This is a genomic window from Pseudomonas sp. MF08875, from assembly GCF_059862525.1.
On sequence record NZ_JCBCUW010000013.1, the window covers coordinates 1 to 56,399 of the forward strand.

Consider the following 56,399-nt stretch of genomic DNA (forward strand, 5'->3'; position numbering starts at 1 on the left):
ACCGTCGAAGCCGTCAATCGGACAGTAGCGAGGATCAATCTACGCCCGCGCAAGCGCTTGGGCTGGAAGACGCCGTACGAAGTGCATACAGGGGTGAGCGTTGCACTTATGTGTTGAATTCAGGCGTCATTTATCGCGAGTAGCCCACATTTTTGAAAACTGTAGAACAATTCATAGACCCTTTTGTTCTAAATAAGCGGTGGCAGTCGGCGTTATCTAATAAACGCTATTAGTGTGACGATATTTAGTTCATGAAGGCTGCTAAGGTATTTTCGCCTTCAGCCATTTTCAGACAGAGGTCAGGATGTCCCAACCGGCACAAAAGCTTCGACTCAGTGCGCTGATTGCACTGGTAGTGGGTTCGATGATTGGCGGCGGGATCTTTTCATTGCCCCAGAACATGGCGGCCCGGGCGGACGCCGGGGCGGTGCTGATCGGCTGGGCGATCACTGCCGTGGGTATGCTCACCCTGGCCTTCGTATTCCAGACCCTGGCCAACCGCAAGCCTGAACTTGACTCCGGGGTTTACGCCTATGCCAAGGCCGGTTTTGGCGATTACATGGGCTTTTCCTCGGCCTGGGGCTACTGGATCAGTGCCTGGATGGGCAACGTCGGCTACTTCGTTTTGCTGTTCAGCACCCTGGGCTACTTCTTTCCGGTGTTCGGCCAGGGCAACACGCCGATCGCCATCGGCTGCGCCTCGGTGCTGCTGTGGGCCGTGCATTTTCTGGTGCTGCGGGGGATCAAGGAGGCGGCGTTCATCAACCAACTGACCACCGTGGCCAAGATCGTGCCCCTGGTGATGTTCATCGTGATCGCCGCCGTGGCGTTCAAGGCCGAGATTTTCACCCGTGACATCTGGGGCACCAGCAACCCCAATTTCGGCAGCGTGATGGACCAGGTGCGCAACATGATGCTGGTCACGGTGTTCGTGTTCATCGGCATCGAAGGTGCCAGCGTGTACTCGGCCCGCGCCGAAAAACGCTCGGACGTGGGCCGCGCCACGGTCATCGGTTTTGTCGGGGTGCTGGCGCTGCTGGTGCTGGTCAACGTGCTGTCGTTGGGGATCATGAGCCAGCCGGAACTGGCCAACCTGCAAAACCCGTCCCTGGCGGCGGTGCTGGAACACATCGTCGGGCCCTGGGGGGCGCTGCTTATAAGCATTGGCCTGGCGGTGTCGCTGCTGGGTGCGCTGTTGTCCTGGGCGCTGTTGTGCGCCGAGATTCTCTTCGCCACCGCCCGCGACAACACCATGCCGGCGTTCCTGAAAAAGGAAAACGCCAACCACGTACCGGCCAACGCGTTGTGGCTGACCAACGCGATGATCCAGATTTTCCTGGTGATTACCCTGGTCTCGGCGGGCACCTACACCAGCCTGATCTACTTGGCGTCGTCGATGATCCTGGTGCCCTACCTGTGGTCGGCGGCCTACGCGGTGCTGCTCAGCGGGCGCGGCGAAACCTACGAAGAAGCCTCGGGCCAGCGCCTCAAGGACCTGTTCGTCGGTGGCGTGGCCTTGAGCTACGCGGTGTGGCTGTTGTACGCCGGTGGGGTGAAGTACCTGCTGCTCTCAGCCCTGCTGTATGCCCCTGGCGTGATCCTGTTCGCCAAGGCCAAGCGCGAACAGGGCGAGCCGCTGTTTACCACGGTAGAGAAGGGGATTTTTGCCTGCGTGGTGGCCGGGGCGGGGTTGGCGGCGTATGGGCTTTATAGCGGCGTGTTGTCGTTGTGAGGCAGTGGTGCCGGGTGGGGGGGCATCGCGGGCAGGGCCCGCTCCCAGAGTTGAACGGTGGTGCGGGTGCAATGTTCATTTTTCCCCTGTGGGAGCGAGCCTGCTCGCGATAGCTGCCTATCTGACTCAACACGCCACCGATTCAGGTCGCGACCAGATCCACAGGTTGCCCAGGCCCATGCCCGCGATGGCCAGGTAGATCGGCCAGCCGTGGTCGAGCATCACCAGCATCAGTACCGCGCACAGCAGCATGCTCAGGGTGGCGCTGACCTTGGCCCGGCGCGCGACGATCCTACCGTTGCGCCAGTTGCTCAGGATCGGGCCGAACAGGCGATGGTTTTCCAGCCAGGCACTCAGGCGCGGCGAGCTTTTGGTTGCGGCCCAGGCTGCCAGCAGGATGAACTCGGTGGTCGGCAGGCCGGGCACGACAATGGCGAGCAGGCCGATGCCCAGGCTGACGTAGGCCAGCACCCCGAAGAGGAGGCGGGCGAGTTTTGAGGTGGGTGGGGTCATAAATAAGCGCAGGGTGCGTCCTGATTCCCCTGTGGGCGCCGGCGTGCCCGCGATGGCGGTGGCCCAGCCAACAGGGCGGCTGGCAGATGAGTCGCTATCGCGGGCGGGCCCGTTCCCACAGTGGGCATCAGGCCAGTTCAGGGGCGCTGGCGTAAGCCTGTTCCAGCAGCACGGTGAAGCGGTTGAAGGCGGCCAGCGCACCTTTGTCGGCCAGGGCTTCTTCTTCCGGGCTCAGCTCCAGCTCATCGAGGATGTGGGTGAAGCTCTTCCAGCCCTCGGCACGGCCACCGGCCGGCTCGCCGAGGTGGCGGGCGCCGAAGGTTTCGCTCATGCCCAGGGCCACGGCGCGCTTGATAAGGAACGCGGCGCCGAGCTTGGAACCTTCGGAAACGAAGATCCAGCCCAGGGCTTCGGCCTTGCTTGGGTTGTGCACGGCACCGGCCACGGGGGCGGGCACGTCGGTGTTGAGGTCGGCGAGGTCGGCCTTGGCCTCTTCGGCGCGGCAGCGGGCGGCCAGGTCCGGGACGATGGCGATCAGTTGCGGGTCGTTGTACAGCGCCACCAGTTCGGACTGGAACAGGTACTGAGCAACGACGAAACGGGCGAAATTGGCCGGGGTCTCGAACGGTGCGTGGGCCTTGACCAGGGCATCGAGCTTGGAATGGGGCTCGTGGGTGATCTGGTTCAGGCGCTGGGAACGCAGGGTGGGACGCGAGGCATTGTGCGGGGCAGTCATGGAGGATCCTTGAGAATGAGATGCACTATCTAACTAGACGTACCAGAAGACGGAACACAGTAAAAAATCCTCACTGTGGCCGGTAAAAAAACAGGCAGGAGGCGCAATGCCACATCCTGTGGCATTGCCTGTGAAAGCAGGCTCCCCCCTACAGGCCGTCAGGTAATCAGATATCCCACGCCAGGTTGATGGCGAAGTTGCGGCCCGGTTGGCTCAGGCGATCGAGGTTGGCCGGGGCCAGTACCTCGGCTTCGCCACTGGCGTCGAAGCCGCGCACGTCATCCCACAGCCAGTATTTCTTGTCGGTGAGGTTGTACAGGCCGGCGCTGACGGTGAGGTCGTCGGTGACCTTGTAGAACCCGCTCAGGTCGAGGATGCCGAAGCCCGGGGTCTTGAACTGCTGGTTGATGCCGTCCGGGGATTTGAACGACTCGTCGTCCACGCGGTTTTTTGCCCGTACCACCGTCCAGTTGAGCACGGCGCCGTAGTTGTCCTGGTCGTAGCCCAGGCCGAAGACACCGGTCAGCGGGTTGATGCTGTTGAGCGGTTGGCCGTTGTCGTTGTTGCGCCCGTACAGGTAGGTCACCGAACCCTGGGTGTAGAGGCCCTGCGGCGCGCCGAAAGTGTCCAGTTGCAGGCGGCCCTTGGCCTCGATGCCCTTGATGGTGGCGTGCTTGATGTTGTTGGCCTTGAAGGTCTGCTCGGTGTAGCCGGGCTTGATCGCGTCTTCGTTGATGAAGTCGCGGTACTTGTTATAGAACACCGCCACGTCGAAGGTGCCGGCGTCGAAGCGCCCGCGCAGGCCGGTTTCCAGGCCACGGCTTTTTTCCGGTTCCAGGTCCGGGTTGGGCTCGACCACATAGCCTTCGGCGGTGTTCTGGAAGCGCCCGTACAAGGCCTTGGCCGAGGGGGTGCGGAAGCCTTCGGCGTACTGGCCGTACCAGGTGTATTGGTCGCTCAGGGCGTAGGTCAGGCCGAACTTGGGCGACAGGCGTTCCCAGGTCTTGTTGTCGCCATTGACAGTGCCTTTGCCGTCGGCATTGACGGTGTCGATGAAGGCCTGGGTCAGGTGCGGCTTGAGCTGGGTGTAGTCATAGCGCAGGCCGGGCAGGAAGCTCCAGCGGTTCCAGGTGATTTCGTCCTGGGCGAACAGGGCATAGCTGTTGATGGTTGGGTCCGGGAAGTCGCTGGCCTTTTTCAGGCGATCGGCGGGGCTGTCGGCACCCGGCCCGGTGCAGCGCATGCCGGCCTTGAGGCAGGTGCCCGAGCCGCGCCGCGAACCGGTGACTTTTTCCTGCTTGAGGGTGGCGCCGTAGGTCAGCAGGTGGTCGGTTTCACCCAGGCTGAAGGCCTTGTCGGCCTGGGCGTCGATCACCCACTGCTTTTGCTCGTAGCGGGTTTCGCGCTCGCGCATCACGTCCCGCACGAAGGGCACGTAGTGTTCCAGGGTGGTCTGGCCGGTCTTGGCGACCTGATAGTTGAGGCTCCACTTGACGTGGTCGGCCACCAGGCTGTCGAGGGCGAAGCTGTTCTCCAGGCCGAAACGCTCGCGGCTGACGGTGTCGTTGCCCACACGTGAGCGGTACATGTTCTGCCCGTTGCCTTTGTCGAACGGCCCGCCGACCGCGCTCTTTTGGTTGGTGTCGCGGTCGTCCTTGTATTTTTCGTAGGTCAGGCCCAGGCGTGCGTCATCGGCGTAGTTCCAGCCCAGCTTGGCCAGCACGTTGGTGGTGCGGGCGTCTTCGGGGTTGGCGGCGGTGCGGTCCAGGCCGGTGCCGTTGTTCGTGCCGTAGGAGTCAGTCTCGTGGCCGTCGCGCTGGCTGAAGTGCAGCAGGGCGTCGAACTGCTCGGCGCGCCCGGCCACGGTGCCGGATTTGAGCCAGCTCTCGTCGGCCGAGCTGTAGCCGGTCTTGAGGCGGGCGCCGACATCTTTGCCGGGCTTGATGATGTCGTCCGGGTCGAGGGTGAAGTAGCTGACCACACCGCCAATGGCGCTGCTGCCGTGCAGCACCGAGGCCGGGCCGCGCAGGATCTCCACGCGCTTGACGATTTCCGGGTCGACGTAGTTGCGTTGGGTCTTGGCGTAGGGGCCGTTGAAGAAACCGTCCGGCACTTCGACCCCGTCCACCTGGGTCAGGACGCGGTCGCCGTCGATGCCACGGATGTTGTAGCCGCTGATGCCGCCGCGCTGGCCCGCACCGCCCACCGAGACGCCCGGCTCGTAGCGCACCAGTTCCTTGATGGTATTGACGTTCTGGCGGTCCAGGTCCTGGCGCTCATGCACAGTGACGGTGCTGGGCACGCTGTCGATGCTCTGTTCCTGGCGGGTGGCGCTGATGGTCATCTGTTGCAGGGTCAGGGTGCTGCCGGTGCGCCGCTCGAGGACGATGCTGTTGTTGCCCAGTTTGCGGTACGCCAGGTTGGTGCCAGCCAGCAGGCGTTCCAGGGCCTTTTCCGGGGGCAGGGAACCGCGCACGCCGGGGGAGGCGACGCCGGCGCCCAGTTCCGCCGGCAGGCCGACTTGCCACCCGGTGACCGCAGTGAAGGCGTTAAGGGCCGAGACCAGCGGTTGCTGGGCGATGGCGAAGCTGTAGTCGCCCAGGTTGCGCGCCGGCGGTTGCGCCGCAGTGGCGGCCAGCACGGGGGTGGCCTGGGCGCCGGCCAGCAGGAGGGCGGCGGTGAGCAGGGACAGGGTGCAGTTGTGTAGGCGTGAAGGTGAAGAGGACATCGAAAGCGCTCCGTGTCGCACGAATCTTATAGGTGGCAAATTCACACGCAAAATGCGAATCAATTGCATTGGCTATAACGAGACGTATCACCGCGCGCGATCGCGTAAAAATAATTGCCGATCAGTTGATGATGACCAGCGCCGGGAACTCGCGCAGGCGCGCAGAGGTGATGTGGGCCAGGGAACGCACCACGTCCAGGGGCTGGTCGAGGCGGTAGTTGCCGGTCACGGCGACGTCGGCCAGCCGCGGGTTGTTGTTGACGATAAAACCGGGGTAATAGCGGCGCAGTTCGGCCAACACCTGGCTCATCGGGCAGTTCTCGAACACCAACCGGCCCTGGACCCAGGCCAGGTCTTTGTCCTGGTCGAGCATGGCGGGGGCGTCGAAGCCCTTGGGGCCGATACGGATGCTTTGCCCGGCACTGAGGCGGATGCGCGCGTTGTTGTAGTCGTTGCGCAGGTCAACGTCGCCGCGCTGCACCCGCACCTGGGCTTCGCCGTCCAGGTAACGCACGGCGAACGCAGTGTCGCGCACGCTGGCGCGCACCGGGCCGGCACTGATTTCCAGGGGTTGGGCTCGGTTGGCGGCGATCTCGAAAAAGGCTTCGCCCTGGTAGAGGCGGGCGACGCGCTGACGCTCGTCGATGGTGCTGGAGAACGCCGAATTGGTGTTGAGCAGCACCTGGGAACCGTCCGCCAATTGCACGCGCTGGCGCTCGCCGACTACGGTCAGGTGATCGGCCTGCAGGCGCAGGGGCAGGTTGCTGAAACTGAACAGGCCGACCAGCAACACGGCGGCGGTGGCCAGGGGTTTCCAGTGCGGGCGCAGGCGCCGCAGGCCGGTGACTTTTTGTTTGGCGCTCAAGGTTTGCGCGCAGTGCGCCACCTGCGGGCCGTCCCAGATCGCCTGCGCGCGGGCGAAGGCCTGGGCGTTGGCGGGGACGGCGAGCCAGGCGTGGAACTGGCGGGTTTGTGCCGCGCTGGGGCTTTGCATCACGATCAGCCAGTCCAGGGCCTGGTCCATGGCGCTTGCGCTGGCAGTGTCCGGCGCCGGGGGCGATTGGTTGGTGTCCATCACGGGGGTCCTTGGCAGTGTCTGCGCACGGCTGGTTTTTGGCTGAAGCGAGGCAACGGCGCCTAGGGTAACAAAATGTATTGGCGGGCACAGAGGGCGGCCGTGCCCCTCAGCCAAGGGGTAAGGATCAGTGGTTCAAGCGATCCGCCACGCCGACGCAAATGGCCATGATGAGCTTGAGTTCCTTTTGCACCGTGCTCAGGGACACGCCCAGGTGTTCGGCGATCTGCTGGTAACTGTGGCCGTGCAGGCGGCTGAGGATGAAGATCTGTTGTTGGCGCAGGCTCAGTTGGTTGAGGCTCACGTTCAGGCGCTCGAGCAGTTGCTGGGCATGGGCGCCATCCTCGGCGCTGCTCAGGGGCGCGGCGACACTTTGCAGCACCGCTTGTGGCACGTCTTCGAGCAGGGTGCGCGACTGAATGCGCCGCGCCCGCAAGTGATCGAGCGCCAGGTTACGGGCAGTCTGGAACACAAAGGGCTCCAAGTGATCGATGGCCCGCTCGCCCAGGGCACGGGTGACCCGCAGGTAGGTTTCCTGGAGCAGGTCCTCGGCGGTGCTGTGGTTGTTGACCATGCGCTCCAGCGTGCGCAGCAGCGAAACCCGCTGGGTGAGGAACACCTGGTTGAAACGAGACTGACTCACAGCGCTACCCAGTGAAAATTTGCGAATGATAATGCTTATCAAAAGCGAAATTGGCAAGGGTGAACTGTGGTCTGTCGCCACGCCCCCTGTGGGATCAACTGTCTTACCCCTACCCTTCGTCACAACCACTGCGTGCTGCCATCGCGAGCAGGCTCGCTCCCACCTAGGAAAGATGAAAATCCCATCCACACCACCGCTCAATTGTGGGAGCGGGCGCTGCCCGCGATGGAGCCAGTACAGCCACGGCATTACCGCCAACCCGGCCCACTCCCACAGGGCAGGCGTGGTGCCCGGCGCCTCAGGTGCGCTGTTGCAGGTACGCCGGGTAATCCGGAACGCGGTAATCGTGGGCCTGGTCCATCAACGGGCTACTGAGCAGGTAGTCGGCGCTGGATTCGTTGCAGGCCACGGGGATGTTCCACACGGCGGCGACCCGCAGCAGGGCCTTGATGTCCGGGTCGTGGGGCTGGGGCTCGAAGGGGTCCCAGAAGAAGATGAGCATGTCTACCCGTTGCTCGGCGATGCGCGCGCCCAGTTGTTGGTCGCCGCCCAGGGGGCCGCTAATCATGCTTTCCACGGGCAGGTCCAGGTGCTTGCCCAGCAGCAGGCCGGTGGTGCCGGTGGCCACCAGTTCATGGCGCGCCAGGCGTTCGCGTTGGCGCTGCGCCCAGCCGAGCAAAAACACCTTGCAGTGGTCGTGGGCCACCAGGGCGATGCGCTTGCGCGCGGCCAGGGTGGCGTGGGTGAAACCGATGCCGATCATAGGGTGCAGCTCCCGGCCTATTCGGCGTGGCACAGCGCCAGGCAGTTATCGAGCATGCGGTTGGAGAAGCCCCATTCGTTGTCATACCAGGCCAGCACCTTGAGCAGTTTGCCGCTGACCTTGGTGTGGTTGGCGTCGAAGATCGACGACAGCGGGTTGTGGTTGAAGTCGCTGGAAACCAGCGGCAGGGTGTTGTAGCCCAGCACCTTGGAATGCAGGCTGGCGGCCTGGAACAGGGCGTTGACTTCCTCGCGGCTGGTTTCGCGCTTGAGCTGCACGGTGAGGTCCACCAGCGACACGTTGATGACCGGCACCCGCACGGCCATGCCGGTGAGTTTGCCCGCCAGCTCCGGCAGCACCAGGCCCACGGCTTCGGCGGCGCCGGTTTTGCTGGGGATCATGTTCTGGGTGGCGGAGCGGGCGCGGTACGGGTCGCTGTGGTAGACGTCGGTGAGGTTCTGGTCGTTGGTGTAGGCGTGGATGGTGGTCATCAGGCCGCTTTCGATGCCCAGTTCGCGGTGCAGCACCTGGGCCACCGGGGCCAGGCAGTTGGTGGTGCAGGAGGCGCTGGAGATGATCTGGTGCGATTGGCGCAGGATGTCGTGGTTGACCCCGTACACCACCGTGGCATCGGCGCCCTTGGCCGGGGCCGAGATAATCACTTTGCGCGCGCCGGCGCTAAGATGGGCGGCCGCCTTGGCGCGGTCGGTGAACAGCCCGGTGCACTCGAACACCACGTCGATTTTCTCGGCGGCCCAGGGCAGGTTGGCCGGGTCGCGGATGGCGCTGACGGCGATGCGGTCGCCGTTGACGGTGAGGCTTTCCTGGTCGTGGGCAACTTCGGCATCGAAGGTGCCGTGGACGGTGTCGTACTTGAGCAGGTGCGCGTTGATAGCGCTGTCTCCCAGATCGTTGATGGCGACGATCTGCAGGTCTTGGCGATAACCTTGGGTATACAGTGCGCGCAGGACGTTGCGGCCGATGCGGCCAAAACCGTTGATGGCGATGCGTAAAGTCATGGGAAGGGCACCTGCTCTGAAATTTGTTGTTGGAATTACAAGATTATTCGCAAAAAAATAGAAAACAAGCCTTTTTAGTGGCAATATTTTGTTTTATCTACAACGAGTGACCTGAATCAACTGGTCCCAATGGTCAACCAATGCCGCGCCCGGCCACGCCGCGCGGTGTTATTGCCCAGCATAGACACACAGGTCGCCACATCCGTTAGCCTGGAGTTCTACACATGCATCCCCGCGTTCTTGAGGTCACCGAACGGCTTATCGCCCGCAGTCGCGCCACTCGCCAGGCTTACCTGGCCCTGATCCGCGGTGCCGCCAGCGACGGGCCGGTGCGCGGCAAGCTGCAATGCGCGAACTTCGCCCACGGCGTGGCCGGTTGCGGCACCGAGGACAAAAACAGCCTGCGCCTGATGAACGCCGCCAACGTGGCCATCGTGTCGTCTTATAACGACATGCTCTCGGCCCACCAGCCCTACGAAACTTTTCCCCAGCAGATCAAGCAGGCCCTGCGCGAGATCGGTTCGGTGGGCCAGTTCGCCGGCGGCACGCCTGCCATGTGCGACGGCGTGACCCAGGGCGAGCCGGGCATGGAACTGAGCCTGCTCAGCCGCGAAGTGATCGCGTTGTCCACCGCTGTGGCGCTGTCCCACAACATGTTCGATGCGGCACTGATGCTGGGCATCTGCGACAAGATCGTGCCGGGCCTGATGATCGGTGCTCTGCGCTTTGGCCACTTGCCGACGATTTTCGTCCCCGGCGGGCCGATGGTTTCGGGCATTTCCAACAAGGAAAAAGCCGACGTACGCCAACGCTACGCCGAGGGCAAGGCCAGCCGCGAAGAGCTGCTGGAGTCGGAGATGAAGTCTTACCACAGCCCCGGCACCTGCACCTTCTACGGCACCGCCAACACCAACCAGTTGCTGATGGAAGTGATGGGCCTGCACCTGCCCGGCGCGTCCTTTATCAACCCCAACACGCCGCTGCGCGATGCCCTGACCCGCGAGGCGGCGCACCAAGTGACGCACCTGACCCGGCAGAACGGCCAGTTCCTGCCCATTGGCGAAATCGTCGATGAGCGCTCGTTGGTCAATTCCATCGTCGCCCTGCACGCCACCGGCGGCTCCACCAACCACACCCTGCACATGCCGGCCATCGCCATGGCGGCGGGCATCCAGTTGACCTGGCAGGACATGGCCGACCTCTCCGAAGTGGTGCCGACCCTGTCCCACGTCTACCCCAACGGCAAGGCCGACATTAACCACTTCCAGGCCGCGGGCGGCATGTCGTTCCTGATCCGCGAACTGCTCGGCGCCGGCCTGCTCCACGAAAACGTCAACACCGTGATGGGCCATGGCCTGAGCCGCTACACCCTGGAACCCTTCCTCGACAACGGCGAACTGGTGTGGCGCGAAGGCCCGTTGGCCAGCCTCGACGAACATATCCTGCGCCCCGTGGCCCGTGCGTTCTCCCCCGAGGGCGGCTTGCGGGTGATGGAAGGCAACCTCGGCCGTGGCGTGATGAAAGTCTCGGCCGTGGCCCTGGAACACCAAGTGGTCGAAGCCCCGGCCGTGGTGTTTCAGGACCAGCAGGACCTGGCCGACGCCTTCAAGGCCGGGTTGCTGGAGAAAGACTTCGTCGCGGTGATGCGCTTCCAGGGCCCGCGCTCCAACGGTATGCCGGAGCTGCACAAAATGACGCCGTTCCTGGGTGTGTTGCAGGACCGTGGCTTCAAGGTGGCGCTGGTGACCGACGGGCGCATGTCCGGTGCCTCGGGGAAAATCCCCGCGGCCATCCACGTCAGCCCCGAAGCCCAGGTGGGCGGGGCGCTGGCACGGGTGCGCGACGGCGACATCATCCGCGTCGATGGCCAACTCGGCACCCTGGAGCTGAAGGTCGATGCCGCCGAGTTTGCCGCCCGCGAACCGGCCACCGGCCTGTTGGGCAACAACGTGGGCAGCGGCCGCGAACTTTTTGCCTTTATGCGCCAGGCGTTCAGCTCGGCGGAACAGGGCGCCAGCACCTTCACCTCGGCCCTGGAGCGCCTTGAATGAAGTGCGCGTTGGTCGGTGATATTGGCGGCACCAACGCGCGTTTCGCCCTGTGGCAGGACGGCCAACTGGCCTCGGTGCAGGTGCTGGCCACGGCAGATTTCTTGAGCCCTGAAGCGGCCATCGGCGCCTACCTGCACAGCCTCGGCCTGGCCCCCGGCAGCCTCGGCGCCGTGTGCCTGGCAGTGGCCGGGCCGGTGGGCGGCGATGAGTTTCGCTTCACCAACAACCACTGGCGCCTGAGCCGCCGGGCGTTCTGCGACACCTTGCAGGTGGCGCAACTGCTGCTGGTCAATGACTTTTCGGCGATGGCCCTGGGCATTACCCGCTTGCAGCCCGAAGACTGCCGCGTGGTCTGCCCCGGTACGCCCGAAGCGCTGCGCCCGGCGGTGGTGATCGGCCCCGGCACCGGCCTGGGGGTGGGCACCTTGCTCGACCTGGGCGGCGGGCGCTGGGCGGCGCTGCCGGGAGAGGGCGGGCATGTCGACCTGCCATTGAGCAGCGTGCGCGAGACGCGCCTGTGGCAGCACATCCACGAACAAATCGGCCACGTCAGCGCCGAGACCGCGTTGAGTGGCAGCGGCTTGCCCCGGGTGTACCGGGCGATCTGCGCCGTGGACGGCCACGTCCCGCAGTTCGAGACCCCCGAAGCGGTCACCGCCGCGGCCCTGGCCGGCGACCCGGTGGCCCTGCAAACCCTCGAACAATTCTGCTGCTGGCTCGGCCGCGTGGCGGGCAACAACGTGCTCACCAGCGGCGCGCGCGGCGGGGTGTACATCGTCGGCGGCGTGATCCCGCGCTTTGCCGAGTTCTTCCTGCGCAGCGGCTTTGCCCGTTGCTTCGCCGACAAAGGCTGCATGAGCGACTATTTCACCGGCATCCCGGTATGGCTGGTGACCGCGCCCTACCCGGGGTTGATGGGCGCGGGTGTGGCGTTGCAACAAACGGTGTAGGCGTGGAGCGAGCCGGCTCGCGATGGCCGTTTGTCAGTCGATAGGGTCGGTGGCTGAACCACCGCTATCGCGGGCAAGCGGAGCGCGGCCCGGCCCGCTCCAACAGCGTTGGCAATAACAATAAGAAGGACCACTCAGTGACCCTCATCAACAAATCCATCCTGCTGGTCGATGACGACCAGGAAATCCGCGAACTGCTCGACACCTACCTGACCCGCGCCGGGTTCCAGGTGCGCACCACGGCGGACGGCGCCGGGTTTCGTCAGGCCTTGAACGAGGCCAGCTGCGACCTGGTGATCCTCGACGTGATGCTGCCCGACGAAGACGGTTTCAGCCTGTGCCGCTGGGTACGCCAGCACCCGCGCCAGGCCCAGGTGCCGATCATCATGCTCACCGCCAGTTCCGACGAAGCCGACCGGGTGATCGGCCTGGAGCTGGGCGCCGACGACTACCTGGGCAAACCCTTCAGCCCCCGCGAGTTGCAGGCGCGGATCAAGGCCCTGCTGCGCCGCGCCCAGTTCGGCCAGGAACGCCCCGGCGGCGAGGTGCTGCGCTTCGACGACTGGCGCCTGGACATGGTCAGCCATCGCCTGTTTCACGCCGACGGCGAAGAAGTGCTGCTCTCCGGCGCCGACTTCGCCCTGCTCAAGCTGTTTCTCGACCACCCGCAGCAGATCCTCGACCGCGACACCATCGGCAATGCCACCCGGGGCCGCGAGCTGATGCCCCTGGACCGCATCGTCGACATGGCCGTCAGCCGCTTGCGCCAGCGCCTGCGCGACACTGACAAGCCGCCCCGGCTGATCCGCACCGTGCGCGGCAGCGGCTACCAATTGGCGGCTAACGTGGTGCCCGGCAATGGCCTCTGAGGGGTTGGCCCGCTTGGCCAGGCGCCTGCCGGTGCCGCGTTCGCTGCTGGGGCGCATGCTCCTGCTGACCCTGCTGGCGGTGCTGTTCGCCCAGGGGTTGTCGAGTGTGATCTGGGTGTCGCAACTGCGCGCCACCCAGCTCGAAGGCCTGGTCACCAGCGCCCGCAGCCTGGCCCATTCGATGACCGCCAGCGTCAGCTATTTCCGCTCGTTGCCGGTGGCCTACCGACCGTTGGTGCTGGACCAGTTGCGCAGCATGGGTGGCACGCGGTTTGTCGTGACCCTCAACGACAAACCCCTGGACATGCAGGTGCTGCCCGCCACGCCGCGCAAGCGCGCAGTGCTTGCGGCAGTGGACGCGGTGCTGCGCCAATCCCTGGGCAACGACACCGATATGTCCGTGCAATTCGTCAGCCCCAACGACCTGCGTATTTTCAACGGTGGCCTCAAGCTCGATGAATTGCCGCGCTCCTGGGCCCACTACGCGCTGACCCTGGAACCGGTGAACCCGCCGGTGCTGGTGACGCAGATCCAGTTGGCACCGGGGGAGTGGCTGTACATCGCCTCTTTGCTGCCCGAGCCCTACACCAGCCTCGAAGAACAGGGCCTGCCGTCCCAGCAGGTGTGGTTCATCCTGCTCACCAGCGGTTTTTTGCTGTTGTTCATCGGCCTGCTGGTGCACTGGCAGAGCCGCCCCCTCAAGCGCCTGGCGCGCACCGCGCGGGACATGTCCCTGGGCGCCGAAGTGGAGCCGGTGGTGGAGGGCGGTGGCAGCGAGGTGGTGGAGGTCAGCCGCGCTTTCAATGCGATGCGCGAACGCATCAGCCGCTACCTGACCGAACGCAGCCAGTTGTTCAGCGCCATTTCCCATGACCTGCGCACCCCCATCACACGCCTGCGCCTGCGGGTGGAGCTGCTCGAAGACGAGCAATTGCAAGCCAAGTTCGGCCGCGACCTGGATGAGCTGGAGCTTTTGGTCAAGGGCGCCTTGCAGTGCGTCAAGGACACCGACATCCACGAAAACATCGAGCCGGTGGACCTCAACCAAGTGCTCGACTGCCTGGTCGAGCCCTACCTGGCGCCCACCGGCAATGGCCGCGTGACCCAGCAGGGGCGGGCGGCGGCGCCGTATCCGGGCAAACCCCTGGCCCTCAAGCGCTGCATTGGCAACCTGATCGACAACGCCCTCAAGTACGGGCAACGGGCCCACCTGCATATCGATGACGACGACACGGCGTTCATCCTCCACGTTGACGACGAAGGCCCCGGCGTGCCCCAGCAACGCCTGGAGCAGTGCTTCGAGCCGCACTTTCGCCTGGCCGGCAAGCAGCAGGGTTACGGCCTGGGCCTGGGCATCGCACGCAACATCGCCCACAGCCACGGCGGCGAAGTGAGCCTGCAAAACCTGCGTGAAGGCGGTTTGCGCGTGACCCTGCATTTGCCGCGCAGCACCGAGTAAACCCCCGCTTGCTACGGGCTGTGTGAATGTCACCGTCCCGTGACATTCCCCTGCGCCTTCGTTACCTGCGCCCAACCTGGCGTTGAGTAGACTTTGCCTCGTCATAACAACAATAAAAGGCTCGCCATGACCCTCGATCCGTTGCCGTTCAGCAGTTGGTTGACCGCCCCAGCCCATCAGTCCTGGCTCGCCGCAGAGGGTTTGCGCCTGCTGGAGTTCGCCCGGGGTTCGCGGCTCGACATCGGTTTCGGCGCCCTCGATGCCCAGGGCCGCTTGGGCGCCGGGAGCCGCCCCGACACCCTGATTACTGCGCGCATGACCCACAGTTTTGCCCTGGCCCACCTGCAAGGCATCGGCGGTGCTTGCCAGTACACCAGCCACGGCGTGCAGGCCCTGGCCGGGCCGTTGCGCGATGCCGAGCACGGCGGTTGGCTGGCCTGCGCCGACCCACGGCCCGACAACTGCCGCAAGAGCGCGTACCTGCACGCCTTCGTCGCTCTGGCCGCCAGTTCTGCCCAGGTGGCCGGCCGCCCCGGTGCCCAGGCCCTGCTGGACGAGGCCATCGAGATCATCGAGCGGTATTTCTGGAGCGAGGAGGAGGGCGCCCTGCGCGAATCCTTCAACCGCCACTGGAGCGAGGCCGAAGCCTATCGCGGCGCCAACAGCAACATGCACGCCACCGAGGCGTTCCTGGCCCTGGCCGACGCTACCGGCGACGCACTGTGGCTCAAGCGGGCGCTGCGCATCGTTGAGCGGGTGATTCACCAGCACGCGGCGGCCAACGGCTTTATGGTCATCGAGCATTTCGACCGCCACTGGCAGCCGCTGCGCGATTACAACCAGGCCAACCCGGCGGACGGTTTTCGCCCCTACGGCACCACGCCCGGCCATGGTTTTGAGTGGGCGCGCCTGCTGCTGCACCTGGAGGCGGCGCTGCGCAAGGCTACTTTGCCGGCGCCGCCGTGGTTGCTGGAGGATGCGCGGCAATTGTTCGACGCCAATTGCCGCCATGGCTGGGTGGTCGATGGCGCGCCGGGCATCGTCTACACCCTCGATTGGCACAACCGCCCGCTGATGCGCCAGCGCCTGCACTGGGTGCACTGCGAGGCGATCGCCGCCGCCAGTACCCTGATCCAACGCACCGCCGAGCGCCGCTATGAAGACTGGTATCGCCTGTTCTGGGCCTACTGCGAGCAGTACTTGCTGGACCTGCGCGAGGGCAGTTGGCACCACGAACTCGACCCCAACAATCACCCGGGCGGGGAGATCTGGCCGGGCAAGCCTGACCTCTATCACGCCTGGCAAGCGCTGCTGATCCCGCGCCTGCCCCTGGCCCCGAGCCTGGCCACGGCCCTGGCCCAACAAGGGCGCGGGGCGAATGTCACCCGGGTGTGACATTTGCCCGTCCCTTCGTTACCTGGCACAGGTACAACGCTGTTTAAACTCGTTCGCAACGCAAGCAGCAGACTTGCACGCATAACAACAAGAAAGGTACTTCAGATGAATGGCATTTCCCGCCTGGCTACAGTCATTTCCCTCGCCTCGTTGTTCCCCCTCCACGCCCTGGCCGCCGACAGCAAAGGTGCCGTGGAAGTCGTGCATTGGTGGACCTCGGGGGGCGAAAAAGCCGCGGTCGACGTACTCAAGGCCCAGGTCGAAAAAGACGGCTTCACCTGGAAGGACGGTGCCGTGGCCGGTGGCGGCGGGGCGACGGCCATGACCGTGCTCAAGAGCCGTGCAGTGGCCGGCAATCCGCCGGGCGTGGCGCAGATCAAAGGCCCTGACATCCAGGAATGGGGCAGCACCGGGCTGCTCAGCACCGAAGCCCTAAAGGGCGTGGCCAAGGCCGAGAACTGGGATGGCCTGCTGGCGCCGCAGGTCTCTGACACCGTCAAGTACGAGGGCGACTACGTGGCCGTGCCGGTGAACATCCACCGCGTCAACTGGCTGTGGATCAACCCCCAGGTGTTCAAGAAGGCTGGCATCGACAAGGCCCCGACCACCCTGCAAGAGTTCTACGCCGCCGGCGACAAGCTCAAGGCCGCCGGTTTCATCGCCCTGGCCCACGGTGGCCAACCCTGGCAGGACAGCACCGTGTTTGAAGACGTGGTGCTCTCGGTGATGGGTGTCGAGGGCTACAAGAAAGCCCTGGTGGACCTGGACCAGAACACCCTGGCCGGGGCGCAGATGACCCAGGCTTTCACCGAGCTGAAAAAAATCACCGCCTACATGGACCCCAACCGCGCCGGGCGCGACTGGAACATCGCCGCCGCCGACGTCATCAACGGCCGCGCCGGCATGCAGATGATGGGCGACTGGGCCAAGAGCGAATGGACTGCGGCGAAGAAAATCGCCGGCCAGGACTACCAGTGCGTGGCCTTCCCGGGCACCGAAAAGGCCTTCACCTACAACATCGACTCGTTGGCGGTGTTCAAGCTCAAGGCCGATCGCATCGGCGACATCGCCGCCCAGCAGGACCTGGCCAAGGTCGCCCTGGGCAAGGACTTCCAGAAGATCTTCAGTATCAACAAAGGCTCGATCCCGGTGCGTAACGACATGCTCAACGACATGGCGGCCCAGGGTTTCGATAGCTGCGCCCAGACCTCGGCCAAGGACTTCCTCGCCGACGCCCAGACCGGCGGTTTGCAACCGAGCATGGCCCACAACATGGCCACCACCCTGGCCGTGCAAGGCGCGATCTTCGATGTGGTGACCAACTTCATGAACGACAAGGACGCCGACCCGGCCAAGGCCAGCGCCCAACTCGCCTCGGCGGTCAAAGCCGCGCAGTAGCGCGCTTTCCGGGCGAGCGCGAGCCTTTGTGGGAGCGGGCCTGCCCGCGATGAGGCCGGTACAGCCACCGCATCTCTTTATGACAGGACTGCCGCTATCTCGGGGGAGCCCGCTCCCACAGGGGCGCCCGGCCCAAGGGGCGCGGCTGCCCCAACATTCACCTTTGTACGGACTACTGCGATGAGCTCTGTGGCGGTTTTCAACAAGGCGTCACCCTTGGACGCCTTGCAACGCTGGCTGCCGAAACTGGTGCTGGCGCCCAGCATGGTGATCGTGCTGGTGGGGTTTTACGGTTACATCCTCTGGACCTTCGTGCTGTCGTTCACCAACTCCAGCTTCATGCCCAGCTACAAGTGGGTCGGCCTGCAACAGTACGCACGGCTGCTGGACAACGACCGCTGGTGGGTAGCGAGCAAGAACCTGGCGTTGTTCGGCGGCATGTTCATCGGCATCAGCCTGGTGCTGGGGGTGTTGCTGGCGGTACTGCTGGACCAGCGCATCCGCAAGGAAGGCTTTATCCGCACCGTGTACCTGTACCCCATGGCGCTGTCGATGATCGTCACCGGCACCGCGTGGAAGTGGCTGCTCAACCCCGGCCTGGGCCTGGACAAGATGCTGCGCGACTGGGGCTGGGAAGGCTTTCGCCTGGACTGGCTGGTAGACCAGGACCGCGTCGTCTACTGCTTGGTGATCGCCGCCGTGTGGCAAGCCTCGGGCTTTGTCATGGCGATGTTCCTGGCGGGGTTGCGCGGTGTCGACCAGTCGATCATCCGCGCCGCCCAGGTGGACGGCGCGAGCCTGCCCACCATCTACCTGCGTATCGTGCTGCCGAGCCTGCGCCCGGTGTTTTTCAGCGCCTTCATGATCCTCGCCCACATCGCGATCAAGAGTTTTGACCTGGTGGCCGCCATGACGGCGGGAGGGCCGGGCTACTCCTCGGACCTGCCGGCGATGTTCATGTATTCCTTCACCTTCAGCCGCGGGCAGATGGGCATCGGGTCGGCCAGCGCCATGCTGATGCTCGGCGCGGTGCTGACGATTCTGGTGCCGTACCTGTACTCCGAGTTGCGAGGCAAACGCCATGACTGACCAACCACGCTTGAGCGCCAGCCGCGTGGCAATCTACGCCACCCTGCTGCTGGCGGCGGCGGTGTACCTGGTACCGCTGGTGGTGATGCTGCTCACCAGTTTCAAGACCCCCGAAGACATCCGCACCGGCAACCTGCTGAGCTGGCCCCAGGTGATCGACGGCATCGGTTGGATCAAGGCCTGGGACGCAGTGGGTGGCTACTTTTGGAACTCGGTGAAAATCACCGTGCCGGCGGTGCTGATCTCCACTTTCCTTGGCGCGATGAACGGCTACGTGCTGTCGATGTGGCGCTTTCGCGGCTCGCAATTGTTCTTCGGCCTGCTGTTGTTCGGCTGCTTCCTGCCGTTCCAAACCGTGCTGCTGCCCGCGTCCTTCACCCTGGGCAAACTGGGGCTGGCCAACACCACCACCGGCCTGGTGCTGGTGCATGTGGTCTATGGCCTGGCCTTCACCACGCTGTTTTTCCGCAACTACTACGTGAGCATTCCCGATGCCCTGGTCAAGGCCGCGCGCCTGGACGGGGCGGGGTTCTTCACGATTTTCGGCAAGATCCTGCTGCCGATGTCGATCCCCATCGTGATGGTCTGCCTGATCTGGCAGTTCACCCAGATCTGGAACGACTTTCTGTTCGGCGTGGTGTTCGCCAGTGGCGACGCGCAACCGATCACCGTGGCCCTCAACAACCTGGTCAACACCAGCACCGGGGCCAAGGAATACAACGTTGATATGGCAGCGGCGATGATCGCCGGGCTGCCGACACTGTTGGTCTACATATTCGCTGGCAAGTATTTCCTGCGTGGGCTGACGTCCGGCGCGGTCAAGGGGTAGCACATGGCAACGCTCGAATTACGTAACGTCAACAAAACCTACGGCGCCGGGTTGCCGGACACCCTCAAGAACATCGAACTGAAGATCGAGGACGGGGAGTTCCTGATCCTGGTCGGCCCTTCCGGGTGCGGTAAATCCACCCTGATGAACTGCATCGCGGGGCTGGAAACCATCAGCGGCGGCGCGATCCTGGTGGACGATGCCGACATCAGCGGCATGAGCCCCAAGGACCGGGACATCGCCATGGTGTTCCAGTCCTATGCGCTGTACCCGACCATGACCGTGCGCGACAACATCGCCTTTGGCCTGAAGATCCGCAAAATGCCCACGGCGCAAATTGACGAAGAAGTGGCGCGGGTGGCCAAGCTGCTGCAGATCGAACACCTGCTGGGGCGCAAGCCCGGCCAGCTCTCCGGCGGCCAGCAGCAGCGCGTGGCCATGGGCCGGGCCCTGGCGCGCCGGCCCAAGATCTATTTGTTCGACGAACCGCTGTCCAACCTCGACGCCAAGCTGCGGGTCGAGATGCGCACCGAAATGAAACTGATGCACCAGCGCCTCAAGACCACCACCGTCTACGTCACCCACGACCAGATCGAGGCCATGACCCTGGGCGACAAAGTGGCGGTAATGAAGGACGGCATCATCCAGCAGTTCGGCACGCCCAAAGAGATCTACAACGACCCGGCCAACCTGTTCGTGGCCAGTTTTATCGGCTCGCCGCCCATGAACTTCATCCCCCTGCGCCTGCACCGCCAGGAGGGCCGCCTGGTGGCATTGCTCGACAGCGGCCAGGCGCGTTGCGTGCTGCCGTTGGGCACAGAGGATATGGCGTTGGCAGACCGCGAAGTGATCCTTGGCATGCGCCCGGAGCAGATTGCCTTGGCGAGCGGTGACGCCAATGGCTTGCCCAGCATCCGCGCCGAAGTCCAGGTCACCGAGCCCACGGGGCCGGACACCCTGGTGTTCGTCGAGCTCAACCAGACCAAGGTCTGCTGCCGCCTCGCGCCCGACCTCGCGCCCCAGGTGGGCGAGACCCTGACCCTGCAACTGGACCCGGCCAAGGTGCTGCTGTTCGACGCCAAGACCGGCGAACGCCTGGGCATCGCCCCCAGCGCAACCCGCAAGGCGAATGTGGCGCAGTTCAAGAGCCGGTGAGGGGCGGGCGCAGCCGCAGCCACCCCAACAGCAAGCAATTCCAATAACAAGAACGAGGATGTAGGGATGAAAAACAACACCACCAACGCTCGCTTTGCCGGCTGTGTTTCGGCATTGGCGGCGATGATGCTGGTCGCCAGTGCGCAAGCGGCCGAGGGCGCCGAGGCGTTCAGCGCCGAATCGCCGTGGATGACTGGCGACTGGGGCGGCGAGCGCACGCGGTTGATCGAGCAGGGTTATGACTTCACCCTCGACTACGTGGGCGAGGTCGGTTCCAACCTCAGTGGCGGCTACAACGACGACACCACGGCGCGCTATAGCCACCAGTTCGGCCTGGGGGCCAAGCTGGACCTGGAGAAAATTTTCGGCTGGAAAGACGCCGAGTTCAAACTGGCGATCACCGAGCGCAGCGGGCGCAACATCTCCAACGACCGCATCGGCGACCCTCGCGCCGGCACGTTCAGTTCGTCCCAGGAAGTCTGGGGCCGTGGCCAGACCTGGCGCCTGACCCAGTTGTGGATCAAGCAGAAGTACTTCGACGGCAAGCTCGACGTGAAGGCCGGCTATTTCGGCGAAGGCGAAGACTTCAACACCTTCCCCTGCGACTTCCAGAACCTGGCGTTCTGTGGCTCGCAAGTGGGTAACTGGGTCGGTGGCATCTGGTACAACTGGCCGGTCAGCCAAGCGGCGATCCGCGTCAAGTACAACCTCACCCCCGAGCTCTACGCGCAAATCGGCGCCTACAACCAGAACCCCTCGCAACTGGAAACCGGCAACGGCTTCAAGCTCAGCGGCAGCGGCACCAAGGGCACCATCCTGCCGGTGGAATTGGTCTGGTCGCCTAAGGTCGATGGCCTGCCGGGCGAGTACCGCGTGGGCTACTACAAAAGCACTGCCAAGGCTGATGACGTGTTGAAGGACGCCAACGGCCAGTACGCCGCCGTCAGTGGCGACGCGTATCGCAGCCACAGCAGCAAGTCCGGCTACTGGTTCGTGGCCCAGCAGCAACTGACCGACCATAACGGTGACAAGAACCGCGGCCTGCACATCGCAGCCAACGCCACGTTCCACGACAAGGACACCAACACCGTCGACAACTACCAGCAACTGATGCTGACCTACAAAGGCCCGTTCAACGCCCGGCCCAAGGACGACGTGGGCATCGGCATCGCGCGCATCCACGTCAACGAAGATGTGCAGAAAAACCGCAAGCTGATTAACGCCGGCAACGGGTTCAACGACTACGACCAGGCCGGGTTCCTGCCCATCCAGGACACCGAATACAACGCCGAGATCAACTACGGCTTCCATGTCACCAACTGGCTGACCGTGCGCCCCAACCTGCAATACGTGAAGCACCCCGGCGGCGTGGACAAAGTGGATGACGCATTGGTGGCCGGGTTGAAAATTCAGTCGGTGTTCTGACAACGGCTGCGCTAAGCTCCGCTGCCCCAGCACCTCACCTGGGGACCCTGTGGGAGTGGGCTCGCCCGCGATGAGGCCGGTACAGGGTTGTACCGTCGCCATCGCGGGCGGGCCCGTTCCCACCCAGGGCAGCCATCGTTTTTCAGGACTGCGGTACATGCACGAGCACCCGCTACAACGCTTTTTCCGATCCCTGCGCGAACGCCCTACCTTCGGGTGGGAGCGCTATCAACGGCGCGATGTGCTGGTGATCGACCACCCACGCTGCCAAGCGGTGTTCAGCCGCCAGGGCGCGCAACTCCTGCACTTCCAGCCCACCGGGCAAAAGCCCTGGCTGTGGTGCGCGGCGAAGTGGCCGCAGGTGGGTGCCATCCGCGGTGGGGTGCCGGTGTGCTGGCCCTGGTACGGCCGCCATCCTAGCGAAAACGCCTGGCCGTCCCACGGGTGGGCGCGGCTGATCGACTGGAAGCTGTTGGCCAGCCACGCTGGCGTCGACGGTGTGCGCTTGCACTGGCGCTTGCAACTGTGCGACTGGCAAGTGGACCTGCACGCCCACCTGGGCGAACGCATGGACCTGCGCCTGAGCACCGAGCACCAAGACAGCGAACCCTGCCATTTGAGCCAGGCCTTGCATGCCTACTGGCGTGTTGGCGACGCTACCGAGACAGCGCTGTCCGGGCTGGAGGACGCCGAAGGCTACGACCCACTCAACCGCACCACGTACCGGCATAGCGGCGAGTTGAGCGTGGTGGGCGGCTGCCAACGGGTGTTCCGCCACGACGGCGAGTTGCAGCTCAAGGACCGCGCCTGGCAGCGCGAACTGTGCATCGACACCGGGCACGCGGCGGACACGGTGGTTTGGCACCCGGGCACTCGGCCGCTGTTGGGCGTGAGCTGGAACGAGGTGGCGCAGTTCGTCTGCGTCGAAGCGGCCAGCGGCGGCACCACTCGCCAGAGCCTGGCACCGGGAGAAACGGCGCACTTGAGTTTGCAGGCGCGGGCGGGGGGCGATTGCAAGGGGGTGTGAGGCTAGGTTCTGGTGGGAGCGAGCCTGCTCGCGATAGCGGTGCGCCAGCCCCGCCCGCCGTTAGCCGAGTACCTCTGTCGTAGAGGGTTGCGCGATAAAGGCTTCGATCCCACCGCAGTTTTTCAGTCCAGATCATCCCCCACCGGATAACGGCTGGCATTGAGGCTTTCTTTGATCTTGCGCAGGTGTGGCTGAAAATCCACGCCACGGCGCAGGGTCATGCCGGTGGCCAGCACGTCGAGCACGGTGAGCTGGATGATGCGCGAGGTCATGGGCATATAGATGTCGGTGTCTTCGGGCAGCGGGATGTTCAGGCTCAGGGTGCTGGCCTTGGCCAGAGGCGAGCCGGCGGCGGTCAGGCCCAGCACCGAAGCGCCGTTTTCCCGGGCGATGCGCGCCACTTCCACCAGTTCGCGGGTGCGCCCGGTGTAGGAAATAATCACGAACAGCTCCCCCGTGTGGGCCACCGAGGCAATCATGCGCTGCATCAGCACGTCGGCGTGGGCGGTGACGGCCAGGTTGAAGCGGAAGAACTTGTGCTGCGCGTCCAGGGCCACCGGGGCCGAGGCGCCAAGGCCGAAGAAGTGGATCTGGCGGGCCTGGATCAGCAGGTCGACAGCGCGGCTGACCAGGTTCGGGTCCAGGGCCTGGCAGGCACTGTCCAGCGAGGCGATGGCGCTGCCGAAGATCTTTTGGGTGTAGGCCTCGGGGTTGTCGTCGGCCTCCACCGCGCGGCTGACATAGGCCGCGCCGCTGGCCAGGCTCTGGGCCAGTTGCAGCTTGAGCTCCGGGTAGCCGCTGACGCCGAACGAGCGGCAGAAGCGGTTGACCGTTGGCTCGCTGACCGAAGCGGCCTGGGCGAGGGCGGCAATGCTGAAACGGGTGGCCTGCTGGGGGTTGAGCAGGATCACTTCGGCGACCTTGCGTTCAGCTTTGTTCAGTTCTTCGAGGCGTTTCTGGATCTGTTCCAGGAGATTTCGCACGCGGTCCATTCAGGTTTCCTAGGTCGGCAATGCAAATGGAAGTCGGACTTATCCGGGCTTCGGCGGTGGCCTATCCTACTGATGGCTCCGGCCATCCACCACTGGGATTCTGTATTCTGAAAAAATGTTGTGGTTATTACTACATTTTTCCTTGAGCGATGCCTTGAAAAAAGGTATTTGTAGCTTAACTTGATAAAAGAACCAACATCATGCCCTCGATAACGGTTGAACCGTGCACCTTTGCCTTGTTCGGCGCCCTCGGCGACCTGGCCCTTCGCAAGTTGTTCCCAGCCTTGTATCAACTCGATGGCGCCGGCCTGCTGCATGACGACACGCGCATCATCGCCCTGGCCCGCGAGCCCGGCAGCGAAGCCGAGCATTTGGCGTTTATCGCCGCCGAGTTGCGCCGCTACGTCGGCGCCCAGGCGCTGGACGAGGCGGTGCTCGAGCGTTTTCTTGCACGCCTGAGCTATTTGCACGTGGATTTCCTCAGGGCTGAGGACTACCCGGCCCTGGCCGAGATGGCGGGCAGCGGCCCACGCCTGATCGCCTATTTCGCCACGCCGGCGGCGGTGTACGGCGCAATCTGCGAGCACCTGGCCAGCGTGGGCCTGGTGGAAAACACCCGGGTGGTGCTGGAAAAACCCATCGGTTCGGACCTGGAGTCCTCGCGCAAGGTCAACGACGCCGTGGCGCAGTTCTTCCCTGAAAACCGCATCTACCGCATCGACCACTACCTGGGCAAAGAGACGGTGCAGAACCTCATCGCCCTGCGCTTTGCCAACAGCCTGTTTGAAACCCAGTGGAACCAGCACTACATCTCCCATGTGGAAATCACCGTGGCCGAGAAGGTCGGCATCGAAGGCCGCTGGGGCTATTTCGACAAGGCCGGGCAACTGCGCGACATGATCCAGAACCACTTGCTGCAACTGCTCTGCCTGATCGCCATGGACCCGCCGGCGGACCTCTCCGCCGACAGCATCCGCGACGAGAAGGTCAAGGTGCTCAAGGCCCTGGCGCCCATCAGCCCGGAAGGCCTGACCACCCAAGTGGTGCGCGGCCAGTACATCGCCGGCTACAGCGAAGGCAAACCGGTGCCCGGCTACTTGGAAGAGCCCAACTCCAACACCCAGAGCGACACCGAAACCTTCGTTGCCCTGCGCGCCGACATCCGCAACTGGCGCTGGGCCGGGGTGCCGTTCTACCTGCGCACCGGCAAGCGCATGCCGCAAAAGCTGTCGCAGATCGTCATCCACTTCAAAGAGCCGTCGCACTACATCTTCGCCCCCGAGCAGCGCCTGCAAATCAGCAACAAACTGATTATTCGCCTGCAACCGGACGAGGGCATTTCCCTGCGGGTGATGACCAAGGAGCAGGGCCTGGACAAGGGCATGCAGCTGCGCAGCGGGCCTTTGCAGCTGAATTTTTCCGACACTTACCGCAGCGCGCGGATTCCCGATGCCTACGAACGGTTGCTGCTGGAAGTGATGCGCGGCAACCAGAACCTGTTTGTGCGCAAAGACGAAATCGAAGCGGCGTGGAAGTGGTGTGACCAACTGATCGCGGGTTGGAAAAAATCCGGCGACGCACCCAAGCCCTACGCGGCTGGGTCCTGGGGGCCGATGAGTTCCATTGCCCTCATCACACGAGACGGGAGATCTTGGTATGGCGATATCTGAATTGAAACTGCCGGCCGGCGTGCAGGCCCATGAGCTGCGCAGCCCCGTGCTGCTGGCCGAGGGTTTGGCGCTGAACGTGGCCGAACACCTGCGCGTGGCCATCGCCGCCCGTGGCACGGCGGTGTTGGTGGTGTCGGGCGGGCGCAGCCCGGTAGCGTTTTTCCAGCACCTGGCCAAGCAGGCGCTGGATTGGTCCAAGGTGCTGGTGACCCTGGCCGATGAGCGCTGGGTGCCGGTGGAACATGCCGACAGCAATGCCGGCCTGCTCAAGCGCTACCTGTTGCAGGGGCCGGCGGCCAACGCCCGGTTCCTGAGCCTGTACAGCGCCAGCGCCAACCTGGAGGAAGCGGCGGCCCACGCCGATCGCCTACTGGCCGAACTGCCGGGCATCGACGTATTGGTGCTGGGCATGGGCGACGACGGCCACACCGCGTCGTTGTTCCCCAGCAGCCCGAACCTGGTCGAGGCTCTCAAGCCTGATGGCGAGCGCCGTTGCTGGCCGATGCTAGCGCCCAGCGTGCCTCATCAGCGCTTGAGCATGAGCCGCGCCTTGCTGGCCTCGGCGCGCTTTACCGCGCTGTCGATCAGCGGCCAATCGAAACTGCACACCCTTAATGCCGCACTGGCCGGTGGCGATCTCGCCGAGATGCCGATTCGTGCCTTCTTGCAACCTCCGTTAGAGATTTACTGGTGCCCATGAGCCAAGGATCAGCCGCGATGAAAACCCCACAGCCTACCGTTTCCATGGCGGCCAAGACTGCCCTGATCGACAGCCTCTGCGCCAAGGCGCGGATCCTGCCGGTCATCACCATCGCCCGCGAGCAGGACATCCTGCCCCTCGCCGATGCCCTGGCGGCGGGCGGTTTGAGCGCCCTGGAAGTGACCCTGCGTTCGCAGTTCGGCCTGCGCGCCATTCAGGTGCTGCGCGAGCAACGCCCGGAACTGGTAACCGGTGCCGGCACGGTGCTGGATCGCACCAGCCTGGCGGCGGCCGAAGCGGCGGGTTCGCAGTTCATCGTCACCCCGGGCATTACCCGTGACCTGCTGGAAGCCAGCGTCGATAGCGCCATCCCGCTGTTGCCGGGCATCAGCAATGCCTCGGGGATCATGGAGGGCTACGCGCTGGGCTATCGCCGCTTCAAGCTGTTCCCGGCCGAAGTCAGCGGCGGCGTGGCGGCGATCAAGGCCCTGGGCGGCCCGTTTGGCGAGGTGAAATTCTGCCCCACCGGCGGTGTCGGCCCGGCCAACATCAAGAGCTACATGGCCCTCAAAAATGTGATGTGCGTGGGCGGCAGTTGGATGCTCGACCCCGAGTGGGTGAAAAACGGCGACTGGGCGCGTATCCAGGAATGCACCGCCCAGGCGCTCGCCTTGCTCGATTAATTGTTTTCAAACGTTAGGTAGTTGTTCTACGGCTTTACGGCGCACTTGGTCAGTGCGCCGTTTTTTTTGCATGGTCATTTTTTGCAAAGACTTCACGGATTATTGATGTGGAGATTTCCAAGAGCGCTATCTACGCTCAGTCAAGTTCCTGTGCGCAACAGGACCACTAAAACTAAACATATGGATGTGTTTATGAAGAAAACTCCTATCAACCCGTCGGTCTTAGATAAGGCCGCCAGTGTGAATAGTCCCATGTGTCTATTCTCCCCCGAGCAAATCGCCGGGCCTTACTTCAAGAATGACCGGCTCGAACGCTTCGATATCACAGAAGGGGCGGCGGGCGTGCCATTGCAATTGAACTTAAAAGTGCTCCATGCCTGTACTGGCGAACCTGTCGAGGGGGTGCTGGTGGATGTTTGGCACTGCAATGCCCAGGGCCGCTATTCAGGCTGGAGTGCGGTCGACCCGGATCAGGAAGCTCCTTCGGGGGAGATCGGTGCCATTGCCCGTACTGATGAAGACACTTACCTGCGTGGCTGCGGTTTTACCGACCGTCATGGTCGGCGTGAGTTTCTGACGATATTTCCGGGCTTCTATGCCGGACGCGCCATTCATGTGCATGTTGCAGTAAGGAAAGTTCTGGAGCACGACCATGATCGGCATGTTGCCTACGTGGGGCAGTTGTACTTTCCGGAACTAATTTCCTCGCAGATTAATGAACTTCCAGATTATGCCGGTAGGAAAATATCGCGTCTGACTAATGCCAAGGATGAGATTTACAGTGAAATGGATGGTTATGGAACTTTAATGGACGTTGGCTGGATTAACCGTGGTTCCAAAGATGAGCGTCTATTGGCAAGTGCCGTTATTGGTATCGATCCTGAGGCTTTTTCCCAGCATATAAAACCTGAAGACTTCGATAAGTCTACGGTTTGAACCCCACGCCAAGGCATAGGTGGCGCCTGCCGCCAGAGGCTGTGGGAGTGGGCTTGCCCGCGATAGTGGTGGGTCAGGCCGTAAAGAGGTGCAGGCCCGGCCTCTTCGCGGGCGGGCCCGCTCCCACACGAGCCCGCTTGCACAGAGATGATTCATTCCCCCTGGGACACATTGCGCTCAGAGGCTCAGTTCACGCAGGGCCTTGGCCAATCGGTGCATATCTGCCGCCGAGGTGGCGAACCCCGGGGTGATGCGGATGCACGGTCCGCAGGCCGAGCCGCTGCGCACCACGGTGAACAGGTTGTAGTCGCGCAGCAGGCGCTCGGCCATGTCTTGCTGGTCGCGGCCGACGAACCGCAACGAGGTGATGCCGCCATACAGGCGCGGATCGTCCGGGATCATGATTTCGATGTCTTCTATATCCTGCACTTGCCGCACCCACAGGTTGCGCAGGTACTTGAGCCGCGCGCCCTTGGTGGCCGCGCCGCCCAGGTTGCGGTGTTCTTCGAGTACCAGGGGCAAGGTCAACAGCGCTGGAATATTGGGCGTGGCATAGGGCGTGCGGGCACGCACATCGGTGGCTGGGTAGTGGCTCTCGCCCATGTCCGGGTCAATGTCCGCCAGGCGTTGGGGGTCGATGTAGAGCACGCCCTGGGTCAGCGGCGCGCCGATCCATTTATGCAAGTTGAAGCCGGCAAAGGCGATACCCAGGTACGCCAGGTTGAACTCGATCTGGCCCAGGGCGTGGGCGCCGTCGAGGATCACGTCGATCCCGTGTTCTCGGGCGGCGGCAGCAATAGCGGCCACCGGCATCACCAGGCCGGTGCGGTGGGTGACGTGGGTCAGGGCCATTAATTTAAGCCGTGGATGGCGGGCGAACGCCTCGCGATAGGCGCCTACCAGGCTGTCGAAACTGGCAGGGTGCGGGTGCTCGATCTGGATCACCTCCACGCCCCGGTGACGGCCCAGCCACTGCATCGCGCCTTTGACCGTGTCGTACTCCAGGTCGCAGAACAACACCTGGTCGCCCGGTTGCAGGCGGTTGTAGTTGCGAATCAGCGACTGCAAAGCGTCGGTGGCGCTATGGGTGAGGGCTACGGCTTCGGCAGGGGCTTGCAAGAGGTCGGCCACCTGGCGGTGGATCTCGGTGCTCTGGGCCTGCTCGAAACGCTGGCGCGCATACAGCGAGTTGCTGATGTTGATAAAGGCGATATTGCGCTGGTACTCGTCCAGTACCGTGTCAGTCATGCGGCCGAAGTAGCCATTTTCCAGGTTGATGGGCCCGGGCTCGGTTTCATAGCGCGCAGCGAAGGTCTGCCAGAAGGCTTCATCGTAGGCGTGATAGTTGTGCTCGGGCATGGGGCGCTCGGTCAGTGGCGAGGTTTGGGCTTGCCGTGCTTTTCCCGCAAGGGGTCAAGCAAGTCGGACAAACCGTTATGGTCGATTTCCTGCATTAGGGCCAGTAAGCCGCCCAATTCACCGTGGGGGAAGCCTTCACGGGCGAACCAGTTCAGGTACTGGCCGGGCAGGTCGGCGAGGATGCGACCTTTGTATTTGCCAAAGGGCATTTGCCGGGTGACCAGCAATTCGAGTTTTTCGGGGTTCATGGCGCGGCCGTATGAATTCAACCCTTGGAAAATACAGGCATTCTGCATGCAGGCCAATTGACAGATCATGCAAATAGCGCGGGTAAGAATTTTTGCTTAATTCATAAGTTATTGAAAATTAAGGTTAATTTTTTAATCGCCAAGCTGGCACGCAGGGTGCAATACCTATTGCACGATCCTCAACCCGCAAGGAATTGGAAAATGACTGACGTAAATAAAGAATCGATCTCTGTACTTAACGACCTGATCGAAACCAGCAAGGACGGCCAGGAAGGATTCAAGACCTGTGCCGAAGACATCAAACACCCTGAGCTCAAGGCGCTGTTCCAGAAGCGTTCGGCCGATTGCGCCAGCGCCGCGGCCGAGTTGCAGAGCGCCGTGCGTGCCCTGGGCGGCGACCCAGAAACCAGCACCAGCGTGGCGGGCGATTTGCACCGTCGTTGGGTCGACCTCAAGTCCCTGGTCACCGGTAAGGACGAAGAAGCGGTGCTTAACGAAGCCGAGCGCGGCGAAGACCATGCGCTGAAGGCCTATAAGGAAGCCCTGGAAAAAATCACCAAACACAACCTAGTGGGCATTCGTGACCTGGTTGAGCGCCAGTACCACGGTGTGCAACGCAACCATGACCAGGTCAAGGCCCTGCGTAACCAGGCCCGCGCCCACTCGTAAGTTGCTCTGAAAGCTTGTCAAAAACGCCAGTTCAACTGGCGTTTTTTTGTGCCTTGGATTTAACGCTGGACGGATATAGATAGCTAGCTAATAATTTGCCGGCCGCTCTGGCACTGTCCTTTCGTGTATCGCGACTATCGTTAGCCTGTTCTCTTCTGAGTGTTCTTCGTGCTTATAACTTTGCGGGCCTTGTTGGCGCCCGATTTTCGCGCTGTGCAATTTGCGACCAAGACCCTGCTCGGCGGCGGGCTGGCCTTGTGGCTGGCGCTGCGCTGGGGCCTGGAGCAACCGGCGTGGGCGTTGATGACGGCGTTTATCGTCGCTCAGCCGCTGTCGGGCATGGTGGCGCAGAAGGGGCTGGCGCGGCTGGTGGGCACGCTGGTGGGGACCATCATGTCGGTGGTGTTCATGGGCCTGTTCGCCCAGACGCCGTGGTTGTTCCTGCTCGCCCTGGCGCTGTGGCTGGGCCTGTGCACGGCGTTTTCCACCCTGTTGCGCAGCGCCTGGTCGTACGCCTTCGTGCTGGCCGGCTACACCGTAGCCATCATCGCCTTGCCGGCCTTGAGCCATCCGTTGTCGGTGTTCGACCAAGCGGTGGCACGTTGTACAGAAATCAGCTTGGGCATCCTTTGTGCCACGGCCAGCAGTGCACTGCTGTGGCCGATGCGGGTAGAGCGGCAATTGGCCGACCAGGCCCAGGCCGCATGGCAAAGCGCTATGCAAGCGGCGCGCGCCACGCTGGCCGGCGATGCTCTGGCGCGCAAGGGCTTGCTGGAGATTCTTGGGCGCATCGTCGCCGTTGACGCCCAGCGCGAACACGCCTGGTTTGAGGGGGGGTTGGGGCGCCAGCGGGCGCGGGCCATCAGCGGCCTGAGCCAGAAGTTGCTGATGCTGCTGCGCATGTCGCGCTCGGTGCGGCGCCAGTGGCGGCAACTGGAAGAGCCCGAAGTGACGCAGTTGCAGCCGTGGATGGAGGCGGTACAGCAAGCGTTGCAAGTGTGCGATGTGGCGACCTTGCAGGACTTGCGCCCGCGGTTGCTGGACGCGTCCCACGACCCGGCCATCAGCGCCGCGCAAAGCTATTGTCTGGCGCGTTTTGCCTTGCTGCTCGATACCGCTTTGGCGGCGGCCACCGCCCTGGACGCGGTGAAGGAGGGCAGGGACCCGGTGCAAGCCCCCGCCACCCTGGCCCCGCACCGCGATCTGTCCCTGGCCCTGGTGTTCGGCGCGCGCAGCGCCTTGGCGTTTCTCGCGGTGGCGTGCTTCTGGATGGCCACGGCTTGGCCCGCGGCGTCCGGCGCGATGCTGCTGACGTGCGTGGTGTGCAGCCTGTTTGCCAGCCGGGAGAACGGCGCGCAGATCGGCATGAGCTTTTTACGCGGCATCCTGCTGGCGGTGCCGGTGGCGTTTTTGGTGGGCGAGATCCTGCTGCCACAACTGAGCAGTTTCGCCATGATGTGCCTGGTGATGGCCGGGCCGTTGTTTTTCGGCGCTTTGGGCATGGCCAAGCCGCAGATTGGCGCGACGGCCACGTCCTTCTGCCTGCACTTCATTGTGTTGATCGCCCCGCTCAACGCCATGCAGTACGACGTCGCCTATTTCTTCAACAGTGCCCAGGCCATGATGATCGGCGTGGGCGCGGCGGTGCTGGCCTTCCATTTGCTGATTCTGCGCAACCCGGCCTGGCACGGCCGGCGCTTGCTCGCGGCGACGCTGCACGACCTGGTGCGCCTGACCCGGCGCAACCTGCGCGGCGCCGAGAGTTGGTTCGGCGGGCGCATGGCCGACCGTTTGCTGCAATTGGCCCGGCATTACCCGGAGCTGCCGCAGCAAGCCCGCAGCCGTTGGGATGACGGTTTGCTGGGCCTGGATGTGGGCGATGAATTGCTGCACCTGCGCCTGAGCCTGGCAGGGGCGCAAGTGCCGGTGGATGCCGCGCAGCGGGCTTATTTTTCGCACTTGCAACATGTGCTGGAGCAAGGCCCGGCCGGCAGCCGCGCCGAGGCCCTGGCCGCCCCCAGCGCCGCGTTCCTGGGCAGCCTGCAAGCCCTGCCGCCCAGCGAGGCGCTAAAACTGGCGCAAGGCGCGGTGGTGCAACTGCAACAGAGCTGGCGCACCTGGTGCCGCCAACAGGAGGAACATCATGGGGCTGCGTGAGTGGTCGATGGGCGGCATTTTGCTCAGCCCGTTTTTGATTTATGTGCTGCTGGCGCTGCTGCTCACGGGGGCGCTGCGGCTGTTGCTGCGCTTGACCCCGTTGGGCGGCTGGATCTGGCATGAAGCTTTGTTCGACTGCGCGTTGTACGTGTGCGTCCTGACCCTGGTCACCGTTGTCCTCGGACCTTTATAAGGAGTTACCCATGCGTACATCCGTACGTGTCGCTATTACCCTGTGCCTGGTGGCCGTGGCGGTGTTCGCCGGTTTCCACTTGTGGCAGTACTACATGCTCACGCCCTGGACCCGCGATGCGCGCATCCGCGCCGACGTGGTGGTGGTCGCGCCGGACGTGTCCGGGTGGGTGCGCCAGCTCAAGGTGGCCGACAACCAACCGGTCAAGGCCGGCGACTTGCTGTTGAGCATCGACCGTGAACGCTTCGAGGCGGCAGTGGAGAAAGCGCAAGCGGTGGTGCAGACCCGCCAGCAGCAACTGAGCCTGCGCGAGCACGAAGCCAGCCGCCGCGCCAGCCTGGGGCCCCAGGCCATCAGTGCCGAGTTGCGCGAGAACGCCCAGATCAACGCCGGTATCGCCCGTGGCGAGTTGCGCCAGGCCCAGGCCGAAGCCAAGGTCGCCGAACTCAACCTGGCCCGCAGCCAGGTGCATGCGCCGCGCAGCGGGCACATCACTAACCTGCGCCTGGCCGAGGGCAACTTCGTCAATGCCGGGCAACCGGTGATGGCGCTGGTGGATGATTCGACCTTTTACGTGCAGGCGTATTTCGAGGAAACCAAGTTGCCGCGCATCCGCGTCGGCGACCCGGTCAAGGTGTGGCTGATGAGCGCCGGGGAGGCGTTGCACGGCCATGTCGAAAGCATCAGCCGCGGCATCACCGACCGCAACGCCACGCCCGACGGGCAATTACTGGCCCAGGTCGAGCCGACGTTCAACTGGGTGCGCCTGGCGCAGCGGATTCCGGTGCGGATCAAGTTGGACGCTTTGCCCGACGGCGTCACCCTCAGTTCCGGGATGACCGCCAGTGTGCAGGTGCAGGAAGCCCCGTAAGGCTCCCGGGCGGGGCGATCAGCCGAAGCTGATGGGCCCCAGGGTGGTCAAGGTCACGGTTTGGGCCTTGCGCGGGGCGAGGATCTCGGCTTCGCCGTCCACCACCAGCTCATCGCGCTGGTTGAACACGCGGGTGGCAATGCGCACGCGGAACTTGGGCAGTTTTTCGAGGATTTCCAGGCGTACGGTGAGGGTGTCGCCCAGCTTGACCGGTTTCTGGAAGCTCATTTGCTGGCCCAGGTAGATGGTGCCCGGCCCAGGTAGCTCGCAGGCCACGGCCGCGCTGATAAGGGCGCCGCTGAACATGCCGTGGGCGATACGCTCCTTGAACATGGTGCCGGCGGCGTATTCAGCGTCCAGGTGCACTGGGTTGAAGTCCCCGGACATGGCGGCGAACAGCTGGATGTCGCGTTCTTCCACGGTCTTGCTGTAGCTGGCGGTCTGGCCGACTTCAAGGGCTTCGTACGGGGTGTTGGTTACCTGGGTCATCGAGAAAATCCTGGGTTGAAAAATGGCTCGCGTCATTCGCTGCGCGGCGGCCTGGGCTGCTGGAGCACCTGGTCGAGCCAGGCCAGCACGTCGCCGGTCACGGCATCGCGGTTGGTTTCGTTGAACAGTTCGTGGCGCGCCTGGGGGTAGATATTCAATTGCAGGCGTTGGCTGCCGGCCGTGCGCAGGGCGTCGGCCAGGTGGGTGAGACGCACGCCATTGCTCACCGGATCACATTCACCGCCCATCACCAGCAGCGGCAGGCCCGGATCGATCTGGGCGAGGTTGGACGCTTTGCTGATTTGCTGCAAGCCGCCGAGCATATCGACCCACAATTGGTTGGTGCAGCGAAAGCCGCACAGCGGGTCGTTGACGTACAAATCGACCTCGGCCGGGTCGCGGCTGAGCCAGTCGAACGCGGTGCGGTTGGGCTTGAACGCCTTGTTGAACGAGCCGAACGACAGCCAGTCGATCAGCCCGCTGCGCCCGGTGGCGCCTTGGCGCAGGCGTTCGAAGCGGGCGATCAGGCGCGCGGCGCGGTACAGCGCCACCGGTTGGAAATTCGAGCCGCTGAGGATCGCCCCTTGCAGGCTGGCGCTGTGGTGCAGCAGGTATGCCTGGGCGATGTAGCTGCCCATGCTGTGGCCCAACAGCACGATGGGCGTGCCCGGGTGCTGCTGGCCGATGTGCTGGTTCAGGCTGGCCAAGTCGCCGACCACTTTGCGCCAGCCGTCCTGGTCGGCGTAGTGCCCCAGCACGCCGCCCTGTTCGGCGGTCTTGCCGTGGCCGCGCAGGTCAGGGGCATAGAGGCCATGGCCGGCGGCGGTGAGGGCCTGGGCCAGGCGCGCGTAGCGGCCACTGTGTTCGGCCATGCCGTGGGCCAGCAAGATCACCGCCCGGGGTGGGGTTGGTGGCAACCATTGGTTGACATACAGGCGGCTGCGGTCGCTTGCGGCCAGCCAGAACGGTTCGTGGGTCATGGCGATTCCTTTGCGCGGGGTGGGGCGATTGTATCGCTCATTGAAGGTTAGCTGGCCGCCGGACTGGCGCGTTGGCAGCAAGATTCACGGTATCAATGACACTGCTGCGCATATTTGCCTCAAACGCCATAACTGCTAACGTCCCCAGAGCCCCGCTTTGCACAGGTACCGCGACGCGGCACGGAACACGCTCAGGTAACGAGGACAAGAACAATGCAACCTGATTTCTGGAATGACAAACGCCCGGCCGGTGTGCCCAACGAGATTGACCTGGGGGCCTACAAATCGGTCATCGAAGTCTTTGAGCGTTCCTGCAAAAAGTTCGCTGACCGCCCGGCGTTCAGCAACATGGGCATCACCCTGACCTATGCCGAGCTGGAGCGCTACAGCGCGGCCTTCGCCGGCTACCTGCAAGCCCACACCGACCTGCTGCCGGGCGACCGCATCGCGGTGCAGATGCCCAACGTTCTGCAATACCCGATTGCCGTGTTCGGTGCCTTGCGCGCCGGGCTGATTGTGGTCAACACCAACCCGCTGTACACCCCGCGGGAAATGCGCCACCAGTTCAAGGATTCCGGTGCCCGCGCCCTGGTGTACCTGAACATGTTCGGGGCGCGGGTCGAGGAAGTGCTGGCCGACACCGACATCCAATACCTGATCGAAGCGAAAATGGGCGACCTGATGCCCACGGCCAAGGGGTGGCTGGTCAACACCCTGGTCGACAAAGTGAAGAAAATGGTCCCGGCCTACAAGCTGCCTCAGGCCGTGCCGTTCAAGAGCACTCTGCGCCTGGGGCGTGGTCATGACATCAAACCACTGGACGTCAGCCTGGACGATGTTGCAGTACTGCAATACACCGGCGGCACCACGGGCCTGGCCAAGGGCGCGATGCTCACCCACGCCAACCTGGTGGCCAACATGCAGCAGGCCCGGGCGTGCCTGGGGCAGCTCGGCGACGACGGCCACCCACTGCTCAAAGAGGGCAAGGAGGTGATGATCGCGCCGCTGCCGCTCTATCACATCTATGCCTTCACCGCGAACTGCATGTGCATGATGGTGACCGGTAACCACAACGTCCTTATCACCAACCCGCGGGACATCGGCGCGTTCATCAAAGAGCTGAAAAACTGGCGCTTCTCGGCGCTGCTGGGGCTTAACACCCTGTTTGTGGCGCTGATGGAGCATCCGGATTTCAAGACCCTGGATTTTTCCGGGCTCAAGCTCACCAACTCCGGCGGCACCGCGCTGGTCAAGGCGACGGCCGAGCGTTGGGAGCAAATGACCGGTTGCCGGATCACCGAGGGTTATGGCCTGACCGAAACCTCACCCGTGGCCTGCACCAACCCCTACGGCAATCAATCGCGCCTGGGCACCGTGGGCATGCCGATTCCCGGCACGTTGCTCAAGGTCATCGACGACGAGGGCGTGGAGCAGCCGTTGGGCGAGCGGGGCGAGTTGTGCATCAAGGGCCCGCAGGTAATGAAGGGCTATTGGAACAAACCCGAAGCCACCGCCGAAGTGATGGATGCCGAGGGCTGGTTCAAGACCGGGGACGTGGCGGTGATTGAAGCCGACGGCTTTGTGCGCATTGTCGACCGAAAGAAAGACATGATTATCGTCTCGGGTTTCAACGTGTATCCCAACGAGATCGAAGATGTGGTGATGGCTCACCCGAAAGTGGCCAATTGCGCGGTTATTGGTGTACCGGACGAGCGTTCCGGCGAGGCGGTGAAGTTGTTTGTGGTGCCGCGTGAGTCGGGGGTCAGCCTTGAAGAGTTGAAGGCTTACTGCAAGGAGAACTTCACGGCTTATAAAGTCCCTAAACATATCGTGCTGCGTGATTCATTGCCCATGACGCCGGTGGGCAAGATCCTGCGCCGCGAACTTCGCGACATCGCCTAACCCCTACCTCCTCTCGCGGGCACCCCTGGCTTGTTGTAGGAGCTGGTGGCGCCCGCGCTGCTTTTTATAAACGCTGTAAACCCTGTTCTAGAGCCATCTTTGCAGGAATAGAATTTTTACTCTAAAAATGACTATTTAAGTGTCATGAGTCGCAAGTGTGACCGTTCAGGCGTTCATTGGCTCTAGTAGGGCCTTTGCAAAGCTGCTACTCTCGGCGCGCTTTGTGACTTCTCGGCCTTAAGTAAAAGCCAGATTCACCTATAAAAAACACACACCAATAATAATCGCATCAACTGCGCTGATGAATTCGCGTTGCTGAGGAGTGGGCTTCCATGATCCAAGACTTTTGGAACGATAAGTACCCTGCCGGGATAGCTGCCAATATCAATCCCGACGAGTATCCGAATATTCAGGCAGTGTTGAAGCAATCCTGCCAACGCTTTGCCGACAACCCGGCATTCAGCAGCCTGGGCAAGACGCTTACTTACGGTGAGCTGTATGAATTGTCGGGCGCTTTTGCCGCGTACCTGCAACAGCATACCGACTTGAAGCCGGGCGATCGAATCGCCGTGCAATTGCCCAACCTGCTGCAATACCCGATTGCCGTATTCGGTGCCCTGCGCGCTGGCCTGACGGTGGTCAACACCAACCCGCTGTACACCGCGCGGGAAATGGAACACCAGTTCAAAGATTCCGGCGCCAAGGCCCTGGTGTGCCTGGCCAACATGGCGCACCTGGCACAAATCGTCGTGCCCAAGACATCGGTCAAGTACGTGATCGTCACCGAGGTGGCGGACCTGCTGCCCCCGGTCAAGCGCCTGCTGATAAACAGCGTCATCAAGTACGTGAAGAAAATGGTGCCGGCCTATCACCTGCCCGCTGCCATCAAGTTCAACGATGTGCTGCGCAAGGGCCGTGGCCAGCCAGTAGCCGATGCCAGCCCCGACAGCGGTGACGTGGCAGTGTTGCAATACACCGGTGGCACCACGGGCGTGGCCAAGGGTGCGATGCTGACTCACCGCAACCTGGCGGCGAACATGGCGCAGTGCAAGGCGCTGATGGGCTCGAACCTGGACGAAGGCTGCGAAATCCTGATTACGCCGCTGCCGCTGTACCACATCTACGCGTTCACCTTTCACTGCATGGCAATGATGCTGATCGGCGGCCACAACATCCTGATTAGCAACCCGCGCGACCTGACGGCGATGGTCAAAGAACTGTCGAAGTGGAAGTTCACCGGGTTCGTCGGCCTCAACACCCTGTTCGTTGCCCTGTGCCATAACGAGGCGTTCCGCAAACTGGACTTCTCGGCCCTCAAGCTGACTCTGTCCGGTGGCATGGCGCTGCAACTGAGTGCCGCTGAGCGTTGGAAGGAAGTGACCGGCTGCGCGATCTGCGAAGGCTACGGCATGACCGAAACCAGCCCGGTGGTCAGCGTCAATCCCAGCCAGAATATCCAGATCGGCACCATCGGCATTCCGCTACCTTCGACCTTGTGCAAGGTGATCGACGACGACGGCAAAGAGCTGGCGCTGGGTGAAATCGGCGAACTGTGCGTCAAGGGCCCGCAGGTGATGAAAGGTTACTGGCAGCGCCAGGACGCCACCGACGAGATCCTCGACAGCGACGGCTGGCTCAAGACTGGCGATATCGCCATCATCCAGCCCAACGGCTACATGCGCATCGTCGACCGCAAGAAAGACATGATTCTGGTGTCCGGTTTCAACGTCTATCCCAACGAACTCGAAGACGTGTTGGTGATGCTGCCGGGCGTGTTGCAGTGCGCGGCCATTGGTGTGCCGGACGACAAGTCGGGGGAGGCGATCAAGATCTTCATCGTCGTTAAACCGGGCGTGACCCTGACCAAGGAACAGGTGATGGAGCATATGCGCGCCAATGTCACCGGCTACAAAGTGCCCAAGGCCGTCGAGTTCCGCGACGCGTTGCCGACCACTAACGTGGGCAAGATCCTACGTCGCGAATTGCGCGATGAGGAACTGAAAAAACTGGGCGTGAAGAAGTAACTTCATTGCCTGAAGAAAGCCCGCCCAGTGCGGGCTTTTTGCTATCTGGCGTTTGGTTTTCCGTGCGGGCGTGTGTTTTCTCGCGCCCTCGGGGCGTCGCAATTGCATTCTCGCGCAAGGTTCTCAGGTTTATGCCGCAAGCACTTGTTCTGGCCAAGAATTAAGGCGTTAAAAAACGGCAAGCCGTGTATGATTGCGCCCGTCAGCCCCGCCGGGGCTTGTGGAATACCTTCATGGACTTACCCAGTAGTTACTCAGTATCCCGTTTTTCCAATCATGAATTGACTGATTGATCCTTCCGGCGTGCCCCGCTGCTGGGAGTGGAGTTCGCCTATGACTGAAGTAGAAGTAAAAAAAACGCAAGAAAGCCTGCAGGATCGCCTCGCTCAAGTCGTTGAGCTGCTGCATCGCCAGCGCGTGGTCGAAGACCTGACCCATCGTCAGGAAGGCCACCATCAGGACCGGGTCGAGAACCTGGTCCACCGCCAGAACCTCGTCGAGTTACAGCGCAAGCTCGATGACCTGCACTCCGCGGACGTCGCCTACATCCTTGAAGCCTTGCCGCTGGAAGAACGCCTGACGGTCTGGCAATTGGTCAAGGCCGAGCGCGACGGCGACATCCTTCTCGAAGTATCCGACTCGGTGCGTGAAACCCTGATCGCCGACATGGACGATCACGAGCTCCTGGCCGCCGCCAAGGAGATGGACGCCGACGAGCTCGCCGACCTGGCGCCGGAACTGCCGCGCGACGTTGTCCACGAACTGATGGAAACCCTCGACGGCCAGCAGCGCGAGCGCGTGCGCTCGGCCCTGTCCTATGACGAGGAGCAGGTCGGCGCGCTGATGGACTTCGAGATGGTGACCATCCGCGAGGACGTCAGCCTCGAAGTGGTCCTGCGCTACCTGCGCCGTCTCAAGGAACTGCCGGGTCACACCGACAAACTGTTCGTAGTCGACTACGAAGGCATCCTCAAGGGCGTGTTGCCCATCAAGCGCTTACTGGTCAACGACCCGGACAAGCAAGTGGCCGCTGTGATGGCCAGTGATCCGGTGAGCTTTCACCCGGACGAAGATGCCTACGACGCCGCCCAGGCGTTCGAGCGTTATGACTTGATTTCCGCGCCGGTGGTGGACAAGAACGGCAAGCTCATCGGCCGTTTGACCATCGATGAAATGGTCGACCTGATCCGTGAGGAGAGCGAGAACGAAGTGCTCAACATGGCGGGTCTGCGCGAAGAGGAAGACATCTTCGCCTCCGTGTGGAAATCCCTTCGCAACCGTTGGGCCTGGCTGGCGGTGAACCTGGTGACCGCGTTCGTGGCCTCGCGGGTGATCGGGCTGTTTGAAGGCTCGATCGAAAAACTGGTGGCCTTGGCGGCGTTGATGCCGATTGTCGCCGGGATCGGCGGCAACTCCGGCAACCAGACGATCACCATGATCGTGCGCGCCATGGCGTTGGACCAGGTCAGTACCGGCAATACCTCGCGCCTGATGCGCAAGGAGTTGGCCGTTGGCCTGATTAACGGCTTGGTATGGGGCGGGGTGATTGGTGTGGTGGCCTATCTGCTGTATGGCAGTTGGTCGCTGGGGGTGGTAATGACCGCGGCCATGACCCTCAACCTGTTGTTGGCAGCGCTGATGGGGGTGTTGATCCCTATGACGCTGGCCCGCTTGGGGCGCGACCCGGCCATGGGCGCCAGTGTGATGATTACGGCCATGACCGACAGTGGTGGCTTCTTTATCTTTCTCGGGTTGGCCACGATCTTCCTGCTGTGACCTTCTTTTGAGCGCGGCCCGGCCTGATGGCGGGTTGCGCACCTTCTCTGGCTTGGCCAAAACCATAAATCGCAGGCAAAAAAAGCCAGCCTATAGGCTGGCTTGAGTATTCGGGTGTGGCCTCAGGACGCGTCGGCCGCCATTTCCGCATCATGGGCGATCAGCGAAACCAGAGCGTTCTGCTGACGATGGGACAGTTGGCGGAAACGTTGCAACAGCTCTCGCTCATGCAACGACAGCTCCGGGCTGTCCAGGCGCAGGCTTGGCTCGTCGCCAAGAGCACCTTCCTGAATAAGGCTTTGCTCCATGCGGGCGATGATTTCAGAGTTCATGCTGCGATGGTGATTGCGAGCCACCTCGGCGATGCGTTCACGCATACCATCGGGCAGACGCACGACGAACTTGTCAGCCGTACGGCTGGAATAGATTGCCTGTTTCAATGGGCGCATATATTTAACCGGTTAGTTCAGGGGAGCGGTTTTCGGAATTGGCCGCAAGATGTCATTAGGACAAGGCTCGCAACCAAATGTTCAACCTGAATTGTTTAGGAGGCCCGCATCATGCCTCTAAATCGCCAGATCGTTGGCGTCAATTCTGTGACAAATATTGAACTGGATACAGGCGATATGCCAGCACCAATTATCAGAAATGCCGACTGGTTTGAAAAGAATGCTCCAGCCTGCCTCTCTGCCCACGTCCTTTGCTCCACCCGGTACCGCTGAATACTCCCAAGGGGGCCAGCTGTGTTCGATCACTTTTCCCTTGGCTACAGAATAGTGGCAAATGGCCGATTTACTAGCCTGTGACGCGACGAGAGGTATGAATGGCATGCAAGGCCGGCTGATCTATCTGATGGGCCCTTCCGGGTCGGGCAAGGACAGCCTGATCGACGCCGCGCGCCAGCGCCTTCTTCAAGAGTTGAATTGCGAGGTGGCACGCCGTGCCATCACTCGTTCTGCCGAATCTGTGGGTGAGGCGGCCCTCGGTCTGTCGCCGGCGCAGTTCGAGCAGCGGCGGGGGGAGGGCGCCTTTGCCCTGGACTGGCAGGCCAATGGCCTCAGCTACGGCATTCCCGTGCAGATCAACGATTGGCTGGCGGCAGGGCGCAATGTGCTGGTCAATGGTTCCAGGGCTTACTTGGCCGAGGCGCAGCGGCGCTATCCGGATCTGCTGCCGCTATTGCTGACGGTGCGCAGCGAGGTGCTGCGTGAGCGGTTGGTACGCCGGGGTCGGGAAAATGCAGAGCAAATAGAAGCGCGCCTGCAACGCAATGCCCGCCTCTCGGCTGCGGGCTTAGACGCCAGCCCAACTGCGCTGATGACTTTGGACAACTCCCAGGCATTGGCGGCAACGGTGGCGAACCTGATCGCGTTGTTGCGGTGTGCAGGCGTCAGCGCAGAACAGGGTCGAACTTGATCTTGCGCCCGACCACCAACGCGGCCACGAATAAGCTGGCGAACACTGCGCAGGCCACCGCGGGCAAAAGAGTGCCGGTTTCTTGCGCCAGATTGAGAGTAAGCACACCACTGGCCAGGGCCAGTATCAGAAAAACAGCGGCTGCTTTGGACATGTCCAACTCCTGAAAAAAAGGTTCAAAAAACCCAGCGCACGGTGCCCGTTTCACTCGGGGTAGCGGGTTGAGGGGCATCCGCTATGACCAGCATTTGCGGCGGCGCTTCATTCATCACCGCCAGTTGCGGCGCTTGGCGTGGCGAGTAGGAGATGGGCGCCAGTGCGGTGGCAGCCGCCTCGTCGGCTGGAAAAAAATGAAAACCCACCAGGGTGACCATGGCCAGGGCATTCAACAGTAAAAGGGCGCGGTTCACAGGCGTTATCTCCGTTGTTCTTCTGATAGGGGATTAAGCAGTCTCCGTGCCAGCTTTTTATTTGAATAAATTCTTTATAAAACAATAGCTTATGTTGGTCTTCTAAGGGCGCGGCATTGCACTTTGCAATGATGGCTTTCTGCGGTGATGCAATTTGCACGATGAGTGCCATGAAAGCCCCGTGTCTGCTGCGGCCTACACTGAAAAAGCCCCACGGACGACATGACAAAAGCAGCCTTGCCCGTTACCATGCACGCCGTCCTGCGCAGCGTATTTTCATGTCGCTGCCCTTGTCCCAGTAGCTCAATTGGATAGAGCATCCCCCTCCTAAGGGGAAGGTTGGCCGTTCGAACCGGCCCTGGGACACCACATCAGACACTCCAAGGCCCCGTCCAGAAACCTGCTGGCGGGGCTTTTTGTTGTCTGTCGGTTTTGCCAGGTCGTAACTAAATCGCCGCTTTCTATAAGGGAAAGGCCAAAGTGGCCGATAACCCGTCAAGCATCAGTGTTGCCTGGCGGTTTTAGTGCTAGGCGGCCTTGCGGGCCTGCGCGGTGAGTGCGGTTGGTAACGTCGTGGGTAAGGCTGTGTAAAGTCGCTTGATAGCCTATTGCCGCTAGCTATTATCTGCGCGCCGAAAGGTGCAGCGAAGCTGAGCTCGTCCTTGCATTTGCTTTTGGGTTCATCTTCTTACTGGGCTGGAATCTCCGATGTTGGCGTATCACCAGAAAAACTTTTTGATCGTCGATGATTTTTCTGACTTTCGCAGTTCCGTCAGGTCCATGCTGCGTGAGCTGGGGGTCAAGGATATCGACACCGCCGACACTGGAGAGCAGGCGCTGCGCATGTGCGCGCAGAAGCGCTACGACTTTATCCTGCAGGACTATCACCTGGGCGACGGTAAGAAAAATGGCCAGCAGGTGCTTGAAGACCTGATGGTCGACAAGTTGATTAGCCATGAGAGCGTGTTCGTCATGGTCACCGCCGAGACGAGCCAGGCGATGGTGCTCAGTGCCCTGGAGCACGAGCCCGATGCCTATCTGACCAAGCCCTTCAACCGCTCAGGCCTGGCCCAGCGGTTGGATCGGTTGGTGCAGCGCAAGAATTTACTCAAGCCCATCATGCAGGCCCTGGATCGCGGCAAGCCCACCGAGGTGTTGGCGGCCTGTGCGGCGTTGTGCAAGCAAGACCCGCGTTTCACGCCGTTATGCCTCAAGTACCGCGCCGATGCCCTTCGCGACCTGAACCAGCATGAGGCGCTGGAGAAGTTCCTCAATGCGATTCTGGCGGACCGCCCGCTGCCATGGGCCTACGCGATGTTGGGCCGGTTGCTGTTCAAGCGCGGCCAGGTCAAGCACGCCCAAGGCTTGTACGAAACGGCGCTCAAGGCGTTCCCGATGATGCCGGCCTTGTATGACGGGTTGGCGGACGTGTTGGTGGCTCAGGGCGATGCCAAACGTGCGCAAAGCGTGCTGGAAGAGGCGGTACGCCTGTCGCCGCTGGCGGTGCGCCGGCAATCGCAGTTGGGCAAATTGGCCTTGGCCAACGAGGATTTTGAAACCTCGTCCCGGGCCTATCGCAATGCGGTGGCCCAGGGGCAGCAGTCACGCTTCAAAGACCCGGAAAGTAACCTTGGCCTGGCCCAAGCCTTGATTAGCAAGGGCAGCGAGCGGGGCCTGGACACCCGCACGCGCCTGGAGATCAACAATGCCCTAGGCCTGGTGGCCAAGGAGAACCCGGGCGACCAGGGCCTGCAAGTGCGGGCGCGGCTGATGAAGGCTACCAGCCTGCTTATCAACGACGCGGAAACCGCCGAAAAACTCACCGAGCAAGCCATGGCGCGCCTAGACGGCATGGAGCAATTCATGAGCGCCGAGGCGGCGTTGCTGGTGGCCAAGCAGTTGCAGCAATTGGGCCAGGCCGAGGCCGGCGCCTCGATGCTCAAGAACTGCGCCGAGATTTACGGTGACGACCCGGTGGTGATGCAAGGCATCGCCAAGCTGACCGACGACCCGGCCATCCTCAACGCCGGCAACGCTGCGGCGGACCTCAACCGCCAAGGCGTGCGTGCCTACAAGGCAGGTGGCTTGACCGAAGCGCGGGAGCTGTTCCGCGGCGCGCTGTTGCTGCAACCGAAGAACATCAGTATTGCGCTGAACATGGCGCAGTCCCTGCTCCACGGCACCGACCCCAAGGCGGACGCGCCGCTGTTCGACGAATGCCGCGCCTGCTTGAAAATGGTCGGCATGATCCCCGAGAGCGACGCGCGTTATCCGCGTTATCAAAAACTGCGCAGCAAGGCGTTTGACCAATGAACGAGAGCGAACCGGGCCTGGACTTTTCCACGGTGATTGCGTCCACCGTCCATGACATGAAGAACTCCCTGGCCATGCTGATGCAGGCCCATAGCCAGTGGCTGGAGCGCTTGCCCCAGGCGCAGCGGCACACGGCCGAGCAGTCGGTGATGGCGTATGAGTTCGCCCACCTCAATGGCATGCTCGTGCAGTTGCTGGGCCTGTACAAACTGCAGGTCAACCAGTTGCCCTTGCAGCCCGGCTACCACGAGCTCGACGACTTCCTCGAAGCGCAATTGGCCTGCCATCAAGAGGTGTTCGAGCAACGCGGCATCGAGGCTCGCTATGAGGTCGATGAGTTGTGCGGGTTGGGGTTTTTCGACCGCAGCCTGATCGGTTCGGTGGTCTCCAACATCATCAACAATGTGCTGCGTTACGCGCGCCGGGCCTTGCTGATTAGCGTGCGCGAGGAGGCGGGGCAGTTGCTGTTGACCATCAATGATGACGGCGGCGGCTACCCGGCGCAGATGATCGAGCACCAGGCCGATTACCTTCAGGGCATCAACCAGGTCACCGGCAGCACCGGCCTGGGCCTGTATTTCGCCGCGCGTATCGCCGGCCTGCACCAGCGCAACGGCGTGTGCGGGCGTATCGCAATCAGCAATGGCGGGCCGTTGGGCGGCGCATTGTTCAGCCTCTATCTGCCGTAGTTTCGGGCCTGCGGACGGCGTAAATTATCGTTTCAGCCTTGGTGTGATGATCTATTCGCGGCGCGGCCCCCGGGTTTTGCGACGCTGTGCTTGAAATCCTGAACAGGTGATGCGTATTTTGTACGGGTCGCCGTTCGCGGCTTGCACAACAACAAGGATTGAGTCATGACGACCGATGGCCACAGTTCACTCGCACAGCGATTGACGGGCATTGATGAGATTGAATGTGTTACGCCGGACCTCAATGGTGTGCCTCGCGGCAAGGTGATGACTGCCGAGGGTTTCCTGGAAGGGCGGCGGTTGCAGATGGCGCGGGGGGTGCTGCTGCAATGCATCATGGGCGGTTATCCGCCGGCCCGATTTTATGGCAGCGACGACGGCGACCTGGCGTTGTGCCCCGACCCCGGGCAGATCCACCGCTTGCCCTGGAGCGACCAGCCGCGGGCCCTGGCCATTTGCGATGCCCATGAGCTGACGGGCGAAAGCTCACGGCTTTCCACCCGCGGCCAGCTCAAGGCCGTGATCGCCCGCTACGCCGAGCGTGGCTTGGCACCGGTGGTGGCGACCGAGTTGGAGTTCTTCGTCTTCGCCCCCAACACCGACCCGACTCAACCCTTCCAGCCGCCCCTGGGCCTGGACGGGCGCCGCGAGGACGGCCACTCGGCGTTCAGCGTCAGCTCCAACAACGGCTTGCGGCCGTTTTTTGCCGAGGTCTATCAGTGCATGGCCGCGCTGGGTTTGCCTCGCGACACCTTCATGCACGAAATGGGCGTTAGCCAGTTCGAGATCAACCTGCTGCACGGCGACCCGCTGTTGCTGGCCGACCAGACCTTCCTTTTCAAACACCTGCTCAAGGAAGTGGCGCTCAAGCATGGCTTGACCGTGGTGTGCATGGCCAAGCCACTGGCGCACACGCCGGGCAGTTCGATGCACATTCACCAAAGTGTGGTGGAGCTGGGCAGCGGGCGTAATGTGTTCAGCGATTCGGCGGGGGAGCCGACTGCGACGTTCCGTCATTTCATCGGCGGGCAGCAAGCGGGGATGGCGGATTTCACCGCACTGTTCGCACCGAACGTGAACTCCTACCAACGTTTGTGCCACCCCTATGCGTCGCCAAACAATGCGTGCTGGTCCCACGACAACCGCGCCGCTGGGCTGCGCATTCCAGCCAGTTCGCCGGTGGCGCGGCGGGTCGAAAACCGTTTGCCGGGGGCCGATGCCAACCCCTACCTGGCGATTGCCGCCAGCCTGGCCGCCGGCTTGCACGGCATCGAGCATGAGTTGGAGCCTGGTGCGGCGATCCAGGGTGAGTTCCAGGTGCCGGACCATTTGGCCCTGCCTTGTACCTTGCATGCCGCCCTTGAGCGTCTCAAACGCAGTTCATTGGCGAAGGAACTGTTTGGCAAGGAGTTCATCGAAGGCTACATCGCCTCGAAAACCATGGAGTTGACCAGTTTCTTCGATGAAATAACTCCCTGGGAGCGTCGTGTTCTAGCGGCCCAGGCATAACCGACCCTCGCCTTCGGGCTATCGTTAGCGATAGCCCGATCCTCACTTCAAGGAGCCGCTCGGAACGCCGATGCGCCAAATCTGGAAATCCTTTCGAGCGCTGTATTTCGCCTCGCTGATGATGCTTATCGGCTCAGGCCTATTGAGTACTTACCTGGCCTTGCGCCTGGCCGCGGACCACGTCGATGGTCTGTGGATCGGTGCGCTGATGGCCGCCAACTACTTCGGTCTTGTCCTGGGCGGCAAGATCGGCCATCGCCTGATCGCCCGTGTCGGGCATATTCGCGCCTACGCCACCTGCGCCGGCATTGTCGGCGCCGCGGTGCTGGGCCATGGCTTGGTGGACTGGCTACCCGCATGGCTGGTGCTGCGGGTGATCGTGGGCCTGGGCATGATGTGCCAGTACATGGTCATCGAGAGCTGGCTCAACGAGCAGGCCGAAGCCAAGCAACGAGGGCTGGTGTTCAGCGGCTACATGATCGCCTCGTACCTGGGCTTGGTGCTGGGGCAACTGATTCTGGTCATGCACCCGCAACTGGGCCTGGAACTGCTGATGCTGGTGGCGCTGTGCTTCGCCCTGTGCCTGGTGCCGGTGGCCATGACCCGGCGCATTCACCCCGCGCCCTTGCATCCGGCACCGATGGAGCCGCGGTTCTTTATCAAGCGCGTGCCGCAGTCGTTGAGCACGGTGCTGGGGGCGGGCCTGATAGTCGGTTCGTTCTACGGCCTTGCGCCGCTGTATGCCGCGCAGCAGGGGCTCTCGACCGAGCAAGTGGGTCTGTTCATGGGTAGCTGCATCTTCGCAGGCCTGGTGGTGCAGTGGCCGTTGGGCTGGTTATCGGACCGCTATGACCGTGCGCTGCTGATCCGCTGCTTCGCCGGGTTTCTCGCCGTGGCGGCGCTGCCCTTGGCGATCCTGCCGTCGGTGCCGCTGGAGGTGTTGTTTGTTGCCGGGTTCCTCTGTTCGCTGGTGCAGTTCTGCCTGTATCCGCTGGCGGTGGCGTTTTCCAACGACCATGTGGAGAGCGATCGTCGGGTGTCGCTGACGGCAATGCTGCTGGTGACCTACGGCGTGGGTGCCAGCATTGGGCCGCTGGTGGCCGGGGTGCTGATGAAGTTCTTCGGCAGCCAGATGCTCTATGCCTTCTTCAGTTTTTTTGCCCTGGTCCTGGTCTGGCGCATCCGGCCCAAGGCTGTGACCAACCTGCATCAGGTGGACGATGCACCGCTGCACCACGTGGCGATGCCGGACAGCATGTCCAGTTCGCCCCTGGTGGCGGCCCTCGACCCACGGGTGGACGAGCAAGTGGTGCAAGACCAGATGCAGCAGAGTCCAGCCACTCCCGACCCGGAGCTGGAACCTGACGCGGATGCGCAACCGGCGCCTGACGAAAACGGCGGGCCTGACGACGCAGACCCCGAACATCCCCACACCTTCACCGGTGCCAGGCCCTAAAACAAAAAACGGGCAGCCCTTACGCAGCTGCCCGTTTTTTGTGTGCTGGCGGATTTACATGTCGTCTTTGTCGAAGCGCCGCGCTTCGCGTTGCAACTGGTAGACGAAGCGCTCGACCTGGCGCTGTACCAGGCCACTCATGTTGTGAAAGCGCACGCCGGCGAACGTGGTGTCGATGCGCTCTTCGTGGTGCAGGTGGCGCAGTTCCACCGGCGCGGTCATGGCGCCGAAGGGCAGGGCGGCGACGAAACGGTCGTAGACCTCGCCCAGTTGCAGGCGATCGGAGATGTCGCCGTCAAAGCGCAACTTGCAGCCGGTGGCGGAAATATCCAACAGCTTGCCCTTGACCGGGGCTTTGAGCTTCTCACCGCCCAACTCGATATCCACCAGTTGCGCCAGTTTCAGGGCCGCGCGAAAGGCGTTGCGCCGCTGGTGGTAGACCACTTCGGTAGGCATGACCGTGCGGTAGCAGCGGTGATCCTTGGTTTCATCGAGGGTCGGGGTGCCGTTGCTTTCCCAAGCGATCCGCACGCCTTCGTGAAAGCCTTCGACGCGAAAAGGCTCGCCGCCGAACATGAAGCGCTCGCCGTCGCGGGGGATCATTTCATCGAGGGCAATCATGCCGCTGTCGCGGTCGACCTCCACCAGATAGCTCTGAAAGCGCTGGCTGCGTTCATGGAACGTAATAATCAGGGGATCGTGGCTCTCTTGCAGCGACCGCAGGTTAGCGGCGATTTCCAGAGGTGTGGTGAGCACCTTGGGGGGCTGCGGAGCGTCTTCCGCGTTTAAGGCATTGGACACGGTTCATCAATCTCCAGACAAAATACAACTACACGCAAGATCCGGCATTTTGCCAGCATGTGGCGCGGCTTCATAGGGCGCGCTCATAAGGGCTCAAGCCTGACTGAGCGGGCGTGGCTTCGCAAGCTTGGAGGTTGACCCGCGGGCATCGTAGAGCGAAGGCGGTTCGCCACCTGTGAGAATGCGCAACTGGTGTGCGGTGGTGGCTTGTTGCAGTTGGATCGACTGGCCGTTCTGCTCGTTGATGGCGTGGCATTGGGCGAGTTTTTGGTTCAGGACTTCGCTTTGCGCCAGCAATTGCGGGCCAATGCTTGAGTGCTCGGCCAGTTGCGCGAGACCGTTGTGGTTGGCGGGCAGGTTGAGGCTGGCGAGGATTTCGCTGCGCTTGCGGCCATGCTGCTCCAGCAAAATGATTAACGCCTGTTTTTGCGCGAGGATTTCTTCGAGCAGCCGCATGTCGCGTCCGTGGAGGGCCAGGGACTCGGTTTGCAGCAACTCCAGCAACTGTTGAGCTGGAGCAAAGTCGTCGGTAATCAGTTGCAGTAAGTTGGTGTCGTGCATGACGGGCCTTGGGTTCTAAGCGTCCAAAAGCCTGGCGCAGGCCTTGGGCTAGCGCTGGGCTTCGAAATTGAGCAGCTTGCTGGCTACACGGTTGCTGTCGACTTTATAGCTGCCATCGGCAATCGCTTGCTTCAACTCGGCCACGCGGGCCTTATCGACGGCAGGCTGATCGCGCAGCTTGTCGGTGACCTTCTGCAACTGTTGAGCCTCATTGCTCAGGTGTACCGATTCCCCGCTTTTGCTGGCGGAGGGCTGTTGGGCGGCGGTAGTGACCGGCGCGGACTGCCCGGCATCACCGGTTTCTTTGTTGGCGCCGCTACGGGCGGTGGCCAATGAGGGGGAGCTGTTTAATCGGCTGAAATCGATGACCATGATGGAAAAAACCTCTGGGTATTTGGACGCTTGCCATGTTTTCGGCCATACCCGGAAAAACTTTAGGCTCAATTATCGGTAGACGAACGCGCCAGGGCCACGCGGCGTACTGGCACAGTCTAGGGAACGACTGAGGCAAGCGCCAGTGCTCTACAAGGCCACCTCGACCTGGCCCGGAGCGGTCACCCGTGCCTTGATGACCCGTTGGGAGTTGAGGTTCTTGACCCGGATCTGTTCGCTCATGCCGCCATTGGACAGGGCTTCCCCCGGCATCCGCACGCTGAGGGTGCCGCTGCGCGCCGAGATCACCACCTGGTCGCCCTTGCGCACCACTTCGGCCTGCTCCATGTGCACCAGGGTAATGACTTGGTCGTTGACCATTGGTCGGACAAGTTTTTGCCCGATCGCCTGATCGACGGAAGTCAGGTAACTCTGTGTTATCAGGCTGATATCACGCTCGCGTAGGGTGACGTCTTCGGGGCCGATGATGGCGGTGCGCTTGAGCGGCCGGGTGGTGGTCACGATCTCGCGAAACAGGCGTACTTGAGCGGGTACGAACACGGTCCAGGGCGCAGCGCCATCACAGCGCACGCGCACCGTGACACGGCCCAGGGGCACGGCGGGGCTCTCCAGGGTCGCTGTCAATTCCTTGTCGCACTGGGGCAGGCGCAGGCGCGGGTCGAGCTGGTTGACCTGGATCTCGTAGCGTCCTTCGGTCTGGCTGGTGGCCAGGTAGTCTTCCACGGTGAATTCAAGAAACCCTTGGGTGACGCCGATAAGCAGATCAGGCAAGGTGACCGAGTCGGCCAGGGCCGGGCCGCCGACGGCCAGGCAACACAGCGCCGACCAGGCGCACAGGCCTTTGCGGTAGGTTGAGGTCAGGCGTCGGGAAAATGTCGTTTTGGCGTTCATAAGAGTTAAAAAGCAAGCGCCGTGCCGTTTAGCAATGAACGGGCGTCGGATCTTTTCAAGTGTGTGGGTGTAGTGGGAGTCGGGCATGGCTGGTGTAATGGATTCGGTGAACCAGCGCACGCAACTGGTGGGGCAGAATCGCCTTGAGCTGTTGTTGTTCCGCTTGGACGGAACGCAGCTTTACGGGATCAACGTGTTCAAGGTTCGGGAGGTGCTGCAATGCCCCAAACTGACGGTGCTGCCTAAGTCCCATCCTGTCGTGTGCGGTGTCGCCAATATTCGCGGTGCGACCATTCCGATTCTGGACTTGGCGATGGCCACCGGGTCGGGCGGTTTGCAGGACCAAAGCAACCCCTTCGTGATAATCACGGAGTACAACACCAAGACCCAGGGTTTCCTGGTGCGCTCGGTGGAACGTATCGTCAACATGAACTGGGAGGAGATCCACCCGCCACCCAAGGGCACCGGGCGCGATCACTACCTGACCGCCGTTACCCGGGTCGATAACCAGTTGGTGGAAATCATCGACGTAGAGAAGGTGCTGGCTGAAGTGGCGCCGACGCCGGAGTCGATTTCCTTTGGCGTGGTGGACACCGAAACCCAGCAAAAGGCCATATCGCTGCGGGTGTTGACGGTGGATGACTCCTCGGTGGCGCGCAAACAGGTTTCGCGTTGCCTGCAAACCGTTGGGGTTGAGGTGGTGGCGCTCAATGACGGTCGCCAGGCGTTCGAATACCTGCGCAAACTGGTGGACGAGGGCAAGAAGCCCGAAGAAGAATTTTTGATGATGATCTCCGACATCGAGATGCCGGAAATGGACGGCTACACTCTCACGGCCGAGATACGCAACGATCCACGCATGCAAAAACTGCATATCATCCTGCATACTTCGCTGTCCGGAGTGTTCAATCAGGCGATGGTCAAGAAAGTCGGTGCCGATGACTTCCTGGCCAAATTCCGTCCTGATGACCTGGCAGCCCGGGTCGTTGACCGGATCAAAGCAGCAGATCACAGCTAGGGGCGCCTGCCCCGGCGAACAACACGATTTTAGAGGCGGTATCTTTGTCTACGGGTAATTTGGATTTCGAACAGTTCCGGGTCTTCCTGGAAAAAGCCTGTGGCATTTTGCTCGGTGAGAACAAGCAGTATCTGGTGTCGAGCCGTCTCAACAAACTGATGGAACAGCAGGGCATCAAGTCCCTGGGGGAGTTGGTCCAGCGTATCCAGACCCAGCCGCGCAGTGGTTTGCGCGAGTTGGTGGTGGACGCCATGACCACCAACGAAACCCTGTGGTTTCGTGATACCTACCCCTTTGAGGTGCTCAAGAACAAGGTGCTGCCCCAGGCGATCAAGGCCAACCCCGGCCAGCGGCTGCGCATCTGGTCGGCGGCCTGTTCGTCGGGGCAGGAACCTTACTCCCTGTCCATGGCCATCGACGAGTTCGAGCGGGTCAACATGGGGCAGTTGAAGATGGGGGTGCAGATTGTTGCCACCGACCTGTCGAGCACCATGTTGAACAACTGCAAGACCGGCGAATACGACAGCCTGGCCATCGGCCGCGGTTTGTCGCCCGAGCGCTTGCAGCGTTATTTCGACCCCAAGGGGCCGGGGCGCTGGGCAGTTAAGGCACCGATCAAGAGCCGGGTGGAGTTTCGCTCGTTCAACCTCTTGGACAGCTACGCCAGCCTGGGCAAGTTCGATATCGTGTTCTGCCGCAACGTGCTGATCTACTTCTCCGCCGAGGTGAAGAAAGACATCCTGCTGCGTATCCACAGCACCCTGAAACCGGGCGGTTACCTGTTTCTCGGCGCGTCGGAAGCCTTGAACGGCTTGCCGGACCACTACCAGATGGTCCAGTGCAGCCCGGGCATTATCTACCAGGCCAAGTGATTGGCTGGCGACAACGAAAAACGGGAGCCCTCAGCGGCTCCCGTTTTTTTTGCCGTCACTGTAGTTGGCTGGCCTGCGGTGGGAGCGAGCCTGCTCGCGTTAGCGGGCGAGTCGCTACCGTCGCGCCGGTGGCTGACCTGCCGCCCCCGCAAAGCGGCAGAAAAGCGGCGGCCAGCGGAAACCCATTGCCGCTTTTCTGGCATCGGTGCCTTGCCGGGGCCGGCAAAGCCCGTGTTTTCGGGGGGTTATGCAGTTGGCACGCGGCTTGCTAAGTTCCAGCTACGAAAAACCGGTCACCCAAAGGTTTCCCGACATGAGCATCAGCTTCGACAAAGCGCTCGGTATCCATGAACAGGCTCTTGGCTTTCGCGCCAAGCGTGCCGAAGTCCTGGCCAACAACATCGCCAACGCCGATACCCCGAACTACAAGGCTCGGGATCTGGACTTTTCGGCTGTGCTGGCGGCGCAGAGCGAAAAGACCAAGAGCGGCGCCTTCGCCTTGAATATGACCAATAACCGTCATATCGAAGCGCAAGGCCTGGGCAATGGCGACGAATCGTTGCTGTATCGCACGCCGATGCAGCCCTCGATCGACCAGAACACCGTGGATGCCCAGCTCGAGCAGTCGAACTATGCCGAGAACTCGGTCAACTTCCAGGCCAGCTTCACGCTGCTCAATGGCAAATTCAAAGGGTTGATCGCAGCCCTGCGCGGAGAGTAACCATGTCCCTGTCCAGTGTTTTTAACATCGCAGGTTCCGGCATGAGTGCCCAGACCACGCGCCTGAACACCGTCGCCAGTAACATCGCCAACGCCGAGACGGTCTCCTCGAGCATCGACCAGACCTATCGCGCCCGTCACCCGGTGTTCGCCACCATGTTCCAGGGCGGCCAGAGCGGCGGCAGCGATTCGCTGTTCCAGAACCAGGACGCTGCCGGCCAGGGCGTGCAGGTGCTCGGCGTAGTCGAAGACCAGAGCAACCTGGATGCACGCTACGAACCCAACCATCCGTCCGCTGACGCCAAGGGCTATGTCTATTACCCCAACGTCAACGTGGTCGAGGAAATGGCTGACATGATTTCCGCCAGTCGGTCCTTCCAGACCAACGCCGAAATGATGAATACCGCCAAAACCATGATGCAGAAGGTCCTGACCCTGGGTCAGTGATAAGGGGCTACTCCTATGAGCGTTAAGGACACCACCAGCGCCAACGCCTTCAATGACGTCGTCAACAACGTCAAGAAGACCGGCGGCACCGACGGCGCCAACACGACCAAGAAGGCTGCCGACGGCACCGTCATGGGCAAGGATGCGTTCTTGCAGTTGCTGGTCACCCAATTGAAAAACCAGAACCCGCTGGAGCCCCAGGACAACGGCGCGTTCGTTGCCCAGTTGGCGCAGTTCAGCAGCCTGGAAGGCATCACCACCCTCAATGACTCGGTGTCGTCGCTGTCCACCAGCTACAAGTCGTCCCAGGCCTTGCAGGCCTCGTCGCTGGTGGGCCGCTCGGTGATCGTGCAAACCGACACGTCGGTGGTCGACCCGGAAAAAGGCCTCACCGGTTCTCTGGTCGTCAGCAAGCCGATCAGCAACGCCACCATCACCGTCACCGACAAGGACGGCAAGGTCGTCAAGACCATCGACATGGGCAGCCAGGTCGCTGGCAGCCCGACCTTTACCTGGGACGGTACCAACACGGCCGGTGAGAAAGTCGAGAAGGGCACCTACTCCTTCAAAGCCACCACCAAGACCGACGATGGCACCGTTGCCCTGCTGACCTCCCTGCCGGCGACCGTCAACAGCGTGACGCTGAGCCAGACCGGCGGCGAAATCATGCTTAACCTCGCTGGCCTGGGCGCCGTTGCCCTGTCCAAAGTCCAAACGATTGGTTTGTAGAGCCGAATAACGCGGCACAAGGAGTGAGATATGTCTTTCAACATTGGCCTCAGCGGTCTCTATGCATCCAACAAGCAACTGGACGTCACCGGTAACAACATCGCCAACGTCGCGACCACTGGTTTCAAGTCCTCTCGTGCGGAATTCCAGGACGTCTACTCGGCCCTGCGCCTGGGTAACGGCAGCAAGACCATCGGCAACGGCGTGAACCTGGCTAACGTGTCCCAGCAGTTCAGCCAGGGCGACGTGAACACTTCCGGCGGCATGCTGGACATGGCGATCCAGGGCGGCGGCTTCTTCACCCTGAGCACCAACGGCTCGCTGAGCTACACCCGCGCCGGCACGTTCCAGCGTGACAAGGAAGGCTTCGTCACCACCTCCGACGGTACCGGCCGCCTGCAAGGCTACGCCGTGGACGACGAAGGCAAGGTCGTCAAGGGTATTCTCACTGACCTGCGCATCGACCAGGCCAACCTGCCGCCCAAGGCGTCGAGCAAAGTCGACTCCACCAGTAACCTCAAGTCCACCAGTGACGTCATCAACCAGACCGACATTCCGTTCGATCCGAGTAACCTCAAGTCCTTCACCGAGCAGTTCAGCACCACCATCTACGACACCCAGGGTAACTCCCACCCGATGGACCAGTACGTGGTCAAGACCGGCTCCAACACCTGGAAGACCTACACCCTGATCGATGGCCGCAACCCTAACGGCTCGCCGGTGACCGGCACAGGCGCCCAGGCACCGGTGGCTTCGACCATGTCCTTCGACACCGCTGGCGAACTGACGGGCATCGTCACTCCACCTAGCACCGCCTCCAATACCACCCTGACCATCCCGGGTACCGGTACCGGCGCCTGGGTGCCCAGCGTCATGGTCGGCGGTGTGTGGACCCCCAACGGCGCGGCCGCTAACCCCGATGGCATTGCCATCAACATGGCCAGCATCACCCAGTACAACTCGGTGACCTACCGCAACCCGCCGGTCACCGACGGCTACGCCACCGGCGAAATCACCGGGCTGAAAATCGACGGCAATGGCGTGATGTTCGCCAACTTCAGCAACCAGCAAAGCAAGGCCATTGGCCAATTGGCCCTGGCCAGCTTCAACAACGAGCAAGGCCTGCAACCGGCGGGTGGCACAAGCTGGAAAGAAACCTTCGCCTCGGGCCAGCCAGGCTATGACACCCCGCAGACCGGCACCCTGGGCACCATCGTGGCCGGTAACCTGGAAGGCTCCAACGTCAACCTGACCAACGAGTTGGTGGACCTTATCAAGGCGCAGAGCAACTACCAGGCCAACGCCAAGACCATCTCCACCCAGAGCACCATCATGCAGACCATCATCCAGATGACCTGATAGCGGTTCGCGCTCTACCAAAAGCCCCTCGAAAGAGGGGCTTTTTTGTGTGTGGGAGCGAGCAAGCCCGCACAGTTTTGGGAACACGTTCACCGGGGCATTTCTGTGGGAGCAAGCCTGTTCGCAATGGCGCCCCCCGACTGCGCCGCTCATCTGCCGCGGCCCCAGCGGGTTACTCCACACAAAAGAAAACCCCCGGCAAACCAAAAGTCTGTCGGGGGTTTTTCAGTCAGCGCCTGGCGGGGCTGGACGGCTCAGCTTATTGGCAGGCTTCGCAATCCGGCTCGTCGATGGCGCAGGCTTTTGGCAC

Annotated in this window: 54 protein-coding genes, 1 tRNA gene and 1 pseudogene (1 of these 56 running past the window's edge); 36 read left to right on the forward strand and 20 right to left on the reverse strand. The window is 62.4% G+C overall.

Annotated elements, in window-relative coordinates:
- Both AC19YT_RS09595 and arcD read left to right on the forward strand, forming a co-directional pair.
- A pseudogene (locus AC19YT_RS09595) lies at positions 1-117 on the forward strand (IS30 family transposase); the annotation flags it as partial.
- Between the two features lie 187 nt (positions 118-304).
- On the forward strand, positions 305-1,732 hold the full coding sequence (gene arcD, locus AC19YT_RS09600; RefSeq protein WP_500610156.1) for an arginine-ornithine antiporter: 1,428 nt from the start codon (positions 305-307) through the stop codon (positions 1,730-1,732).
- 126 nt (positions 1,733-1,858) lie between these two features.
- On the opposite strand, the gene AC19YT_RS09605 is transcribed toward arcD, so the two are convergent.
- From AC19YT_RS09605 to gap, 7 genes are all read right to left on the reverse strand, one after another.
- Complete coding sequence (locus AC19YT_RS09605; RefSeq protein WP_095106707.1) at positions 1,859-2,245, reverse strand: YbaN family protein; 387 nt, start codon at positions 2,243-2,245, stop codon at positions 1,859-1,861.
- 127 nt (positions 2,246-2,372) lie between these two features.
- Entirely contained in the window at positions 2,373-2,981 is a 609-nt protein-coding gene (locus tag AC19YT_RS09610) for a biliverdin-producing heme oxygenase (RefSeq protein WP_500597623.1), read from the reverse strand.
- 166 nt (positions 2,982-3,147) lie between these two features.
- Positions 3,148-5,709, reverse strand: coding sequence for a TonB-dependent receptor (locus tag AC19YT_RS09615; RefSeq protein WP_500597622.1), 2,562 nt, complete (start codon positions 5,707-5,709; stop codon positions 3,148-3,150).
- A gap of 121 nt (positions 5,710-5,830) precedes the next feature.
- Complete coding sequence (locus AC19YT_RS09620) at positions 5,831-6,787, reverse strand: FecR family protein (RefSeq protein ID WP_500610157.1); 957 nt, start codon at positions 6,785-6,787, stop codon at positions 5,831-5,833.
- Positions 6,788-6,911: 124 nt separating this feature from the next.
- Complete coding sequence (locus AC19YT_RS09625; RefSeq protein WP_095106715.1) at positions 6,912-7,427, reverse strand: RNA polymerase sigma factor; 516 nt, start codon at positions 7,425-7,427, stop codon at positions 6,912-6,914.
- A 298-nt stretch (positions 7,428-7,725) separates the two neighbouring features.
- On the reverse strand, positions 7,726-8,190 hold the full coding sequence (locus AC19YT_RS09630) for a methylglyoxal synthase (RefSeq protein ID WP_500610158.1): 465 nt from the start codon (positions 8,188-8,190) through the stop codon (positions 7,726-7,728).
- Positions 8,191-8,207: 17 nt separating this feature from the next.
- Positions 8,208-9,209 (reverse strand): type I glyceraldehyde-3-phosphate dehydrogenase, encoded by a 1,002-nt coding sequence (gap, locus tag AC19YT_RS09635; RefSeq protein WP_095106719.1) that lies wholly within the window; start codon positions 9,207-9,209, stop codon positions 8,208-8,210.
- Positions 9,210-9,433: 224 nt separating this feature from the next.
- Between gap and edd the strand changes: the two genes are divergently transcribed.
- The 11 genes from edd (at position 9,434) to AC19YT_RS09690 (ending at position 22,856) form a co-directional block, all read left to right on the forward strand.
- Entirely contained in the window at positions 9,434-11,260 is a 1,827-nt protein-coding gene (gene edd / locus AC19YT_RS09640; RefSeq protein WP_500610159.1) for a phosphogluconate dehydratase, read from the forward strand.
- Positions 11,257-12,210, forward strand: coding sequence for a glucokinase (locus AC19YT_RS09645; RefSeq protein ID WP_500610160.1), 954 nt, complete (start codon positions 11,257-11,259; stop codon positions 12,208-12,210). The genes edd and AC19YT_RS09645 overlap by 4 nt, the downstream gene beginning before the upstream one ends.
- A gap of 137 nt (positions 12,211-12,347) precedes the next feature.
- On the forward strand, positions 12,348-13,079 hold the full coding sequence (locus tag AC19YT_RS09650) for a response regulator (protein ID WP_095106729.1): 732 nt from the start codon (positions 12,348-12,350) through the stop codon (positions 13,077-13,079).
- Between the two features lie 31 nt (positions 13,080-13,110).
- Positions 13,111-14,538, forward strand: a complete 1,428-nt coding sequence (locus AC19YT_RS09655) for an ATP-binding protein (protein WP_218192044.1) — start codon at positions 13,111-13,113, stop codon at positions 14,536-14,538.
- Positions 14,539-14,664: 126 nt separating this feature from the next.
- Complete coding sequence (locus AC19YT_RS09660; RefSeq protein ID WP_500610161.1) at positions 14,665-15,933, forward strand: D-mannose isomerase; 1,269 nt, start codon at positions 14,665-14,667, stop codon at positions 15,931-15,933.
- 105 nt (positions 15,934-16,038) lie between these two features.
- Positions 16,039-17,331, forward strand: a complete 1,293-nt coding sequence (locus tag AC19YT_RS09665) for an ABC transporter substrate-binding protein (RefSeq protein WP_500610162.1) — start codon at positions 16,039-16,041, stop codon at positions 17,329-17,331.
- A 180-nt stretch (positions 17,332-17,511) separates the two neighbouring features.
- Positions 17,512-18,420, forward strand: a complete 909-nt coding sequence (locus tag AC19YT_RS09670) for a carbohydrate ABC transporter permease (RefSeq protein WP_095106740.1) — start codon at positions 17,512-17,514, stop codon at positions 18,418-18,420.
- Complete coding sequence (locus AC19YT_RS09675; RefSeq protein WP_095106742.1) at positions 18,413-19,249, forward strand: carbohydrate ABC transporter permease; 837 nt, start codon at positions 18,413-18,415, stop codon at positions 19,247-19,249. The genes AC19YT_RS09670 and AC19YT_RS09675 overlap by 8 nt, the downstream gene beginning before the upstream one ends.
- Positions 19,250-19,252: 3 nt before the next feature.
- The gene (locus AC19YT_RS09680) at positions 19,253-20,404 is read left to right on the forward strand and encodes an ABC transporter ATP-binding protein (RefSeq protein WP_500610163.1); all 1,152 of its coding nucleotides are present in this window, start codon (positions 19,253-19,255) and stop codon (positions 20,402-20,404) included.
- A 66-nt stretch (positions 20,405-20,470) separates the two neighbouring features.
- Positions 20,471-21,829, forward strand: coding sequence for a carbohydrate porin (locus tag AC19YT_RS09685; RefSeq protein ID WP_500610164.1), 1,359 nt, complete (start codon positions 20,471-20,473; stop codon positions 21,827-21,829).
- 157 nt (positions 21,830-21,986) lie between these two features.
- Positions 21,987-22,856, forward strand: a complete 870-nt coding sequence (locus AC19YT_RS09690) for a D-hexose-6-phosphate mutarotase (protein WP_500610165.1) — start codon at positions 21,987-21,989, stop codon at positions 22,854-22,856.
- Between the two features lie 122 nt (positions 22,857-22,978).
- Here AC19YT_RS09690 and AC19YT_RS09695 read toward each other — a convergent pair whose 3' ends face one another.
- Positions 22,979-23,839, reverse strand: a complete 861-nt coding sequence (locus AC19YT_RS09695) for a MurR/RpiR family transcriptional regulator (protein WP_176465039.1) — start codon at positions 23,837-23,839, stop codon at positions 22,979-22,981.
- Between the two features lie 209 nt (positions 23,840-24,048).
- On the opposite strand from AC19YT_RS09695, the gene zwf reads away from it, so the two are divergent.
- The 4 genes from zwf (at position 24,049) to AC19YT_RS09715 (ending at position 27,837) form a co-directional block, all read left to right on the forward strand.
- Entirely contained in the window at positions 24,049-25,518 is a 1,470-nt protein-coding gene (gene zwf, locus AC19YT_RS09700; RefSeq protein ID WP_095106759.1) for a glucose-6-phosphate dehydrogenase, read from the forward strand.
- Positions 25,505-26,218 carry a 6-phosphogluconolactonase gene (gene pgl / locus AC19YT_RS09705; protein WP_095106761.1) on the forward strand — a complete coding sequence of 238 codons (714 nt, stop codon included), beginning with the start codon at positions 25,505-25,507 and terminating at the stop codon, positions 26,216-26,218. Before zwf ends, pgl begins: the two co-directional genes overlap by 14 nt.
- 17 nt (positions 26,219-26,235) lie before the next feature.
- Positions 26,236-26,901: a bifunctional 4-hydroxy-2-oxoglutarate aldolase/2-dehydro-3-deoxy-phosphogluconate aldolase gene (locus AC19YT_RS09710; protein WP_095106763.1), complete on the forward strand. Its 666-nt coding sequence runs from the start codon at positions 26,236-26,238 to the stop codon at positions 26,899-26,901.
- 192 nt (positions 26,902-27,093) lie between these two features.
- Positions 27,094-27,837, forward strand: coding sequence for an intradiol ring-cleavage dioxygenase (locus AC19YT_RS09715; RefSeq protein ID WP_500610166.1), 744 nt, complete (start codon positions 27,094-27,096; stop codon positions 27,835-27,837).
- 177 nt (positions 27,838-28,014) lie between these two features.
- Here AC19YT_RS09715 and AC19YT_RS09720 read toward each other — a convergent pair whose 3' ends face one another.
- Positions 28,015-29,196, reverse strand: coding sequence for an aminotransferase class V-fold PLP-dependent enzyme (locus tag AC19YT_RS09720; RefSeq protein WP_500610167.1), 1,182 nt, complete (start codon positions 29,194-29,196; stop codon positions 28,015-28,017).
- Positions 29,197-29,207: 11 nt separating this feature from the next.
- Complete coding sequence (locus tag AC19YT_RS09725; protein ID WP_095106767.1) at positions 29,208-29,444, reverse strand: DUF3820 family protein; 237 nt, start codon at positions 29,442-29,444, stop codon at positions 29,208-29,210.
- 201 nt (positions 29,445-29,645) lie between these two features.
- Here AC19YT_RS09725 and AC19YT_RS09730 point away from each other — a divergent pair, with 201 nt between their 5' ends.
- From AC19YT_RS09730 to AC19YT_RS09745, 4 genes are all read left to right on the forward strand, one after another.
- Positions 29,646-30,113 carry a ferritin-like domain-containing protein gene (locus AC19YT_RS09730; protein ID WP_095106769.1) on the forward strand — a complete coding sequence of 156 codons (468 nt, stop codon included), beginning with the start codon at positions 29,646-29,648 and terminating at the stop codon, positions 30,111-30,113.
- Between the two features lie 168 nt (positions 30,114-30,281).
- Positions 30,282-32,270 carry an FUSC family protein gene (locus AC19YT_RS09735; RefSeq protein ID WP_095106771.1) on the forward strand — a complete coding sequence of 663 codons (1,989 nt, stop codon included), beginning with the start codon at positions 30,282-30,284 and terminating at the stop codon, positions 32,268-32,270.
- Entirely contained in the window at positions 32,257-32,463 is a 207-nt protein-coding gene (locus AC19YT_RS09740) for a DUF1656 domain-containing protein (RefSeq protein WP_095106773.1), read from the forward strand. Before AC19YT_RS09735 ends, AC19YT_RS09740 begins: the two co-directional genes overlap by 14 nt.
- 10 nt (positions 32,464-32,473) lie before the next feature.
- Positions 32,474-33,334, forward strand: a complete 861-nt coding sequence (locus AC19YT_RS09745) for an efflux RND transporter periplasmic adaptor subunit (protein ID WP_095106775.1) — start codon at positions 32,474-32,476, stop codon at positions 33,332-33,334.
- 18 nt (positions 33,335-33,352) lie between these two features.
- Here AC19YT_RS09745 and AC19YT_RS09750 read toward each other — a convergent pair whose 3' ends face one another.
- Both AC19YT_RS09750 and AC19YT_RS09755 read right to left on the reverse strand, forming a co-directional pair.
- Complete coding sequence (locus tag AC19YT_RS09750) at positions 33,353-33,823, reverse strand: MaoC family dehydratase (RefSeq protein ID WP_095106777.1); 471 nt, start codon at positions 33,821-33,823, stop codon at positions 33,353-33,355.
- Between the two features lie 32 nt (positions 33,824-33,855).
- The gene (locus AC19YT_RS09755) at positions 33,856-34,803 is read right to left on the reverse strand and encodes an alpha/beta hydrolase (RefSeq protein ID WP_500597606.1); all 948 of its coding nucleotides are present in this window, start codon (positions 34,801-34,803) and stop codon (positions 33,856-33,858) included.
- Between the two features lie 213 nt (positions 34,804-35,016).
- Here AC19YT_RS09755 and fadD2 point away from each other — a divergent pair, with 213 nt between their 5' ends.
- The 3 genes from fadD2 to mgtE all read left to right on the forward strand — a co-directional run bounded on the left by fadD2 (position 35,017) and on the right by mgtE (position 40,505).
- A complete protein-coding gene (gene fadD2 / locus AC19YT_RS09760) occupies positions 35,017-36,705 on the forward strand; it encodes a long-chain-fatty-acid--CoA ligase FadD2 (protein WP_095106781.1) in 1,689 nt (562 codons plus the stop codon).
- A gap of 332 nt (positions 36,706-37,037) precedes the next feature.
- Positions 37,038-38,729, forward strand: coding sequence for a long-chain-fatty-acid--CoA ligase FadD1 (fadD1, locus tag AC19YT_RS09765; RefSeq protein WP_095106782.1), 1,692 nt, complete (start codon positions 37,038-37,040; stop codon positions 38,727-38,729).
- A gap of 333 nt (positions 38,730-39,062) precedes the next feature.
- The gene (mgtE, locus tag AC19YT_RS09770; RefSeq protein WP_095106784.1) at positions 39,063-40,505 is read left to right on the forward strand and encodes a magnesium transporter; all 1,443 of its coding nucleotides are present in this window, start codon (positions 39,063-39,065) and stop codon (positions 40,503-40,505) included.
- A gap of 122 nt (positions 40,506-40,627) precedes the next feature.
- On the opposite strand, the gene AC19YT_RS09775 is transcribed toward mgtE, so the two are convergent.
- Positions 40,628-40,954 (reverse strand): Arc family DNA-binding protein, encoded by a 327-nt coding sequence (locus AC19YT_RS09775; RefSeq protein WP_095106787.1) that lies wholly within the window; start codon positions 40,952-40,954, stop codon positions 40,628-40,630.
- 379 nt (positions 40,955-41,333) lie between these two features.
- Here AC19YT_RS09775 and phnN point away from each other — a divergent pair, with 379 nt between their 5' ends.
- Positions 41,334-41,921 (forward strand): phosphonate metabolism protein/1,5-bisphosphokinase (PRPP-forming) PhnN, encoded by a 588-nt coding sequence (phnN, locus tag AC19YT_RS09780; RefSeq protein WP_500597656.1) that lies wholly within the window; start codon positions 41,334-41,336, stop codon positions 41,919-41,921.
- Here the strand turns inward: phnN and AC19YT_RS09785 are convergent.
- Together AC19YT_RS09785 and AC19YT_RS09790 are read right to left on the reverse strand one after the other, a co-directional pair.
- On the reverse strand, positions 41,896-42,075 hold the full coding sequence (locus tag AC19YT_RS09785) for a PA3371 family protein (RefSeq protein ID WP_095106796.1): 180 nt from the start codon (positions 42,073-42,075) through the stop codon (positions 41,896-41,898). The two genes, phnN and AC19YT_RS09785, sit on opposite strands and share 26 nt — an antisense overlap.
- Before the next feature lie 22 nt (positions 42,076-42,097).
- Positions 42,098-42,331: a hypothetical protein gene (locus AC19YT_RS09790; protein ID WP_095106799.1), complete on the reverse strand. Its 234-nt coding sequence runs from the start codon at positions 42,329-42,331 to the stop codon at positions 42,098-42,100.
- Positions 42,332-42,623: 292 nt separating this feature from the next.
- Here AC19YT_RS09790 and AC19YT_RS09795 point away from each other — a divergent pair.
- From AC19YT_RS09795 to AC19YT_RS09815, 5 genes are all read left to right on the forward strand, one after another.
- Positions 42,624-42,700 (forward strand) — tRNA-Arg (locus tag AC19YT_RS09795).
- A 339-nt stretch (positions 42,701-43,039) separates the two neighbouring features.
- Entirely contained in the window at positions 43,040-44,644 is a 1,605-nt protein-coding gene (locus tag AC19YT_RS09800) for a response regulator (RefSeq protein WP_500597603.1), read from the forward strand.
- The gene (locus tag AC19YT_RS09805) at positions 44,641-45,333 is read left to right on the forward strand and encodes a sensor histidine kinase (RefSeq protein ID WP_500597601.1); all 693 of its coding nucleotides are present in this window, start codon (positions 44,641-44,643) and stop codon (positions 45,331-45,333) included. Before AC19YT_RS09800 ends, AC19YT_RS09805 begins: the two co-directional genes overlap by 4 nt.
- Positions 45,334-45,600: 267 nt before the next feature.
- Entirely contained in the window at positions 45,601-46,842 is a 1,242-nt protein-coding gene (locus AC19YT_RS09810; protein WP_500597654.1) for a glutamine synthetase family protein, read from the forward strand.
- 70 nt (positions 46,843-46,912) lie between these two features.
- Positions 46,913-48,298: an MFS transporter gene (locus AC19YT_RS09815; RefSeq protein ID WP_095106827.1), complete on the forward strand. Its 1,386-nt coding sequence runs from the start codon at positions 46,913-46,915 to the stop codon at positions 48,296-48,298.
- 54 nt (positions 48,299-48,352) lie between these two features.
- Here the strand turns inward: AC19YT_RS09815 and AC19YT_RS09820 are convergent, their stop codons facing one another.
- The 4 genes from AC19YT_RS09820 to flgA form a co-directional block, all read right to left on the reverse strand.
- Entirely contained in the window at positions 48,353-49,099 is a 747-nt protein-coding gene (locus AC19YT_RS09820; RefSeq protein WP_095106828.1) for a flagellar brake protein, read from the reverse strand.
- A gap of 93 nt (positions 49,100-49,192) precedes the next feature.
- Positions 49,193-49,660 carry a flagella synthesis protein FlgN gene (locus AC19YT_RS09825; protein WP_095106830.1) on the reverse strand — a complete coding sequence of 156 codons (468 nt, stop codon included), beginning with the start codon at positions 49,658-49,660 and terminating at the stop codon, positions 49,193-49,195.
- Positions 49,661-49,708: 48 nt separating this feature from the next.
- Positions 49,709-50,032: a flagellar biosynthesis anti-sigma factor FlgM gene (gene flgM, locus AC19YT_RS09830; protein ID WP_095106831.1), complete on the reverse strand. Its 324-nt coding sequence runs from the start codon at positions 50,030-50,032 to the stop codon at positions 49,709-49,711.
- 150 nt (positions 50,033-50,182) lie between these two features.
- Positions 50,183-50,944: a flagellar basal body P-ring formation chaperone FlgA gene (flgA, locus tag AC19YT_RS09835; protein WP_095106832.1), complete on the reverse strand. Its 762-nt coding sequence runs from the start codon at positions 50,942-50,944 to the stop codon at positions 50,183-50,185.
- Positions 50,945-51,029: 85 nt separating this feature from the next.
- On the opposite strand from flgA, the gene AC19YT_RS09840 reads away from it, so the two are divergent.
- From AC19YT_RS09840 to flgE, 6 genes are all read left to right on the forward strand, one after another.
- Positions 51,030-51,962 (forward strand): chemotaxis protein CheV, encoded by a 933-nt coding sequence (locus AC19YT_RS09840; protein WP_500597598.1) that lies wholly within the window; start codon positions 51,030-51,032, stop codon positions 51,960-51,962.
- A gap of 44 nt (positions 51,963-52,006) precedes the next feature.
- Positions 52,007-52,834, forward strand: a complete 828-nt coding sequence (gene cheR, locus AC19YT_RS09845) for a protein-glutamate O-methyltransferase CheR (RefSeq protein ID WP_095106835.1) — start codon at positions 52,007-52,009, stop codon at positions 52,832-52,834.
- A gap of 313 nt (positions 52,835-53,147) precedes the next feature.
- A complete protein-coding gene (flgB, locus tag AC19YT_RS09850) occupies positions 53,148-53,555 on the forward strand; it encodes a flagellar basal body rod protein FlgB (protein WP_095107034.1) in 408 nt (135 codons plus the stop codon).
- 2 nt (positions 53,556-53,557) lie between these two features.
- On the forward strand, positions 53,558-54,001 hold the full coding sequence (flgC, locus tag AC19YT_RS09855) for a flagellar basal body rod protein FlgC (RefSeq protein ID WP_095106836.1): 444 nt from the start codon (positions 53,558-53,560) through the stop codon (positions 53,999-54,001).
- A 15-nt stretch (positions 54,002-54,016) separates the two neighbouring features.
- Positions 54,017-54,730 (forward strand): flagellar hook assembly protein FlgD, encoded by a 714-nt coding sequence (gene flgD, locus AC19YT_RS09860; RefSeq protein WP_095106838.1) that lies wholly within the window; start codon positions 54,017-54,019, stop codon positions 54,728-54,730.
- 30 nt (positions 54,731-54,760) lie between these two features.
- Positions 54,761-56,089 (forward strand): flagellar hook protein FlgE, encoded by a 1,329-nt coding sequence (gene flgE, locus AC19YT_RS09865; protein WP_095106840.1) that lies wholly within the window; start codon positions 54,761-54,763, stop codon positions 56,087-56,089.
- 259 nt (positions 56,090-56,348) lie between these two features.
- On the opposite strand, the gene AC19YT_RS09870 is transcribed toward flgE, so the two are convergent.
- Positions 56,349-56,399 carry the 3' end of a ribonucleoside-diphosphate reductase subunit alpha gene (locus tag AC19YT_RS09870; protein WP_500597594.1) on the reverse strand. 2,844 nt of this gene lie beyond the right edge of the window, so only the last 51 of its 2,895 coding nucleotides appear in the window; the start codon falls outside the window, past its right edge — the gene reads right to left on this strand; its stop codon occupies positions 56,349-56,351.

What these genes read in the sequence shown, in the direction of transcription:
- arcD (WP_500610156.1), top strand. Translation starts at nt 305, where the DNA reads ATGTCCCAACCGGCACAAAAGCTTCGACTCAGTGCGCTGATTGCACTG.
- AC19YT_RS09605 (WP_095106707.1), bottom strand. Translation starts at nt 2,245, where the DNA reads ATGACCCCACCCACCTCAAAACTCGCCCGCCTCCTCTTCGGGGTGCTG.
- AC19YT_RS09610 (WP_500597623.1), bottom strand. Translation starts at nt 2,981, where the DNA reads ATGACTGCCCCGCACAATGCCTCGCGTCCCACCCTGCGTTCCCAGCGC.
- AC19YT_RS09615 (WP_500597622.1), bottom strand. Translation starts at nt 5,709, where the DNA reads ATGTCCTCTTCACCTTCACGCCTACACAACTGCACCCTGTCCCTGCTC.
- AC19YT_RS09630 (WP_500610158.1), bottom strand. Translation starts at nt 8,190, where the DNA reads ATGATCGGCATCGGTTTCACCCACGCCACCCTGGCCGCGCGCAAGCGC.
- gap (WP_095106719.1), bottom strand. Translation starts at nt 9,209, where the DNA reads ATGACTTTACGCATCGCCATCAACGGTTTTGGCCGCATCGGCCGCAAC.
- edd (WP_500610159.1), top strand. Translation starts at nt 9,434, where the DNA reads ATGCATCCCCGCGTTCTTGAGGTCACCGAACGGCTTATCGCCCGCAGT.
- AC19YT_RS09645 (WP_500610160.1), top strand. Translation starts at nt 11,257, where the DNA reads ATGAAGTGCGCGTTGGTCGGTGATATTGGCGGCACCAACGCGCGTTTC.
- AC19YT_RS09660 (WP_500610161.1), top strand. Translation starts at nt 14,665, where the DNA reads ATGACCCTCGATCCGTTGCCGTTCAGCAGTTGGTTGACCGCCCCAGCC.
- AC19YT_RS09665 (WP_500610162.1), top strand. Translation starts at nt 16,039, where the DNA reads ATGAATGGCATTTCCCGCCTGGCTACAGTCATTTCCCTCGCCTCGTTG.
- AC19YT_RS09670 (WP_095106740.1), top strand. Translation starts at nt 17,512, where the DNA reads ATGAGCTCTGTGGCGGTTTTCAACAAGGCGTCACCCTTGGACGCCTTG.
- AC19YT_RS09675 (WP_095106742.1), top strand. Translation starts at nt 18,413, where the DNA reads ATGACTGACCAACCACGCTTGAGCGCCAGCCGCGTGGCAATCTACGCC.
- AC19YT_RS09680 (WP_500610163.1), top strand. Translation starts at nt 19,253, where the DNA reads ATGGCAACGCTCGAATTACGTAACGTCAACAAAACCTACGGCGCCGGG.
- AC19YT_RS09685 (WP_500610164.1), top strand. Translation starts at nt 20,471, where the DNA reads ATGAAAAACAACACCACCAACGCTCGCTTTGCCGGCTGTGTTTCGGCA.
- AC19YT_RS09690 (WP_500610165.1), top strand. Translation starts at nt 21,987, where the DNA reads ATGCACGAGCACCCGCTACAACGCTTTTTCCGATCCCTGCGCGAACGC.
- zwf (WP_095106759.1), top strand. Translation starts at nt 24,049, where the DNA reads ATGCCCTCGATAACGGTTGAACCGTGCACCTTTGCCTTGTTCGGCGCC.
- pgl (WP_095106761.1), top strand. Translation starts at nt 25,505, where the DNA reads ATGGCGATATCTGAATTGAAACTGCCGGCCGGCGTGCAGGCCCATGAG.
- AC19YT_RS09710 (WP_095106763.1), top strand. Translation starts at nt 26,236, where the DNA reads ATGAAAACCCCACAGCCTACCGTTTCCATGGCGGCCAAGACTGCCCTG.
- AC19YT_RS09715 (WP_500610166.1), top strand. Translation starts at nt 27,094, where the DNA reads ATGAAGAAAACTCCTATCAACCCGTCGGTCTTAGATAAGGCCGCCAGT.
- AC19YT_RS09720 (WP_500610167.1), bottom strand. Translation starts at nt 29,196, where the DNA reads ATGCCCGAGCACAACTATCACGCCTACGATGAAGCCTTCTGGCAGACC.
- AC19YT_RS09725 (WP_095106767.1), bottom strand. Translation starts at nt 29,444, where the DNA reads ATGAACCCCGAAAAACTCGAATTGCTGGTCACCCGGCAAATGCCCTTT.
- AC19YT_RS09730 (WP_095106769.1), top strand. Translation starts at nt 29,646, where the DNA reads ATGACTGACGTAAATAAAGAATCGATCTCTGTACTTAACGACCTGATC.
- AC19YT_RS09740 (WP_095106773.1), top strand. Translation starts at nt 32,257, where the DNA reads ATGGGGCTGCGTGAGTGGTCGATGGGCGGCATTTTGCTCAGCCCGTTT.
- AC19YT_RS09745 (WP_095106775.1), top strand. Translation starts at nt 32,474, where the DNA reads ATGCGTACATCCGTACGTGTCGCTATTACCCTGTGCCTGGTGGCCGTG.
- AC19YT_RS09750 (WP_095106777.1), bottom strand. Translation starts at nt 33,823, where the DNA reads ATGACCCAGGTAACCAACACCCCGTACGAAGCCCTTGAAGTCGGCCAG.
- AC19YT_RS09755 (WP_500597606.1), bottom strand. Translation starts at nt 34,803, where the DNA reads ATGACCCACGAACCGTTCTGGCTGGCCGCAAGCGACCGCAGCCGCCTG.
- fadD2 (WP_095106781.1), top strand. Translation starts at nt 35,017, where the DNA reads ATGCAACCTGATTTCTGGAATGACAAACGCCCGGCCGGTGTGCCCAAC.
- fadD1 (WP_095106782.1), top strand. Translation starts at nt 37,038, where the DNA reads ATGATCCAAGACTTTTGGAACGATAAGTACCCTGCCGGGATAGCTGCC.
- mgtE (WP_095106784.1), top strand. Translation starts at nt 39,063, where the DNA reads ATGACTGAAGTAGAAGTAAAAAAAACGCAAGAAAGCCTGCAGGATCGC.
- AC19YT_RS09775 (WP_095106787.1), bottom strand. Translation starts at nt 40,954, where the DNA reads ATGCGCCCATTGAAACAGGCAATCTATTCCAGCCGTACGGCTGACAAG.
- phnN (WP_500597656.1), top strand. Translation starts at nt 41,334, where the DNA reads ATGCAAGGCCGGCTGATCTATCTGATGGGCCCTTCCGGGTCGGGCAAG.
- AC19YT_RS09785 (WP_095106796.1), bottom strand. Translation starts at nt 42,075, where the DNA reads ATGTCCAAAGCAGCCGCTGTTTTTCTGATACTGGCCCTGGCCAGTGGT.
- AC19YT_RS09800 (WP_500597603.1), top strand. Translation starts at nt 43,040, where the DNA reads ATGTTGGCGTATCACCAGAAAAACTTTTTGATCGTCGATGATTTTTCT.
- AC19YT_RS09805 (WP_500597601.1), top strand. Translation starts at nt 44,641, where the DNA reads ATGAACGAGAGCGAACCGGGCCTGGACTTTTCCACGGTGATTGCGTCC.
- AC19YT_RS09810 (WP_500597654.1), top strand. Translation starts at nt 45,601, where the DNA reads ATGACTGCCGAGGGTTTCCTGGAAGGGCGGCGGTTGCAGATGGCGCGG.
- AC19YT_RS09815 (WP_095106827.1), top strand. Translation starts at nt 46,913, where the DNA reads ATGCGCCAAATCTGGAAATCCTTTCGAGCGCTGTATTTCGCCTCGCTG.
- AC19YT_RS09825 (WP_095106830.1), bottom strand. Translation starts at nt 49,660, where the DNA reads ATGCACGACACCAACTTACTGCAACTGATTACCGACGACTTTGCTCCA.
- flgM (WP_095106831.1), bottom strand. Translation starts at nt 50,032, where the DNA reads ATGGTCATCGATTTCAGCCGATTAAACAGCTCCCCCTCATTGGCCACC.
- flgA (WP_095106832.1), bottom strand. Translation starts at nt 50,944, where the DNA reads ATGAACGCCAAAACGACATTTTCCCGACGCCTGACCTCAACCTACCGC.
- AC19YT_RS09840 (WP_500597598.1), top strand. Translation starts at nt 51,030, where the DNA reads ATGGCTGGTGTAATGGATTCGGTGAACCAGCGCACGCAACTGGTGGGG.
- flgB (WP_095107034.1), top strand. Translation starts at nt 53,148, where the DNA reads ATGAGCATCAGCTTCGACAAAGCGCTCGGTATCCATGAACAGGCTCTT.
- flgC (WP_095106836.1), top strand. Translation starts at nt 53,558, where the DNA reads ATGTCCCTGTCCAGTGTTTTTAACATCGCAGGTTCCGGCATGAGTGCC.
- flgD (WP_095106838.1), top strand. Translation starts at nt 54,017, where the DNA reads ATGAGCGTTAAGGACACCACCAGCGCCAACGCCTTCAATGACGTCGTC.
- flgE (WP_095106840.1), top strand. Translation starts at nt 54,761, where the DNA reads ATGTCTTTCAACATTGGCCTCAGCGGTCTCTATGCATCCAACAAGCAA.